Origin of the sequence: Paenibacillus sp. oral taxon 786 str. D14 (genome assembly GCF_000159955.1) — a bacterium.
GTDB classification, from domain to species: domain Bacteria; phylum Bacillota; class Bacilli; order Paenibacillales; family Paenibacillaceae; genus Fontibacillus; species Fontibacillus phoenicis.
In genome coordinates this window covers 44,641-101,188 of sequence record NZ_GG695985.1, presented here as the reverse complement: position 1 = coordinate 101,188, position 56,548 = coordinate 44,641, and the positions used below count along the sequence as shown (strand labels likewise).

The window sequence follows — 56,548 nt, the reverse complement described above, 5'->3', positions numbered from 1 at the left end:
GCAACACCGATACAATGTCGATAAGTGTAATGATCTTTCTTGCTTAAGTCCAATATGACGTTTGAAAGGTTATTATTGAAACAAATTTCTTGAATTTTCGGCATAACAATATGACGGATAACTTGATTTGAAAGTTGACTGGAATTTTGGTGTATCTTTTCATAAATCGACTGAACTTCAGATATCGCTTCATCATTCGCCAAAGTTATTAAGTCCTTGAGAGTTACCAAAAAGATGTCCCAAGAGGAACTTGCCTTCAGGAGTGACCTTGACCGGACATACATTTCAATGTTGGAAAGAAGTATTTATCAACCGACCCTTACAACGATATTTGCATTGTCGAAGGCTCTTAACACTACGCCTTCAGAGATGATCAAACTAGTTGAAAATGAATATGGCGAGGTTGATGATAAGGAATAACAATCCGCAGCGGAACGACATCTTTAACAGATGGTCGGAAGGATTTTGCTGTCGCCAACCCCTCTCTGGAATAACAGAGAGGACTGGCTATTGCTGTCGTAACCGATACTCAACTTGAATGTCAGAGTCCAACATCAATCGAAGAATCCAAAATAAAGATCGTATTGATAAGGAAAATCCAATATCAAAACGATCTTTTATCAAATTGCCTTATGGCAGACTATAGTAACTCTCTCAACAACTGAACCCCATCCTTTAGTCCAGCAAAGTATAACTGCTGTATTATGAGAGTATTGCGATAATTGATGATCTCTTCCATCTCAAGATATAACTCATACTGGGCTTGTGATAACTCACTTTTTAGTAAATTCTCAAGTTCTCGATGCCTGTTTTGTAATTGATCAATCTCCCGCTGCATACCCGCTTGCCTCACCAATTCATTAAACCTATGATCAAAAGCCGGTTTTAACCATTCTGGACCGAATTGTTGCATGAATACATCTCCTCCATCTAAATGTTTTGAATTAATCGAAGTTTGATGGTACATCGGGAAGGAGAGTATGACAAGCTTCCATCCTATGGTTTAAAGCCTCCATCATGTCACAGCCAAAAGCGGAATCTACGACCTGTCGAATCCAATATTCGATAAAGATCGTGATATGGTACAACAGGCATACGAGATACTCGGAATTTCCAGCAATGAATTGATTGAAGAGAAGAAAAAATTAAGCCGCCTTTGCTTTTTGGTCAAGCCCCCGTTGAGTGGACATTGGAAAAAGCCCCTAGGCTACGAGCTGGCGTCGAAACTCACTCGGCGTCAGCTTGTTTAGTTTTCTTTGTGGTCGTTTGTTGTTGTAAAACTCAATATATTCTTCAATTCGCCTTTGTGTCTCGTCTAGAGTTCGGATATGATAGGGATAGAGCCCTTCTGTTTTGAGATGCGAGAAGAAGCTCTCCATAGAGGCGTTGTCATGACAATTGCCTCGTCTAGACATGCTGATTCGGGCGCCAACCTTCAGCAGCATGTCGTGGTAGGCGTGAGGCGTGTACTGGAATCCTTGATCGCTGTGAACGATCAATCCCGTCACGTCTTTCGTTTGATTCAAGGCCTTCTCAAAGGTTTGAAGTACAAGCTGATTATCATTACGTAGACTCATGTGATACGCTACGATTTCATTATTAAATAAGTCTTACCCATTTCTGGTTAGGGGCATCCGCCTTAAATTGACGTTGCAGCGTATTCTCAGCGACGCGGCTGCCTACATTCGAAGCATAGTTAAAACGGTGCTTACGTCGAATGTGTGAACGTAGCCCTAATTGTTGCATTAAACGAAGAACCTTTTTATGATTCATCCACACCTCCTCGTCTTGCAGTAGGAAGAGTTGAATTTGTCGATAGCCGTAGATACCACGATAGCGATTATATACGGCTTGGATTAAGGCTTTTGCATCGTGATCCCGATCAATCATCTTCAATTGACGTTTCAAATAAGCGTAGTATCCACTTGTGGAGACACCAAACAACTTGCACAAACTGCTGATGTTGTACCCTTGTGAGGCTTTCCGAATGGATGCATACCTTTGTTCTTTACCTCCTGTTTCCAGATTTCCAAACACTTTTTTAGCATTTCATTCTCCCGTTGTAACTGCTTCGTATAGCGGTCCTGATCCACATATTCCTTTCGTCTCCCCCTTTGGTCGAGTAGACCAAACTCCCCCTGTTCGCGATATTTTCGCATCCAGCGTTTCATCCGATCCTTATCTTGAATCCCTAAGTGCTCATTAATCTGCCAATACGTCCATTTTGCCTCCGAATAAAGACGTATCGCCTCCAACTTCAGTTCCTCAGAGTATGATTTAAATCGTTGTCCTTTGATTGCCATAAAAAATGCACCCCCTAGAATTCATCGGAATAACCAGGGGGGGTTTCCAATGTCTATTCTAAGGGGTGCACTTCAGATCCAAACTTAACGGTTTGGGTCTTTTTCATTTTTTACGTATCATGACAGGTGACGAGCATTATAGTACAATGCAAATATTGAATTTTTGCAAAGGGGAATTATCTTGATCAAGAAGGAACTCGCTTATATCCGCAAGCAATTCAAACTGGATCATGAAAGACTAAGTATTTACGACATTCTGAACGTCTATATTATGAAGGAAACGAACGAAATCTATCATTTTGAGCGTACACCGTTTGAGCTGTTGGAGAGAGAAAAGCAGGAATTGCATATGGGCAATTTCAAAAGACTGCTGTCCGGAGAATTGGATCAGAAGCTGTTCGAGCTAAAGTTCCAGGATCACCCGGAAACGGACAAGCCTTCGCAGGAGCTGCTGCATCAAGCTCTCGTGACCGGTGATGCCGACGAATGGCATGATTTGATGCTTCTGCTGGTAGAGAAAATGCTGGAGGATACGACGTATGAACGGGATACGGTAATCACCTTCGTCCGCGGGCAATACTACAAGCCCACCAAGGAGCGCAATGAGGAAGCCGAGGAAAGCGAAACTGATGAGATGTTTGCGAATCCGTTTATTTTGTGCAGCATCAATTCAACCGAACCGCAGCGAAAAACGCTTATGTTCGACTATGTCGAACGCGAGTTCAAGTACAACGTGATCGTTGATCCAATCATCAAGCTGCGCTCGCCGGAGCAAGGCTTCTTCTATCCCAGCATTACGGACGGCTTCTCTGATGTGAATCGGGTACTCTATTGCGCGGGCAAAGCGAATGATCCAAATCAGCATTTTATCGATCAGGTCCTAAACGCCGAGAAGACGGTAACCGCGCTGGAAGAGAGAGCGATCTTTGAGGACATCGTCAAGGAAATTGCCGGAGATCAGCTTGACGCCTCCACGATTGCGAGCGTATACGAAGAAATTCAGCAGGTGATTGAAACCCACGAGGAGGAAGAACCGCCGAAGCTGGATTATAGGGATGTGGAGCGCGTGCTGACAGCCAGCGGCGTGGAGAACGTTACGACGGAAAAGGTGGAGCTGGCGTACCAAACGGTTGTTGACGACAAAAACTATGAGATCAAAGCAAGCAGCGTCGTGCCGAAGTTTACTTCGAAATCGATCAAGATCGAAACGAAGGTAGCCACGATCTCGGTCAGCCCTCAAGATCTAAAGTACCTGAAGCAAGTCAATTATCACGGCAAACGCTGCATTCTGATTGAGGTTGATGAGGACGCGGTGATTGAAGGTTTTACGCTAAGCACGGAAGAACTGTAGAGGTGAAAATCAACAAGTTTTGAGGAGGTTGCTCATGATGAACAAAGAACTCAAGGTTTTAGCACCGGAACAAAGTGAAGAATTGCTCCAGGTTTTAAGCAAGCGTTTTGAGGCAAACATGAATCGCCATCCCGAGTTGGCATGGGCTCAGGTCCAAGCGAAGCTGGAGGCGCAGCCCGATAAACTGTGGTCGCTCCATGAAATGGAACGGACCGGCGGCGAGCCGGACGTTATTGGATACGATGAGCAAACCGATCAAATCTTATTCGTAGATTGTTCGGCGGAATCGCCCAAGGGCCGCAGAAGCGTCTGTTACGACCATGAAGCCCTGGAATCGAGAAAGCAGCATAAGCCGGAAGACAGCGCGATGAACATGGCGGCTGCTATGGGAATTGAGCTGTTAACGGAAGAGCAATACCGGGAACTGCAGAAGCTGGGGAAATTTGATTTGAAGACCTCCAGTTGGGTGCAAACCCCTGCTTCCATCCGTAAGCTTGGCGGCGCCCTCTTCTGCGACCGCCGTTACGACACAGTCTTTGTGTACCATAACGGGGCGGAATCCTATTATGGCGCCAGAGGGTTCCGCGGCATGCTAAAGGTTTAGAAATCAATGTTATCAATAAGCCCAAAAAGAGAGGTGCAGCTGCACCTCTCTTTCCTCGTATAACTCGTATAAAGAACCCGTTTATGACTGATTCACGGCAACCTTCTCCTGGACAGCCTGCAAAACGTCATCGTATGTGGTCTTTAACACGATGGCCATTTCGTTAAATGAAGTGTTCTGTATGCCCAATAACAGCTGGTTGTCTTGATTGCCGAGTTTCTTATGATTTTGCTCAGACCATTGTTTCCTGCGCATCAACGTATTGGCAACCTTCGCGATTCCCTCCCGGTCGCCTGTCTTGACAATCGCACTGTAATTGTGATGCCGTTCATGATTGTTATCGATCCATGGAATGCCCGGTGCCATAAAAGAGTCGATTAACGCCATCGCTTCCTCCGGCCCCATCAATTTCTGCAATTGCAAGGGCGCCCTATCGACCGGAATGCTGATTTTTAAGGTCTCATTGCTCAGCGGATGCAGTTCATAATAAGTCTTGGAAACACCGGCCAGCGATTTTACGCAAACCTCGTCGATGCGGCAAACGCCATGCACCGAATAACTGATCAAATCCCCCTTATCAAACATGGCCGTGATCCCGCCCCTCTATTTTGTCAACTAAGTTGACTATTGTTAATATACTCCTTTTCCGTTAATTTGTCAACTAAATTGACAACTTCCGGCCGTCTTTGTATAGTGTAGGAGAACTAGCAACAGGAACGGAAATGGAGGGATTCCATGCATCCCAAATTTGAATCTTTGAACCTGATCGATCTGATTAGCGAACGTCATGTCCAGCTTCGCTCCCTCTGTGAGCAGGTGTGGAACGAACGGAACGAGATATATATCTCCAACTCAGAATGGTTTATCATGGCAAGGATTTATCAGCAAAATCCAACGATTTCGCAGGTAACAAGACAGGTGGATATTTCGCGGCAGGCGACCCACAAATTCATTAAGAGCTTGGAAGCCAAAGGGTTGGTTGAGGTCATACCAGCCCAGCATAACAAGAAGGAAAAAAGCTTGAAATTAACGCCGTTGGGCGAAAGCTGTTATGAGAAGAACGCCACCATCAAGGCAGCGCTGGAGCAGATTATTGCGGATGCTCTTGGAACCGAGCAGGTCGAATTGTTAAAGAAGCTGCTAAAAGCTGATTGGGGGAACTTAAACGAGCTATTCACAACATGAAGAAAGGAAGGGATTCCTTACTAGCAATTCCCTCCCTTCTTGTTATTATAGTTATTTTCGAAATAACCGGAATTCCTCCATAAACTTCTGGGCTGCAGTCGTAAGCGGCACGTTCCGCATATTCATAATGCCCACCTGGGACGGTGGCAGCTCTACGTCCAGTTTGATTTCAAACAGCGAGCCGTCCTCCAGTTCCTTCGACACGAACTCCCGGGCCACATAAGAAATTCCCAGTCCTTTGCGCGCCAATTCGATCAGCAGGTCGACGCTGCCAACCTCAATTTCAGGCTTCAGCTCGTAGCCATATTCATAGAACAGCTCGGTGATCGCCATGCGGGCGCGGCTGTTGCGCGAGAACAAGATCAGCGGGTGCTCCAGCAGCGTTTCCAGCGAAATCACTTTGTCCTTGAGATTGGCATAGGCACAGCCGGCCACAAAGCAGTCCTGCAGCTGAATGCCCTCCCGCACCTCGATATGCGGATCGACGATCGGCATCCGGGCTACGCCCAGGTCGATCTTCCCCTCCTTCAAGAAACCCATGATCTCCGGAGTTGTCCCGTGAAGCAGCTGAATCCCGACGTCCGGATACCGTCGATGAAAATCCTCCAAATACGGAAGCAAGTAATGCTTAAACAACGAGTCACTGCCGCCGATCCGCAGAACACCGGTCTCGAGGTTTTTGAGCTCGGCCATCTTTTTCTCCGCCAGGGAGATCAAGATCTGCGATTGCTCGATATACGAGTACAAGATCGCGCCCTCCTGCGTCAGCGACACTCCTTTGGAGTTACGGTAAAACAACGAAAGGCCAAAGCTTTCCTCCAGCTGCTTGATGGCATGGCTGACGCTGGGCTGCGTCAGGAACAACGCATTGGCTGCTTGGGTTAAGCTGCCGGTTTTCGCTGCCCAATAAAACACTTTATATAGTTCATAATTGTTTGTCATAAACCTGGTCTATAGCTCCTGTCAAATATATTAATTTCACCTATGGTGATATTCGTATTATATTGGAGTCATTCCAAATAATCCATAGCTTAGAGGTTGGGAATGGGCAACATCCCGGATCCCACAAACAGAGAACCTGTATTCCATTAATGGATAAGAGAAAAGCTATGCTGAGAGGAGAGAACCTAGATGGATGCCAATACGTTTGTATTGTTTGGGGCAACTGGGGATCTAGCGAAACGCAAAATTTACCCTGCCTTGTTTAATTTGTTTTTGGATGGAAAGCTGCCGGAAGTTTTTAGCGTAATCGGCTTGGGCCGCAGAGAATGGTCCGATGAAACCTTTAAGGCAAACATCGAACGATCTCTGCACAGCTTTTCACGACGGGAAGCCAGCGATGCAGAGGCTGTGAACAAATTTCTCAGCTTCTTTCGCTATCATGTCCTGAACGTCGACCGCAAGGAAGACTATCAAAGCCTGCTGAAGCTCGTTGAAGAACGCGAACAGGCCCTAGGGGCGGAGCCCAATCGGTTATTTTATCTGTCGGTTGGTCCAGAGCTGTTCGAGACAATTGCAAACCATATTCAAGACAGCGGACTAGGCGACACGAAAGGCTGGAAACGGCTTGTCATTGAAAAACCGTTTGGCCGCGATCTCCAATCCGCCCGCGATTTCAATGCACAGCTTAGCAAAGCTTTTACCGAAGAGGAAATTTTCCGCATCGACCACTACCTCGGCAAACCGATGGTACAGAAGCTTCATCTGCTGCAGCAAACGAATCCGGTGCTCCAGGCTTCCTGGAATAACCGTTACATCGCAAACGTGCAAATTACGGCCAGCGAAACCGTTGGCGTTGAGGAAAGAGCCGGGTATTACGACCATTCCGGTGCCTTGCGCGATATGTTCCAGAATCATATGCTGCAGCTACTGATGATGCTTGCCGCCCATCTGCCGAAAGGCGACGATTCGGAGCAAGTGCGCTCGAAGAAGAAGCATGTGATGCAATCACTGGAGCCGCTGCTGCGTCAAGACGTCGCAACCCAAGTGGTCCGCGGTCAATATACAAGCGGGACCATTCAAGGGAAACCGGTTGTCGGTTATAAAGACGAAGCCGGGATCCCGCAGGATTCCCAAAACGATACCTTCATCGCAGCCAAACTGCAAATCGATGACGATTTCTGGCGCGGAATTCCGATTTACATCCGTACCGGCAAACGCATGAAGGAGAAAGCCACACGGATCGTCATTGAGTTCCGCGAGCCGGTGAAGCAAGTCTCCACAGCCAACTACGGCGGTAAACCGAATTTGCTCGTGTTCGAAATCAGCCCGAACGAGAGCATTTACCTGCGTCTGAATACGGAAGGCGAAGCTCAGCAACAGGATCTCACGAAGGTGCTGATCGGCTCCCATAAGAGCGGCAGTGAAGTGCCTGAAGCCTATGAGAACCTGATTTATGACGCACTTCGCGGCGACTCCTCCTTCTTTGCGCATTGGGATGAGGTCGAGTTGTCCTGGAAATGGGTGCAACCAATCCTGGATGCTTACGCTGCGAATGAGGTGCCGTTATATCCATATCCGGCAGGCAGCTTCGGTCCGCAAGCGGCTTACGAGCTGCTGACCAAAGACGGGTTCGAGTGGTGGTTCGACCGCGATAGCGAAGCGGCAACCTCCGCAGAGAGCACCGGTAACCCATCGTCTCAAGAGTCCTTGTCCATCAAATAAGGGGGAATACGGAACTTTTTGCCCCTGATCGTTCAAATCTAAAATTTATAAATTTGGAGGGATTACGATGAAATTTTTTGTTGACACGGCCAATCTGGAAGACATTAAAAAAGCCCATAAAATCGGTGTCTTATCCGGGGTGACAACCAATCCTTCCCTCGTCGCCAAAGAAGGCGTCAAGTTCGAGGACCGCATTGAGGAAATCTTGAAGGCCGTCCCCGACGTGGAGTCCGTTTCGGCGGAAGTCACGCCGGATGCAGTCACAGCCGAAGAGATGATTGCCCAAGCGGAAGAGCTGATCAAAATCAACAACCATGATCCACGAATCACGATTAAACTGCCAATGACGCTGGCAGGTCTCGAAGCAACCAAATATTTGGCGCAAAAAGGTGTCAAGACCAACGTCACCTTGATCTTTACGGTCAACCAGGCTTTGCTGGCCGCTCGTGCAGGCGCTACTTATGTATCGCCGTTCCTCGGCCGCTTGGACGACATTTCCGAAGACGGCGTGCAGCTAGTATCGAAAGTTGCGGAGCTGTTCCGTGTGCATAACCTGGATACGCAAATCATCGCCGCTTCTGTCCGCCATCCGGATCACGTTACCCGCGTAGCTTTAGCTGGAGCGCATATCGCTACTATTCCGTTCGCGGTCATCGAACAACTGGCCAAACATCCGCTGACGGATCAAGGGCTGGAGAAGTTCGCGGCCGATTGGAAGAAATCCGTAAAATAAGAGCTTTACCTCATAGATTAGAGAGGATAGGTTTGGAGGTAGGTATATATGAAAAAACAACAAATCGGCGTGATTGGTCTCGCCGTCATGGGCAAGAACCTCGCGCTTAACATCGAAAGCAAAGGCTTCTCCGTTGCATTGTATAATCGTTCGCCTGAGAAAACCAAAGAACTGCTGGAGGAAGCGCCGGGCAAAAATTTCGTTGGCACCTACAGCATCGAGGAATTTGTGCAATCGCTGGAAACGCCGCGTAAAATTCTAATTATGGTGAAAGCCGGCAAGCCAACCGACGACACGATCAACCAACTGGTCCCTTACCTTGAGAAAGGGGACATCTTGATCGACGGCGGGAACGCCCACTTCCCGGACACCCAGCGCCGCAACAAGCTGCTGGAAGCCCAAGGCATCCGCTTTATCGGCGCCGGCGTATCCGGCGGCGAGGAAGGCGCGCTGAAAGGCCCGGCGATCATGCCCGGCGGCCAACGGGACGCCTACGAATTGGTTGAGCCAATCTTGACGGCGATTTCGGCCAAAGTGAACGGCGATCCTTGCTCCACCTACATCGGCCCGGACGGTGCCGGCCACTACGTGAAAATGGTTCACAACGGGATCGAGTACGGGGATATGCAGCTAATCGGCGAAGCGTACCATTTGTTGAAGGATGTGCTGGGGCTGAGCGTTGATGAACTGCACAAGATTTTTACGGAATGGAATAGCGGTGAGCTGGACAGCTACCTGATCGAAATCACGGCAGACATCTTTGGCAAGAAGGATCCAGCTACCGGCAAACCGATGGTGGACGTGATCCTGGACTCCGCCGGCCAGAAAGGTACTGGCAAATGGACGAGCCAAAGCGCCCTCGATCTTGGCGTACCGCTGTCGATCATCACCGAGTCGGTGTTTGCCCGCTTCATCTCCGCAATGAAGAGCGAACGCGTGGCCGCCAGCAAACGGTTGAACGGTCCGGCCACCCAGCCGTATGACGGCGATAAGGAAGCATTCATTGAAGCGGTCCGCAAGGCGCTGTACGCCAGCAAGATCGCATCGTACGCCCAAGGCTTCGCGCAAATGCGTCTCGCTTCCGAGGAATATGGCTGGGATCTGAATTATGGCGCCATCGCCATGATCTTCCGCGGCGGTTGCATCATTCGGGCTCGCTTCCTGCAAAATATTAAAGATGCGTACGATCGCGACCCGAATCTGAAAAACCTGCTGCTCGACGATTACTTCAAGAATGTCGTCGAGAACTACCAAGACGCTTGGAGACAAGTGGTTGCCACTGCTGTAACCCGCGGCATTCCGATACCGGCCTTCTCCTCCGCTCTGGCTTACTACGACAGCTACCGTTCCGAGCGGTTGCCTGCTAACCTGCTGCAAGCCCAACGCGACTACTTCGGCGCCCATACGTTCGAACGCGTTGACCAAGAAGGCACCTTCCATTTCCAATGGCTTGATAAATAAAGAATGAACTGAAGCCGCGAGGAGAACCTCGCGGCTTGTTTTATGCGCTCATCGCCCTCTTCTTATGGGTGAGGAACAGCCCGGGGATAAAAATCAGAATGAGGACGAGGGTGGAAACCAGGAATCCGGCGTGATAGCCCTTTAAGCTATTTGCCACCGTGGGTTGCAGGCCTTGGACGACTGTTGCAACAACAGTGGCGATCACCGCTGAGCCAAAGCTGGCACCCAGGTTCTCGATGATATTGATCCCAACGCCGGCTTCCGAAAGCTGATGATCGTTTAGTCCCGTATAGGCGTCACTCGTTAACGGGAGATTAATGCCCCCGATGCTGGTTCCCCGAATAAACAAGACAAGGGAAATCCATACCATGCTCGTTTGATCAGTGATAAAGATCAGCGGAACGGACCCGATCAGCGATAGAATCAGGCTCACTATCACCACGTATTTCGCGCCGATCCGATCGATCATTTTGCCGATCAACGGACGGGTAACGAGCATCCCTAGGCCTTGGGGAATTAACGCAAGCGCAGCTTCAATGGCCGTGAAATGCCGGAAATTTTGAAAGAACAACGGCAAGATGAGCATCGGTCCCATAATGGCCATATTCGCCAGAAACAGTCCAACACTGGAAGCCAGAAAACTCCGATGCACAAACAGGTTCAAAGGGAGTACGGTTTGATTGTTCGTGAAACGGTTGTACGCGAAATAGATAACGGCTAAAGCAAGGCCGATGCCCACCCATAACAAAGTCTCGGGATTGTTAAACGAGGCATGGTCCGCCGCCTTTGTAATGCCATAGATCAAAGCAGCGCTCATGAAGGACAAGCAGGCGATCCCAATGACATCTAGTTTGCTGTCTCGGTTGAACGGCTCGAAGTTGGGGATTTTTCTCATCATCAGCGGTGCGGAGATCAGAACAATCAACACATTAATGAAAAAAATCCATTGCCAGGACGCCCATTGAACGATGAAGCCTCCGATGACCGGTCCCAGGATGGGGCCAAAAATCATCGGTGTGCTGACGATCGCCATCACTCGCCCCAGATAATCCGGCCCTGCGGTTTTGACTAGAAGCGTGAACATCAGCGTGGTAATGATCCCGGCGCTAAATCCTTGCACCAAGCGAAAAAATATAAAGCTGAAGACATTCCAACTGAAGCCGACAAAGACGGAGATAATGCCAAAAGCAACAACGGCGCCGACAAAAATCTTCTTCCCGTTAAATTGGTTCATCAGCCAGCCGGAGACCGGTACCGCCATCGCAAGGGCAAGCACATAACCGGTGATGGACCATTGAATAATATCCAGCGTCGTCTGAAAATCTTTGGTGAGGATATCGATCGCGATATTCACCATCGTTGAATCAAGCATAGGAGCAATTTGTTTCCTTGTCAACAATTATCGAAACAAAAAAAAAGCAGTCGCTCCTAATCGAGTGGACTGCCTGGAATTTAACTATGTGTTGTGCCAAATCACTTCCTGCTGATGTCGTGCAGGGAGATCCCTTGTTTCTTCATTTCCTCATCTAAGTGTCGGCTATATCGTTCAATAAAGTGCAGCATCTGATCAAATTGCTCCTCCGTCACCTGCTCAAATACGGCTTGATCGCGCGCTTGCAGTTCCTCATGCAACTCTTCGTGGATATCAAAAATGTTCTGACCTTGCGCGGTCAGTTTAAAATAGATTTCTTTCTTGTTGTCCGGCTTCTGATAGCTTTCGATCAGACCTTTGTCCATCAGCTTCTTCGTTAATTTCGTAATGGCTCCTCGCGTCATATAGAGGGTCTCAGCAAGCCGAGTCACATTGGGCTCCGCCTGCTTCCCAATCGCCTCGATACAATGGACTTCGGAAGGCTTAACCCCTTTCAGTCGGTCTTCTATTTTCATTTTATTGAGCCAGACCAGTTTATTAAATAAATTCCTGAATTCCAGGAGTACCTGTTCCTGCTTATTCATCGCCTGTCCTCCCGCCCGTTAGTACATTACCTCTATTATATTGAATTCTAGCACGGTGTTCCAAGCAAGCGAGCGCCTTCGCACGCGTCAAGGAGGAACTAGGCTCGCTGATGTCGAAGCCTACATAAGCATTCTAGAACTTGCGAGGTGACTCGGCTTGACGATTCTTCACAATGATTGGGCCCCCTTCCTGGAGCCCGAATTCAAGAAACCGTACTATTTGCAGCTGCGCCAGTTTCTGGCGAATGAATACCGTACCCGAACGATTTATCCCGATATGTATGATATATTTAACGCGCTCCATTATACGTCCTTCGCCGACACCAAAGTGGTGATTCTCGGCCAGGATCCATACCACGGCCCAGGACAGGCACATGGGCTCAGCTTCTCCGTCAAACCGGGGGTCAAAGCTCCGCCTTCCCTGCAGAACATGTTCAAGGAACTGCGGGACGATTTGGGCTGCCGTATCCCTAACAACGGCTATTTGGTCCCATGGGCAAAGCAAGGCGTGCTGCTGCTCAACACCGTCCTGACCGTGCGGGCCGATACCCCGAACTCCCATAAGGACATCGGGTGGGAGACATTCACTGACAAGGTGATCGAAACGCTCAACCAGAAGCGGGAGCCGGTCGTGTTCCTGCTGTGGGGCAGCCATGCCCAGAAAAAAGCGGTCCTGATCACAAACCGCGAGCATCATTTGATCAAGTCACCGCACCCCAGCCCTTTGTCGGCTCATCGGGGATTTCTGGGCAGTCGGCCGTTTTCGCGGGCCAATCAATTTTTGCGCTCGAAAGGTTTAGCTGAAATCGATTGGCAGATTCCGGATTTGTAAGGAACTCAAACGATGCTGCGCACCAAGCCTCCGTCGATCCGCAATGCAGCCCCATTGATTGCCGAAGACAGCGGCCCGTCCGCAGCGAGATTCCAGTAACCGACGCCCAAGCATCGCATACGGTATAGGAAGAAGCCTAAACGAAAGGGGAAGTTCTATTGTTTAACTCCCATTATTATCGGCAATGCCCCGCAGAGCACTACCCCTACACGGTGCAGCCTGGGGATACGCTGAACATCATCGCGTTCCGGCTGGAATCAAGCGTCACGCGCATCTTAGCCGCGAACCCGGGCCTTGACCCGAACAACCTGCAAATCGGCCAGGTGATCAGCATCCCCTCCTGCCCGCCGAATCATGTGTCCCGCATCATCGAACGCGGCGATACGCTGTATCAGATCGCGCAGGAATACGGCGTTACCGTCGCCAGCATCCTGGAAGCGAACCCGGGAGTGGATCCGAACTCGCTGCGGGTGGGACAACGGCTCTGCATCCCGCAGATTGGCGGAGCTCCCGATGTGACCGGCCTGCGAGAAACGATCACCGCGATGCAAAGCGACATCAATATGCTAAAAGCGGATAGCAGCGTCCAGCAAAAGCATGAGAGCAACTATGGCAACTCCACGCAAACGACCCGTGTTCTGAGCGTAACCCCCCGCGAGATCCGGTTTGAGATTGTGCCGGTAACGTTTGCCGGCGCGTACCGCGGTCATTTTACCGCCAGCCGCCGTTACCCTTACTACGTCGATGCCTCCATGGGCGGGAGACGCACGATCAACGTCAAGGATAACTTTGGGGTTTGGCATTCCTTCAATTACAAGGAGCAAACGCCGCGATCCTGATCGATGCCCGCACGAATGGGGACAAAAAAAGGCGGAGCCCAGATCTACATCCAGGTTCCGCCGCTATCTCCATTTGACTCGTCTTACCCTTCCCGATTTAACGTACGCTTCAGGAACTCTCTCGTCCGCTCCTGCTTCGGTGCATTAAAGATCTGCTCTGGCGTTCCCTCTTCGGCGATGACCCCCTGGTCCATAAACACGACCCGATCGGACACCTCCCGAGCGAACTCCATCTCGTGGGTAACGACGATCATCGTTAGTCCAGAGTAGGCCAGCTCCTTCATAACCTTCAGCACCTCGCCCACCATCTCGGGATCCAGCGCCGAGGTCGGCTCGTCGAACAGCAGTACGTCCGGGTCCATCGACAAGGCGCGGGCGATGGCTACCCGCTGCTTTTGTCCGCCGGAGAGCTGTTTCGGTTTGGCATGAATGTATTGCTCCATCCCGACATCCCGCAAATATTTCATCGCGATTTCAGTCGCTTCTTCCTTGGAGCGCTTCAGCACCTTGACTTGTCCCACGACGCAGTTGCTCAGCGCGTCATGATTGTTGAACAGGTTAAACTGCTGAAACACCATCCCCAAATGCCGGCGGTACAACGAGGCCTTCTGCAGATCCTCCAAAATATTGTTGCCATTGTAGATAATCTCCCCGCCGCTCGGCTTCTCCAACAGATTGATGCAGCGGAGCAGCGTGGATTTGCCGGAACCGGAGGAGCCGATGATGCTGACGACTTCTCCTTTGCTGACCGACAGATTGATATCCTTAAGCACCTCGTGGGTACCAAAAAATTTGCTCAAATGCCGAATTTCGATTACCTTGTCCATCCTCACTCCTGCTTTCTGCTAGCGCTGCAGCGTATAGCTTTCGGGGCCGTCCAGCCTTTTTTCGATACGCTGTAAAATTTTCGTTACGGTTAACGTCATGATCAAATACAACACGCTGGCCACAAAGAACGATTCAAAGTACCGGAAGTTGTTCCCGGCAATCGACTTGGTCATAAAGTACAGTTCCGACACGGAAATGACGTTCAGCACCGAGGTATCCTTGATGTTAATAATAAATTGATTGCCCGTCGCCGGCAAAATATGGCGAATGACCTGCGGCAGCACCACGTTGCGCATCGTCTGCCAATGGGTCATCCCAATCGCATGGGCGGCTTCAAATTGCCCTTTGTCCACCGAATAGATGCCCCCGCGCACGATCTCGGCCATATAAGCTCCCGTATTAATGGAAACGATGAAGATCGCCGCAAACGTCCGGTCCATATCGTAATTGAACAGCAGGGACGATCCGTAAAAAATCGCCATCGCCTGAACGATCATCGGCGTTCCCCGGAAGCATTCAATGTAAATGGTCAGCAGGCCGTTAACGATCTTCAGCAGCCAGTGTTTGAGCCCGCGTTCCGGCACCGGAATGGTTCGGATCACGCCGGCCAGCAGACCAATCGCCGCACCGATCATCGTGCCGATGAGCGAGATATATAACGTTACCCCGGCTCCACGCAAAAACATGGGCCAGTTATCGGTAATAATTTGGATGATCCACTCGTAAGTCATTTGATTTCCTCCCGCACCGCATAAAACCGACTGCAATCCCATTGCAGCCGGCTTATGTCCCGTGCTTTATTTAGTTCGCTGCAGGTTGGTTCTTAATCGCATCGTTCATAATCGCGGACCGTTCATCTTCGGAAATGCCCGCGAGAATTTCGTTGATTTTCGCCGTCAAGTCGCTGCCCTTCTCGAGCCCAACCGCGATGGCGGTGTCATCATCCGAGGTGGTGAAGCCGTCCTGGAATTCCACGTAAGCGAAATTCTCATTCGCGGTTGCGGCGCTGACGCCTTCCGGAAGCTCGGATACATAACCGTCAATCGTTCCGGATTCCAAGGCCACGCGCATTGCCGGGAAGTTATCCATCGCCGGTTGCTTGTTCACCCCGTTGATTTGGTCGATCACGGAATAGTGGAACGTATTCAGTTGGGCCGTAATTTTCGCGCCGCTGAAATCTTGGATCGAAGTAGCTCCTTCATAAGGGCCTCCCTTTTTCACCACCATAATCAGGTTTGATTTATAGTAGTTATCCGAGAAATCAATCGTCTTCTTACGCTCTTCGGTCGGGGACATCCCGGCAATAATGGCATCGATCTTACCGGAGGTCAACGCCGGAACCAGACCGTCCCATTCCGTCTTGACGATCACCAGCTTCTTGCCGAGGCCGTCGGCAATCTTCTTGGCGATTTCCACATCGTAGCCGCCCGCGTATTCGGAGCTGCCGTCAATCGGAACCGCGCCGTTGGAATCATCGTTTTGCGTCCAGTTAAACGGAGCGTACCCCGCTTCGAGCCCTACTTTAAACGTATTATCGTCTTTGCCGCCGGAGGAAGAGCCGCACCCTGCAAGGATCAGCACCGCCGACAATAACATGAGGATGGATAACGACCAGGTTTTTCTCATTTTTCTTCACTCTCCATACAAAATAATGAATCGATAAAAACAGAAACAAAAAAACGACTTCGGATACACACCGAGGCCGTTTGATGGGTTCATTTCCGTCCTGACACCCACTTTCCCCTCGACGAGATAGCGCAACTTGATAGATCGGGTCATCTACCAAGACAGTCCTGCAGCTATTAACTGCAGGCCCAGCAGCATACAGTGAGCCTGTATACCGCTTCGGCGACATTTCCTTCTCCCCGGGCTCATCGCCTGCTCAAGCTCCACCGAAGACTGTTAAATATCGCGCCTCTACCCCACCATTGCTAGAAAGTGAGGTCTAATTCAATTTGATTGTAGGATACAATATGAATGCTATTTCTGTCAAACTAACATAAGGTGGGAATCATAGGGAAGGAAGACATCTCCAGCAGATTCGATTCAGGACCCGAAAGACTAGACATCGATTCACCAGATGGGGATACAGCAGCAGCGGAACGTTTTATTTCCAGAAGAAAAGGGAATAACCAATAGGGTATACCTATGCTAAGGGGGATCTCTCATGAAGTTGACGCCGGAGCAGCGCATTCAGCTGCATGAGTTCAACAACCTGACCAAAACGTTAAGCTTTAATATGTACGATGTCTGTTACACCCGGACCAAACAGGAACGCGAAGCCTATATCGCCTATATCGACGACCAGTACAATTCCGACCGCCTGACGAAAATTCTCAGCACCGTCTCCGAAATTATTGGCGCTCATATTTTGAATATCGCGAACCAGGATTACGTTCCGCAGGGGGCCAGTGTAACAATGCTGATTTCTGAAGGCCCCGTGGTGGAGGTGCCCACCGAGTCGTTTGACGAATCGCCCGGACCGCTGCCAGAATCTGTGGTGATACAGCTCGACAAAAGCCACATCACCGTCCACACGTATCCTGAATACGATCCGAAAGAGAGCATCAGCACGTTCCGCGCCGACATCGACGTTTCGACCTGCGGGGAGATCTCGCCGCTGAAGGCGCTAAACTACCTGATCCATTCCTTCGAGGCGGACATCATGACCATCGATTACCGCGTGCGCGGTTTTACCCGCGACATTAACGGCCACAAGCTGTTCATCGACCACGATATCAGCTCGATCCAGAACTATATTCCCGATGAAGTGATCGAGAAGTATCAGATGATTGATGTTAATGTGTACCCGGAGCATATTTTTCACACGAAATGCAAGTTGAAGCAATTTGATTTAAACAACTATCTGTTTGGGTACACGAAGGACGATCTGTCTCCCGCAGAGCAAAAGCAGATTACCGAGATGCTGGTCACCGAAATGGATGAAATCTTCTATGGTAAAAACATTCGATAAAAAAGCAGCCCTTGCCTAATGTGGCTTTGGGCTGCTTTGCTTATGGAGCACATATCGTATCCAGTGAAGTTACTCGTTTAACGCAGCTTTCAAAGCTTCAAGATTTTGACGCATCAGCGACAGATAGTCCCGGCCAGCTGCTTCGTCTTCGGCCGTCAGTCCTTCGATCGGGTTCAGGACCGCTGTCTTCGCTCCAATTTCCCGGGCAATCGTCTCGGCTACTTTGGAAGAAACCAACGTCTCGAAGAAAATCGTCTTCACCTGATGCTCCTTGGCGAACTTCACGATCTCCGTCATCTGCGCCGCTGACGGCTCCTGGTCAGGGGATAACCCGGCGATCGGCACTTGAGTCAGCCCGTACTCCTGAGCCAAATAACCAAATGCCGCATGTTGTGTGATAAAATCCTTGCGTTTCGCATTAGCGAACGCGTTGGCGAAATCTTGATCCAATTGCTCTAGCTGGGCAACGTATGCGTCGGCGTTTTGCTTATAGTTCGCGGCGTTCTCCGGGTCAGCCTTCGCCAAGGCGGCTTCAATGTTGCGAACCTCTTGGACTGCCAGCGCCGGTGACAACCAAACATGCGGGTCCAGCCCGCCGTGATCGTGGCCATGATCATGATTGGAGTCGTGAGCGGCTTCTCCAGCTTCGGCTTCATGATCTGCGTCGTGATCCGCAGCGTGATCTGCGTCATGCTCATCCCCGTCGGCATGCTCTTCTTCGGCTGCATGCTCCTCGTCATGCCCATGCTCCTCTTCTTCTCCGCCTTCCATCAGCGTAATCCCTTCACTGGCCTCAATGATCTCCGGCTTGCCGCCGGATGCAGAGGCCTCCACCTGCTCCAGCCAGCTTTCCATTCCGGCACCGTTTACGATAAGCAGATCGGATTCCGTCAGCTTCCGAATATCCTGAGGACTAGGCTCCCAATCGTGGGGTTCCACACCGCCGGGAACGAGCAGCTCCACCGTCGCCAGATCGCCAGCCACCTGCTTCGTAAATTCGTAGATCGGGTAAAAGCTCGTTTGAATCCGCAACGGCTGTTTCGCATTCACCGCTTCGTTATTTCCTGCTGTCTTCTCTGCGGCATTCGCCGAATTGGCAGCATTCCCTGCGGGCTGTCCACCCCCGCCGCAACCGGCGATCACCAGCATCAAGCTCAGGGCCGCCGCAGTGGCGAACCTTTTCACATATTGTAAATTCATTCTCATCTCTCCCTTGATTCCACACTAAATTCTTCCGCCTTCTTCCGACGTTAAGGTTATAGACTCCCCTTGGCTTCTCGCCGCCTGCCTCACGCTGCGCCCGTTCCTCCGAGCTAGGGATCCCCGTACCTTCTGCCCCGCGATGCCGGCTAATAAAAACAGCAGCAAAATCAACGCAATCGTCCCGCCGGGCGGCATATCCAAGTAATACGAAGCGGTCAGCCCGCTGAAAATCCCCGTTAGGCCGGAGGCAACTGCGATGACAATCGCTGCCGCAAACCCGCGGGCCAACCGCAGCGCCAGCGAGGCTGGCAACACGATCAGCGAGGACACCAACAGCACGCCAACAATTGGGATCGCCGCCGCCACCGCCATGCCGGTAAACACCGCGAAGGAGAACGACAGCCACTTCACCGGGATCCCGCTGATTCGAGCGGTTTCTTCGTCAAAAGTCAGGCTGTACAGCGGTCTTCGCAGCACGATGAAATACGCGGCGCCTAGCAAAGCGACGCCAGCCATCAACACCAGTTGTGTGTCGCTCACCGCGACGATCGAGCCAAACAGGTACGCGCTGAAGCTTTGGCTCAGGTTGCTTCGTAAGCTCATCAGCACGACGGCGAGTGCCAGCCCCGAAGTCATGACGATCGCAACCGGCATCTCGCTATACGCTCGGTAGCTCCGACGCAACTGCTCGATGAGCAGCCCGCCGAGGATGGCAGCGACAAAGCCGGCCAAGGCCGGGTTCCAGCCCAGCACAGCCCCGAGGGCTACACCAGCCAGCGAAACGTGGGACAACGTATCGGCCATCAGCGCCTGGCGCCGCAACATCAGGAAGACGCCGATGACCGGGGCGATGCTGCCGATCAAAGCGCCGGCCCAAAACGCACGCTGCATGAACGCGTAGTCAAGCATTGCCATTCCTCGCTTTCCTGTTGCTCCAGGGATATGATGCGGTCCAGATACGCCTCCGCTTCCTCCGGGCCGTGGGTCACCATGATCACCGTCAATCCGTGTTGGTCCGTCATGTGCCGCAGCAGCTGATAAAATCCTTGGCGGCTTTGCCGGTCCATGCCCGTCGTGGGTTCATCCAGAACCAGCACCCGAGGCTGCCCGGCCAAGGCTCGAGCAATGCAAATCCGCTGCTTCTGTCCGCCTGACAGCTCGCCGATTTTCCGGTATCGTTGCTCCCACATCCCCACTTGCTTCAAGCTGCGTTCGACGATCTGCTGCTCCTCTGCACCAAACCGGCGAAACAAACCGAGCCGGGGATAACACCCCGACTTCACCAGCTCCAGCACCCGGCTAGGGAACCCGCTGTTAAACGCGGCGACTTGCTGCGGGACGTAACCTACGTTCAGCCGGCCCTCCACCAACGCTTCCTCGTTGATTTTCACGCTCCCGCTCCACGGCTTCAGCAGACCGAGCAACAGCTTGAGCAGCGTCGTCTTGGCCGCACCGTTAGGTCCGGTAATGCCAACGAACTCGCCGGCATGGATTTCGAGGGACACCCCGTCAATGACCGGTTTGTCGCCATACCCAAACACGACGTTTTCCATCGAGGATAAAATCATGTTACCCCTTCTTCTCTAAAGCGTAATTTTTACGATTAACAAAGACGACAAATCGCCCTCCAACGGTACCAACTCTCCCAAGCTCAATTAGCGCGTCTCCCGATGAATCGTGTATTTACGCAGCCGAGGCGAGTATTTCCGCAGTTCCAGACGTTCGGGATGGGTCTTTTTATTTTTGGTTGTCGTATAGTTTCGATCCCCGCACTCCGTACAAGCTAATGTGATGACCACTCGCATGTCTATTCCTCCTCAAGAATTAGTCTTTAGTTGGCGCCCGCCAGCTCTTCCGCCGAAATCCACGGCAGCGGATTGGGGAAGTTCGCCCAATTCATCTGCATCTCTTCGTCGCTTAACAAGCAAGCATTAAGCTCCCGTTCAATCCCGGCGCGATCCATTCCAATGCCGATAAACACCAGTTCATTGATCCGGTCGCCCGTCACATCGTCCCATTTACGCCGCAGCTCCGGCTCTTCGTTAAACAGCTCCTCCCGCTCACGATCAGACAGTGAGGCTAGCCAATAACCAGCCGCACCAAATTGAATCGACGGCCCGGCCTGACTCAAATTCGCCGCCATATCGGACTCCGTTGCGATCCAAACGAGCCCTTTCGCCCGCACCACTTCCTCTGGCCACTGGCTCATAAACTGCGCCAATCGCTCTGGATGAAACGGCCGTCTCCGCCGGTACACAAACGAACCGATACCGTATTCCTCCGTTTCCGGCGTATGGTTTTCCAACTCCAGTTCCCGGATCCATCCGGCCGATTGGCTGGCTTTCTCGAAATCGAACAAGCCTGTGTTCAAAATTTCCTGCGGATCCACGCAGCCCATCGTGGAGCGGATAAACTTGGCGGTTGGCTGCAGTTTACGCAGGACACCCTCCAGTTCCTTCAACTCCTCCTCGTCTACCAGGTCGCATTTATTCAAAATTAAAATGTCGCAGGTCTCGATTTGATCGATCAACAAATCAACCACATCGCGATTGTCGCCTTCTCCTGCTTGCTGCCCGCGTTCCAGAAGTGTCTCTCCGGAGGAGAAATCATGCCAGAACCGGTAGGCGTCCACTACGGTAACCAGGCAGTCCAGCTTGGCGATCCCCGTCAAATCAATCCCTGTCTCGGCATCCGCATAAGTAAACGTTTGGGCGATCGGTACCGGTTCACTGATCCCTGTTGACTCGATTAATATGTAATCGAACCGCCCCTCCGCTGCCAGCTTCTGCACCTCTCTGAGCAAATCCTCGCGCAGCGTACAGCAAATGCAGCCGTTCGACAACTCCACCAGCTTCTCCTCCGTGCGTGACAAACTCCCGCCGGCGCTGATCAGCTCCGCATCGACGTTAATCTCGCTCATATCATTGACGATCACCGCCACCTTCAGCCCCTGGCGATTGCTCAAGACGTGGTTCAGCAGCGTTGTTTTGCCCGAACCCAAATATCCACACAGCACCGTAACGGGAATCGGGCGCGCAATATGTTCATTCATTTCGTTTCATCCCCTTTCGTATGCAAGACCAGATGCCCGCTCTGGTTTATTCGTAATTATTACGATTAACAATCAATACTATATCTTCCTTCCCTGGGCTTTGTCAACTATCGATACGAATCTGCGAACGAATCTATCAACTTCGTTCTGAAACGCCTTGGAAAATAATAGTATAATACTGCACTAGATCCTGATTTTGTCTAAAAGGAGTACGCCATGAATAAACAAGCCATCACCCGAATGCTGCCGATTCTTGTGCCGGCCGCTTTCGCGCTCGCCTGCCTGACGGTCCTATACCCGTCGCTGATTCGACAGGTCCCGCTTGACGAGCTGCAAACGTTCAAAACCAGCTTTCTCAGCATCTTGCTGGAAGCGCTGCCTTTCGTGCTGATCGGAGCGCGTTTGGGCTCGTGGTCACCTCCGACCAGCCGCTTGTTGAGCTGACTAAAGACAGCTGGCTTGAGGTGGAAGGAACCATTGAGCCGCAAACGCGGGAGGGCAAGGCGATCCTTACCGTTAACGCGGAGCGCATCCGAGAAATTCCAAGATCACAAACGACCCTACGTCTATCCTAGCGAGGATTCGGTGAAAGCATGGGAGGATCTGTCGGGGATGGAAAACTAGCGGATATAGGCGTCTACGCCGTTATCATCCGGGCCTGGAGCGCCGCTGCGGACGATCTCCACATACACACGGTTGGGCACACAGATGATCGTCTCGCCGGGCCGGGAGATGAAGCCCATCTGCATGGAGATTTTTTTCGGGCAGTCGGCGTACATCATTTGGATCCCCCCGTCAAAGACCTTTAGCGTATTGTTCCCGTATTTCGAGTGGATTTCGATGGTCTCCTCCCCGACGTCCAAGGGGACGCTGCGGTAGGATTCGCCGTCCACCTGGATTTCGGCGCGAAGCGTTGCCGGGTCTACCGTCTCCCGGCTTTCCAGCACCTGGCGCAGGAAGAGCCACGTCGAACCCAACAAGACCAGAACAACGATCAGCAGGACGTCGCCCCGTTTCATTTTTAGCATATCGATCCATCCTATTCTTGGGTATTAAACGTAATCATTACGAATAAACATATCTTAGAAACTAGCGTCTTCTTTGTCAATGATCCACTTATCTCATGTTGATTGGCGATCTCCTTCCCGAGCGCATGATCGCGGAGGAATGGGCGTTGGCCATCCACCGGCAGATCTTGTAAGCTGGCTTGCCGGCTGGCGCTAGACATGAAAAAGCCGTTCTGGCGCATCGGCAAACGACGCGAGGAACGGCCCTCTTGGGTTGGTTGTTTTATTTTTGATTTTGGCTGACGACGAGGTCCACGAGAATATCCAGCTGCTTCTCCAGATTCAGTCCGTCCACCATCCAGAACTCTTTGTAGTTCAGCAAGTACACGTGGTTATTTTTCACGGCAGGGATGTTTTTCCACACCGGTCCATTCATGACTTCCTCTGCGCGTTCCTTCCCGCCGTCCGGTTCATACACCGTCACGAACATATGGTCCGCAGCATATTCCGGAACGACCTCCAAAGAAATATCCGCGCCTGTGGTCGGGAATACCTCTTTCTCGATCTTCTCCTGCGGCTTCAAGCCAAACATTTCGTACAGGTTATAGCCGGCATCCCGAGTTTTTGGCCATACCCAGAAGTTCTTCGCCCAGATCGAATACGTGCCCACGGTTTCGTCGGGTCCGATCACCTCGCTGAGCTTGGCTTTGGCCTCCTCGGCTTTTTGCTTATACCGGGTAATAAATTCCTCCGCCTGTTGCTCACGGCCCAGCATTTCACCCACCGTCTTCACTTCCTCCAGCGGGTCAATTCCCTCCCAGCCTGTGGTGGCCAGGGTGACAACCGGACCAATTTTCTTTAATTGCTCAACGATATCGGCCGGTGTATAGGTCGGGACAATAATCAGGTCCGGCTGAAGCTCCAGCACTTTCTCTACTGAGATATCACCGACGCTTTCCACGCCTTCCAGTTCCTTATTCAGCAGAACCGAGTTTTCCAGAGCAAGCGAGCCCGCCCCAACCGGCTTCACGCCGAGAGCCAGCAGATCACCCAGATGCGTAATGGATACAATCCGCTGCGGATTGGTTGGAATCTCAACCTCTTGCCCGGTATAGTCCTTGTAAACCTTCGTTGCCGCTTGTCCTTCGGCGGAATCGTTGGTTCCGTTGCCGGATTGCGCGCTTCCCGCTGCATTATGGTTCGACGCCGCCGCATCGTTTGCCGTATTGCCGCCGTTTTGGCCGCAAGCCGCAAGCACAACTGTCAGCAACAGAACCGTTGCCACCGCAAGAAATCGATGTTTGAACACCTTCATTTGTATTGCTCCCCCATTTTCTACTGATAATGATTATCATTATACACAGGCTAGGACAATTAATCAATCGTCAGCCCAAAATAAAGGACCTTCCCTTTGCCATCATCAGGATAGTTTGGGAAGGTCCCTCCATTATCGTTTTGATTGCACCGCTTATTCTCTAACGATAGTGATCCAACCGTCAGCGTCGAAGTCTACGGATGCGCTAAGCGCCTCTGCCAGGAATCGGAGCGGCACGTAAGTCAACCCGTCCTTATGGACAAAGGCTGGCTGGCTCAGCGTTACCACCTTGCCATCCACCGCCGCTTTCTTCGAGCCGACCTTGAGAACGATCTCCTTGCCGGTCAGGTCATCGATCACGACAATCTGGCCAGACCCCGGCGTCCACTTCACTTCGGCGTCTAACTGCTCAGCCAAGTAACGCAACTGTACAAAGGAGATGCCGTTCTTCGTGATCAATCCATAGTAGTCGCTTTGGGTATCGAGCACAAGCTGTCTATGGGTCAAATTAAGGTCTTCTTTGAGCAATTTGTACAGCGGAGCGGAACCCTGGAAATTGCGCAAAATTTGCCCTGGGGTCAACTCCGTTTCCGTCACGTCGATAACACCGACACTCGTATCCACTTGATCCGCGGTTACTGTCCCGCCGATGTTCCACATTTCGCTGTCGCTGCGCGTAATAATCCCCAATCAGGTCTCTGAGCCCTTGCTCATCCTTCACCGCGCTGGCGAAGAACGGCTTAATCAGCCCAAACAGCTCGTCGCCGCGCACTTCCGCATGCAGGTTCGTCAAGCTCAACGTCTCCCCGTTTACCTGCGAGGAAGTTTGCTTCACGGTCAATACCGAAGGGTTCGGGAAATGCTTCAGCACGAATTCCGCCAGTTTGACGGTCAGCTCCTGCGCCCCGGCTTCCAATTCGCTCGTGTCAGGCAGCGTCACGCCCTCAATGGACTGAGGTATGTACAACGGCTGCTTCGCGCCTTCAACCTGCAGCGCAATCCCCTTGTCGTCCATGAAGAAGAGGAACGGAATCTTCTCTCCCTTCAAGCCGACGGAGCCTTTCATCGAAATATGTTTGGTATCCTGCACCTTTGCACTATCGATATTCAGAGAGAAAGAATTCATAAGATCAATTGCTTTTTGGTCCTCCGCAGTCAGCTTGGCCGATTCAGCCGGAACAACTTCGACGGTAACCGTCTGTTTCGACTCACTGCTCGTCGTCTTTGCGCTGTTGGCCAGCGCTTTGGCCACGTCAAACCCGCCGACCGCCTGGCATCCCGTGAGCGCTACCAGCAGGTAAGGAAAGATATTTGCTGGAAGGAAATCAGTTATGGCATGAAGATGAGAACGGAAGGTATGTCGACCGAGCACAGGAAATGGGCATTCAGCAATCGGGATGGGCCTGGGGAGCTCGCTTCTTCGATGCGGATAACAGCGGAAATATGAGCTTGATGGTGACGAACGGTTTTATATCGGCAGATGAGGAGGAGGAGTACTGGTTCGACATGGGGACGCTTGCGACTACGCCAGGTTATATCGTCGAGGATGTTCAACCGCGGTGTCAACGATCTTGTGTTCGCGAATCAGGGTGCTAAAACGAAGGTATACAAGAGTGAGGTCAGCAATGGGCATCATTGGATCAAGCTGGATCTGATCGGTACCTTTCCGAGCAATCGTGACGCAGTTCAGGAGTCCGTTGATTGAATAAAAGAAGCGGAAGGTTCGATAGGCTTAGCGGGGCGCATTTATGGCGCTCCTATTTTTTCGAAATAAAAGGATTTTATATTTTTTCACATAATTATATTAAGATATCAGAATCTGGGAGGTATTTCGATGGAAAGAAGACATGAGGTATTGTTTGAGCAGCTGCATACATACCGCAGAGAGCTGTTGAAGGTGGTTGAAGACGTGTCGGAAGACGAGGCTGACATTGTACCGGATGGTTTCAACAACAATATCAGATGGAATCTGGGGCATGTGGTTCTGGATCAGTATTTATGGATACGCGTGCTTACGAAAGAGGATATGCCGGTCCCGATGAGCTTTAATCAATGGTTCGGTTACGGAACGAACCCATCGCATTTTACGGACGAAACCCCGTCATTGTCAGAATTGATATCACTGCTTCAGGAGCAGCCTCGCTTCATAGAGCAGCAGTACCGGGATCGGCTGGAGGAGGAGTATCCGCCAACGGATATGGGGATGCATACCCTTGAGCAGGTACTTGTGAGAACGATCTTCCATGAAGGACTTCATATGGGCGCCATTCAGGCCATCAAAAGACAGGCTGCAAACCGCTATCGGTGAGTTTCGCTCGTTTGTGAACCAAATTAGCTCAATTTCATTAAAAATAGTACACCCGACCCTCCCTTCCGTGTCAACTCATTTAAAAATGTTACCGAAGGATAGTGGTTCACTCACGTAATTTTGTTACCCAGTGGAGGCAGACGTTACGGGTTGGCAACCCAGCACCTTCACGGCATTATCAAGGATTACAGATTTTTCATTTCGCGATTTCGCTCTCTTGTATTGATCAGCCAAGGTACGGATCACTTCACGTCGTGTTTTCATGCTCAATTTCAACACACATCCTTCGGTAACATTTCGATGTGAGTGAACCGATGCCTCCTTAGTAACATTTTAACTGAGTGATCGCGCCTTCACTTCCCCTCTGCGCAAAATATGTTATAATGGGGTTTGTGCCTAGGGGCCTGAACCCCAGCGCATCACGAAATTGAAGAAGAAATCCGTGCTTATTCCTACGGGAATGCACGGGAGAGGTTCGAGAACTCCCTCTATAAAAAACTATAAATGCCCTGCCTTGATTCGGCGGGTTCTTCGCGCTCGCATGCCCGTTTGCTGAACGGCAACGGAGTCGCAGCGCCAAGGACACCCTGCCGGTCGAAATGGGCTTGTTTTTTTGTGACCAGTTCAAGAACTCTCTTTCTTCTATCACAATGGGCCGGGAACGAAGGATTCCTGCTTCACTATTAAAGAAGACGGAGGGTTTTTTTATGCTTAAAAAGGAAAAAGCGGTTGTTGTGTTCAGCGGCGGTCAAGACAGCACAACCTGTCTGTTCTGGGCGATCCAGCAATTCGGCGAGGTTGAGGCCGTGACGTTTGATTATGGCCAACGCCATAAGCTGGAGATCGAATGCGCGAAATCGATTACCGCCGAGCTTGGCATCAAGCATACCGTGTTAGACATGAGCCTGCTTGGCCAATTAACGGCCAACGCTTTGACGCGCAGCGACATTGCGATCGAGCATCAGGAGGGGGAGCTGCCAAGCACGTTTGTGGACGGCCGCAACCATCTCTTCCTCAGCTTTGCTGCCGTACTCGCCAAAGGCGTAGGTGCCAAGCATATCGTCACCGGCGTCTGCGAGACCGACTTCAGCGGTTATCCCGACTGCCGCGACGTGTTTGTGAAATCGCTGAACGTGACTTTGAATTTGGCGATGGATTACGAGTTTGTGATCCATACGCCGCTCATGTGGATCGACAAAGCAGAGACCTGGAAGCTAGCCGATGAGCTTGGAGCCTTTGATTTCGTGCGCGAACGGACGCTTACCTGCTACAACGGTATCATCGGCGATGGCTGCGGCGAATGCCCGGCCTGCAAGCTGAGAAAAGCTGGACTGGACAAATACTTGCTGGAACGCCAGGAGGCGAATTCACGATGAACCGGACACCGGGGGAATTTCGCATCGTTGAAGCGCTGCAGAAGCTGGACCAGGACATCCGCCGGGACCAGCTACGTTACCACCGCCGCCGGGTGCTGGTGAGCAAGGAATTCACTTTTGATGCCGCGCACCACCTGCATGCGTATGACGGCAAATGCAAAAACCTGCACGGCCACACGTACAAAGTGGTGTTTGGCATCAGCGGCCGGCCGGATGAGATCGGCATGACCGTTGATTTTGGCACGATCAAGGAGATTTGGAAGAACGAAATTGAAGCTTATCTGGACCATCGTTACATTAATGAAACGCTGCCGCCGATGAATACCACCGCCGAAAATATGGTGGTGTGGCTGTTCGAGAAGATGGAGGAGGCGCTGCAATCGGAAGCTTATCGCAATCCGGTGCTGGAGGCCCGGACGGAGTTCGTCCGCCTCTATGAGACGCCAACCAGCTATGCGGAAGCGAGACGGGAGTGGATGCAGGATGAGTAAGGAAGCGACCACACAAGAGCACCGCGAGCTGCCGATCCCCGTCATGGAGATCTTTGGCCCCACCGTACAAGGCGAGGGTATGGTGATCGGACAGAAGACGATGTTCGTCCGCACCGCCGGCTGCGATTATCGCTGCTCTTGGTGCGACTCCGCCTTCACCTGGGACGGCAGCGCGAAGGAGATGATCCGCCGCCTGACCCCGGCGGAAATCCTTGGCGAGCTGCGCGACATCGGCGGCGACCGTTTCTCCCACGTCACCTTGTCCGGCGGCAACCCCGCCCTCCTGCCGCAGCTGGCCAGCTTGGTGGAGCTGCTTCACGCCGAAGGCATCACCGTCGCAGTCGAGACGCAAGGCTCGCGTTGGCAGGATTGGCTGGCCGAGGTCGACCAGGTGACTCTGTCGCCGAAGCCGCCAAGCTCGGGCATGGACACCAACTGGGACGTGCTGGACGATATCGTCGCTAGGCTGGCTGCCCGGCCTCACCCGCTCGCCGTCAGCTTGAAGGTCGTCGTGTTTGACGATGACGATCTGGCTTACGCCAAGCGGGTGCACACTCGCTACCCCAACGTGCCGATGTACGTGCAGGTGGGCAACCCGGACGTGAAGCGGATGGACATCCAGGAGCATGCGTCCGACCTGCTGCGCCGCTACGAAGCGCTCATCGACAAGGTAATGGCCACGCCGGACCTGAACAATGTCCGGGTGCTGCCGCAGCTCCACGCCCTCGTCTGGGGCAACAAACGCGGCGTGTAGCGGAAGTTCAAAAATCGGCTTTCGATCACGAGGCGAATTCGAGGGTGCAGGTTCGACGTCGAATCTTGAATTCAGCCGAGCCTTCCGTTGCTCACATAGCTCCTAGCTATGCTCCGCTACTCAGTCTCTAGCTTCATCCAACCTTCTCGGTGCTCCAAACCCGATTTTTGAACCTTCATTGAAACGGCAGTTCATCAATCGGCTTTCGATCACGAGGCGGATTCGAGGAGGCTGGTTCGGCATCGAATCTTGAATGCAGCCGAGACCTCCACCCCGCGGCTAACGGACACCAGAGACGTTATTTGAGGCTCCGAGGGAGCTTTCCAAATCTACCGGACTCAGTAGACCTTATTTTGATGTAAAACAGCACATCGGCTGCGATAAAAGCCAAATAAGGTCACTGGAGTCCGTTACAACAGGAAATGTCCGGGAAAAAGGCAAATAAGGGCTGTACGGTCCGCTAGATTGCTTTAATGAATATATCTATAAGGAGGGCTTCACATGGCCGGAAGAAAACCCGAAGAAATGCAAGACGTGACCCTGCTGGGCAACCAGGGCGTCAAATACCCTTTTGACTACGCGCCTGAGGTATTAGAGACCTTTGACAATAAACATCCGTACCGTGATTATTTTGTAAAATTCAACTGCCCGGAGTTTACCAGCCTTTGCCCGATCACAGGACAGCCTGACTTCGCCACCATCTACATCAGCTATATTCCCGATATCAAAATGGTGGAAAGCAAGTCGTTAAAGCTCTATCTGTTCAGCTTCCGCAACCATGGCGATTTCCATGAGGACTGTGTGAACATCATTATGAACGATTTGATCAAGCTCATGGATCCGAAGTACATCGAAGTCTGGGGCAAATTTACGCCGCGCGGCGGCATCTCCATCGATCCTTACTGCAACTATGGCCGTCCCGGCACCAAGTACGAAGCGATGGCGGAACATCGCCTGCTTAATCATGATATGTATCCGGAAAAAGTCGATAATCGCTAAATCCTTGTCTACGTGGTGTGCGTAACAATGGATCTATCCCCCTGAGAGAGGAGAACCTCATGAAACCAAAAGTGTTTATCTCCCGGCCGATCCCCCCGGAAGTCGAACATTATCTGGCCGAGCATTGTGAAATCCGCAAATGGGAAGGCGACGAACCGATCACCCGCGCCCAACTTCTAGCCAGCTTAAGCGACGTCGAGGGATTGTTGACCGCGGACCGCAGCATCAATCAGGAGCTGTTGGATCATGCCCCCAAATTAAAAGTTGTCAGCAATATCAGCGTTGGCTACAACAACTTTGATCTCGAGGCGATGAAAGCCCGCGGCGTGCTGGGAACCAACACCTCGGCCGTCCTGAACGACACCGTCGCCGACTTGATTTTCGCCCTGATGCTGGACGTCGCCCGCCGGGTATCGGAACTGGACCGATACGTGAAGGCAGGGAAATGGAAACGCGGTGACGGCCAAAACCTGTTTGGTCTCGACGTCCACCACAAGAAGCTTGGCATCATCGGGATGGGGGAAATCGGCGAAGCGGTGGCCCATCGGGGGCAATTCGGCTTTGGGATGCAGGTGCTGTATCACAACCGCAGCCGGAAACCGGAGGCCGAAGCTAGGCTGGGTGCCGTTTATTGCACCCTGGATGAGCTGTTGAAGGAAGCGGATTTTATCGTGCTGATCACGCCGCTCACACCGGAAACGCGCAAGCTGATCGGCGCTCGGGAATTTGCCTTGATGAAGCCGACGGCTGTGTTCGTCAACGCCTCCAGAGGGGCTACCGTTGACGAGCAGGCGCTGACCGCCGCTTTGCAGAACCGTCAAATCTACGGCGCGGGATTGGATGTGTTCGAGAAGGAACCGATCGATCCGGACCATCCGCTGCTGAAGCTGCCAAACGTAGTGACCTTGCCGCATATCGGATCAGCGACAGACCAAACTCGCCGGCAAATGGCGATGCGGGCCGCTGAAAACCTGGTGGCCGCCCTCGAAGGCCGAACGCCGCCAAGCTTGGTCAAAGAACTGCGGCCGGATGCACCAGACCAAAACTCAAATAGATAAACCTAAAAAAACTCCCCGGATACCGTCAGCGAAAATCGCACACGGTGCCCGGGGAGTTTCTTTTATTCCTCTTCGTTTAGTAAATCAACCGGATCGCGGTCCCCCAACCGTCCGGCCTCGGCGTCTTTGAGCAGCCGCCGCAGCCAATTGAGCTCCGTCCGGGCATGCTCGTAACGTCCGACCATCAGGTGCAGCACGCTCCTTGGTACGATCCCCCGATGTTCTTCGTAAACCTGATAGCTCAAATTGACCTCATGCTCCGCTTTCCGAATCCGGTCCTGCAACATGGCGATCAGCTTCTCCCGGTCCCCATACCTGGCAAAGACCAAAGCAACATGCAGCGGATGATATCCGGACACTTCCTCCTGGAACCGATCGATCAGCAACTTCTGAAAATACTCCCGGCCCTTGTCCGTGATCCGATAGACCGTCTTGTCCGGACGGCCCTCGCCATAAATCGTCTCCACCGCCTCGATATGCCCCGATTTGGCCAACTGGTCGACGGCGTAATACAGCGAACCGATTTTGAAATTGCCGTGCTGGTCGAGGAACCGATCCCGGATACGGATGAGCATCTCATAAGGATGCTGATCCTCCTCGAGCAGCAGACCCAAAATACAAAGACGGATCGCTAAAGCTTTCATTGCTGCTTACCCCCGCTGATTCGACGGCTTTAACGCCTTGCGCTCGATTCGGTCCTTCGGCATGGCGAGCACGACCAGCACTGCGCAAACGGTCGGAATGAGGGCCCACATAAACGTATGGGCGATCGAAATGGACAACGCCTCTGTAATTTTGTCCAAAATCGCCGGCGGAATCAGCGCTCTTTTCTCCGGACTCAGCGCTTCCCGGGTATCGCCGAAATTCCCGCCGCCTTGTCCCATTCCAGCAAACGCATCGGCCATGGCCCCCGACATCAGGTTGCGTTGCACGATACCAAAGATCGTAATCCCCAGCGTCATGCCCAGCGAACGGAGGAACGAGTTGGTTGATGTCGCCGCTCCGCGCTGTCGCATGTCAAAGTGATGCACGGACGCCATACTGAGCACCGAGAAGGAGAAGCCAACGCCAAAGCCGGTCAGGATGCTGTAAAGCGTAAGCAGCATGCGAGACGAATCATTCGTTAACGTGCTAAGCGCAAAGATACCGCCGACGAAGCAAACCACCGACAAGGCCATCACCGTGCGGTATGGTATGCGGGAAGCGAGCATCCCGCCCAGCATGCTGCCGACCACCGAACCGATCATCATCGGCATCAGAATAATGCCGGAGTTGGTCGCCGATCCGCCGTAGACGCCCTGCACGAAGATCGGGATATATACCGTAGCAACGATAAATACACTCCCGTAAAATAAAGCCAACAAACAGCTTGTCGCGTAAAGCCGATTTTTGAACATATCAAACGATATGATTGGCTCTTGCGCTTTCGTTTCGAGCAGCAGGAACGCGGCAAACAACACGGCAAATCCCGCAAACAAGCCCAAAATCACGCTGGAATTCCATGCGTATTTCTCGCCGCCCAGCTCCAAGGCAAACATTAGGCACACCACAGCGCCAACCAAAGTAAATGCCCCGCCCCAGTCGATCTGCTGCTTCGCGTGCGTCAGCGACTCCTTATAGTAGAAGATAATCAACACCAACGACACGATACCGATCGGCACATTAATGTAGAAAACCCAATGCCAACTTAGCGAGTCGGTGATAAACGCGCCCAACAATGGGCCAAAAATACTCGACGTGCCAAACACGGCACCCATGAGTCCGGTCATTTTCCCCCGCTGCTCCACTGGGAAGATATCGTAAATGATCGTAAACGCAATCGGCATCAGCGCTCCCCCGCCGATCCCCTGGATCGCGCGGAAAATACTCAGCTGCACGATGCTTCCGGCGAGCCCGCACAACACGGAGCCAAGCAGGAACATCGCGATGCCAAATAGGAAGAAGCGTTTCCGGCCATACATATCCGACAGCTTGCCGAAAATCGGCGTCCCCGCCATCACCGTCACCATATAGGCCGAAGTCACCCAAACGAACTGCTCCATTCCGCCGAGATCGGCAACAATCGTCCCCATGGCCGTCGTCACGATCGTGTTGTCCATCGCTGACATCAGAATCCCCAGCATTAATCCGAACAAGATGAGCCGGGTAGAATTTTTCGTTGCAGTAGCCAACATCTTCTCTCCTTTGTTTCATATTCAAATTTGAATAATCTAACTTCTTCCTATTTTATTGAAAATATTTAAAAAGTAAACCTTTTACCTAAAAAAGCAATCCGTCCCGCCCTGGCCCGCCCGGCGCAACGATCCTAACTATCGTTCCTCCCCGCATTGGCCTATAATAGAACAAGAGACTGAACGAAAGGAAGTTTTTTGCAAAATGAATGATAAATGGACTGCATTAGAACGCAAAATGCGTGAATCCGGCGTCAACACGCTGCTGATCACTGATCCGAAGCATGTGTATTACCTTACCGGCTTTCTGAGCAATCCGCATGAACGCTTCCTCGGCGCCGTCCTTCAGGCGGGAAGCGAGCCTTTTCTGGTCGTCCCTGCGCTGGATGAAGAGGCAGCCCGCAAAGCCGCGGACTTAACGGAGATCATCACCCATAGCGATACGGACGACCCTTACGCCCTCTTGAAGCAACGCCTCGCGGGCTCGCTGGGTACGCTGGGCTTTGAGAAGGAGCAGGTCTCCGTGGCCAACTTCGAGCGAATGCAGGAGAAGCTCTCGTTCTCCGAATCTGTAGATGTTGGATCTTGGCTTCGGGACATGCGGGTGCGGAAAAGCCCAGAAGAAGTCAGCAAGATCAAGCACGCCGTACATCTGATCGAACAGGTGCTTAGCGAATCGCTGAAAAAAGCAACGGAAGGCGTAAGCGAAAACGAGCTTGTTGCGGAAGTCGAGTACCAAATCCGCAAGCTCGGCGCAGACGGGCCTTCCTTCGATTCCATGGTGCTGTCCGGCGAGAAAACTGCCCTGCCGCATGGCGTCCCCGGCGACCGGCAAATCCGGCGCGGCGATCTGCTGATGTTTGACATCGGCGTTTATGCGAATGGCTACGCATCCGACATCACGCGTACCTTCGCGGTTGGCGAGCTGACCGAGGAACTCGTCCGGATTTATGAAACGGTGCTGGCAGCCAATGAAGCTGCGATTGCCGCCATCCGGCCGGGCGTCACCTTCGCCTCCATTGACCGCGCCGCCCGCGAAGTAATCGAAGCTGCCGGCTATGGACCTTATTTTATCCATCGCCTTGGCCATGGGCTGGGGATCGACGTGCACGAGTTCCCTTCGGTTCATGGGGAGAACGAATTTCTCCTCGCAGAAGGCCACGTCTTTACGGTTGAACCTGGCATTTATGTGCCAGGCATCGGAGGAGTTCGTATCGAAGATGATGTGCTAGTCACAGCAACCGGCGTTGAAGTGCTCACATCTTATCCGAAACAATTAACTTATATCTAACATGTAATGTAATATTCATACTCGAAGAGCCCTGGCGATCTCCAAAAAATGATTCGCAGGGCTCTCTTTTTAGCTTTTTCCGATAGATTTAGACGTTTTTTTTGAAACTTTTTACGAAAACCAAAAAATGTAGGAATTTTTCGTTTTCAAAGGACCTTTTTTCCTATAAAATGATATTTATGAACCGCTGGCTAAAAAGAAAAGAGAGACAGCCAGGCGTATACTTCACATTTTTTAAGGGGAACGGAGAGGATTTTCGTGTTCAAGGTCATTAATCGCTCCATCAGCCGCAGATTGATGAGTACCTATGCGGTGATTATTGTCGTATCTTCACTTTTATTTAGCGTCAGCTTTTATAACATCTCTATGGGGATCATTGAGCAAAATGTGCTGCCACAGTTCGATAAAGTGCTGCAAACTAGTACTCAAGACATCTTCAAACGGTTAGATACGACCCAATCCCTGCAATTGCTCAGCGGTAAAGATAACTCCCGTTTTGCGGTGGAATCGTATTTGACGAAGAGCACTAAGGACTACAACTTGAGCACTGCTTATTTACTACATATTCAAGATGACGGCGCTACAGTTCTGGCGACGAATGAGAACTCGGAGATGACCCCCGGCGACAAGCTGGAGCTTCAGCCGGCCATGACCGCTGCGGCCAATGGCGGGGTACAAATCAGTGAGTTGTATACCGACAAATTCGGCTCGCACAAAACAGCTTTCATCGCGATTCCCGGCAGCAAAGCGATGCTCGCCGTGGGCCTTGACGCTACCTTCATCGATAAGAAGAAAGACCAAATTTTATACATCTGTATCGGCATCACCTTGCTTGTCATTGTGGCGGGCATGGCGGCAGCTTACTTTGTTAGTACGCGAATCACGAAGCCGATCCGAAAGCTCGTGACGGTCACGGAACAAATGGCTGGCGGGGACTTCCGCCATACCATCGAAGTGAAAGGAAATGACGAAATCGCCCAATTAGCCGGGAGCTTCCAAACGATGACTCATCAGCTCAAAGACATGTTCGCTGCCGTGATGCAAACGTCCCGGGCGGTCGTCGACGGCTCAGAGAACTTGTCCCGTTCGGTTACGACGTTTGAGGATCTGATCGCCCGTTCCAATGTAGCGACGAAGGAAATCGAAGCCGGCAGCATGACGATTGCGTCCGCAGCGGCCGAAAACGCCCGTGCGATGGAAGAAATTTCGCAAGGTGTACAGCACATTGCCGCTTCGTCTGCCGAAGTCACCGAACAGATTGGACAAGCTGCGGATGAAGCCGGTGCCGGGAATACTTTGGCACAAACGGCGGTTACGCAGATGCAGCATGTAGAAGATGCTGCTAATCGGACGCTGGGGCATATCCGCACGCTGAATGATCGCTCGGAGTCAATTTCAAACGTTGTCGTAACCATTACGGAAATTACGAAGCAAATTAATATTCTGGCACTGAATGCGGCGATCGAAGCGGCACGGGCCGGCGAGCACGGCAAAGGGTTTGCTGTCGTCGCCGAAGAAGTCCGTAAGCTGGCTGAGCAGTCCCGCCAGGCGATGGAGGAAATCGGTGAGAACCTGCTCAGTATTCGAGAAGAATCGGAAAACTCCGTCAACGCTATGCAACGGGCCAGCGAGGAAATCGTTTCCGGAACAGAACGGGTGAAGCAAGCTGGTCAGGCGTTTGAACAATTAACTAAGCTGATTCAGAACGTGAACTTGACGATTCAATCGGTCTCAGCATCCACCCAAGAGGTATCCGCCGGTACCGAGGAAGTGACCGCATCGGTGGAGGAATCCGCCAATATTACCGCCAAGTCGCTCGCTAACGTGGAGCAAATCAGCAGCTATTCGCAGCAACAACTGAGCGAAATGGAAAATCACGCGCGTACGGTTCGTTCGCTGCATGAGCAGGCGTTGGCGCTGCAGGAGTCGATCGCAAAATTCCGGATCTGACTCTAAAAACAAAACGTACCCTTCACGCTCCCCTGATCGGGGAAGCGGAAGGGTACGTTTTGTTTTATCCCGTAATGGACACTGCGCTTGCAGCGTCTTCCATTGGCTGATCCGACTGCGTATCCAGCTTCGATTCCGGCTTCTTCCAGTACGCTTCACTGCCTGGCAGATCGTCGAACCAGGTAGCATCATCCGGGCAAGGCAAAATCATAAATTTGCCGTATTCACCGTCCCGGGACTGATGATATTTGAGATAAGCCTGCCCGTTTTCAATGGCCAGGATTTCGATTTTTCCCGAAGAATGGCTCATTGAAAGCCGCACGCGTTTGCCAAGCCCCGATGTACGGGCTTTCGCTTCCTCCACCAGTTGATATGCTCGTTTCAGCGGGATCACGAAATCAGCATTTCCGGCAACGGGACGATTGATAAAGAAATAGTACGGAGTGACGCCGGCCCACGATAAGCGGTCCAGCAATTCGCCAAGCACGGCCGCATCATCATTGATGCCTTTGAGAATCGGCGTTTGATTAACCACGATAGCCCCAGCGTCGTGTAACGCCTGGAACCCTCTTTTGGCTTCAGGGGTAATTTCGCGCGGATGATTGATATGCGCCATGACATAAATCCGTTGGTCTACAGTGGAGAACTCCCTAATCAGATCCAGCAATTCCGGATCTTCATAAATACGCATAGGATTAAAAACAGGAATTTTGGAGCCGAGTCGGATGATTTTTACATGCTCAATGGCTCTTAGCCGTTCGAGAATCGAACGCAGTTTCTTTGTAGCCAAAATCAAGCTGTCACCGCCGGTTAACAGGATGTTGTTGATCTCCGGATGCTGGGCGATATACTCGATGCCAGGCGTGACATCCGCCATCGCTTCCTTCACATCGTTGCGAAACAACCGTTTACGGAAGCAATACCGGCAATAGGAGCCGCAAACCTCGGACACGATCAGCAGCGCGGTCGTGCGGTATTTATGCTGGCAGCCAGGCACCACATAGTTCGCCGCTTCGTCGGAAGCGTCCCAACGCCCGTATTCCTTCAGCTCTCCCGTATTGGGGATCACCAACTTGCGGATCGGGTCCTCTGGATCATTCCAGTCGATCAAATTCAAATAGTAGTCATTCACCCGAAAAACGAATTTGTCCGTAATCGGTTTCAACTCCTGCCGCTCCTGCTCGGACAACTGGCTCACCTTGGCAATATCGGTGATGTACTTCGGACTAGCCATAAATCCTCTCCTCCTTTAATAGTGCGATGCGTAAAGAAGAAGCTCGAAACTTGCAGTGAATGCGAGTACTCCACCGAATGCTCGGGTCAAAGGTCTTGCAGAACGCAAAAAGACCCCGCTTCAAAGAACAGGGTCATTAATTGATGACTGAAATAATATTAAAATGACCCATCCACTGCAAACGAGGTTAGCTGACGGGCTCGGGAAAGATGGTTCCCTACGTTAATCCTACAACGATTCGCCCCAAAAGATTGGTTCCCCCGCTTTTCGACTTTACCCATCGAAAATTAAGCGTACTTTTATCCTACCCTAACATCACCCGATTTGTCAAAGCTTACCTTGGATCCCGGCGATGTCGTAAATGAGATCCATGCGCAAATGCCTGCGAACCTGCTCCGCTAACCGATCGAAGGCTTCCTCCTTCCGCGAGGAAGAAACAAAGGTGACGCTCAAAGGTTCGAGCCCTTTGCTCGTACGCAGTCCGTCCAGCCAAGCACGTCGCCAGGCATCATTATGGAACACTCCGTGCAGATACGTCCCAAACACCCTGCCATCGGCGCGGGCTGCGCCTTCCGGATGTGTTTGCGTCTCAGCCTGTTCTAACTCCGGGGCTGTCCCTGACCCTTGTACTGGCTCCTCATTGACCCGAAGCATAAATAAGGGACGAGTGTCCCGCAGCTGCTGGGTCGAGCCGGCATGAATCTCATAGCCTGAGATCGGCAGCCGGCGGTTCTTAGAGTGCAGCGATATCGGCTGGTCCTCGCACGTATAGCCGTGCACCCGTACCGTTTTTTTGCCTGGGAGGAAGGTTGTTGCCAAGGGGAGCAGGCCCAATCCTAACGCAGACCTCGGTTCATTGGACTCCACGCCTTCGGGGTCATGCAGTTGTTCTCCCAGCATTTGATATCCGCCGCAGATTCCGACCAGCTGGGTGCGCGTCTCCTCTTCAATCAGGCTGCAAATAGCCTCCGCCAGCCCTTGCCTACGCAAAAATTCCAGATCGCTGATCGTATCCTTGGTCCCCGGTAAAATCACCGCATCGGGATGCCCAAGCTCCGACAGCTTGCTTACATAACGTAGCGACACGTCCGGTTCGGCGGCCAACGGATCAAAATCGGTGAAGTTGGAAATATGCGGGTAACGGATGACTGCGATGTCCAGTTCCTTACTTGGCGCTTGCTCTGGATGGGCAGGATAGGTATCCAGGACAACGGAATCCTCTGCTTCGATATCCAGATCAGGCAGAAAGGGGAGCACTCCTAGTACGGGAATTCCGGTCCGCTGCTCCAGCCAATCCAGCCCGGGCTGCAATAGAGACAAATCGCCGCGGAACTTGTTGATAATGAACCCTTTTACGCGGGCGCGTTCGTGTGGCTCAAGCAGCTCCAGGGTACCAACGAGAAAAGCAAAAACGCCGCCGCGGTCAATATCCCCCACCAAGATCACGGGAGCATCCGCCCATTCAGCCAAGTTCATGTTGACGATATCCCGTTGCTTCAGGTTGATTTCGGCCGGGCTCCCAGCCCCCTCGATCACCACAATGCCATGCTTGTCGCGGAGCCGGCTGAGCGCTTCCATCACCAGCGGCTTGGCTTTAGGCAAAAATTCCTCACGATAATCAGATGCGCTTAAGTGGCGGTAAGGACGCCCATGAACAACGATCTGCGAATGCATGTCCCCAGTTGGCTTGATCAGTACCGGATTCATGTCGGTGGTGGCGGCAATGCCGCAAGCCTCCGCCTGAATGCCTTGGGCCCGTCCAATCTCTTGGCCGTCCGCTGTAACATACGAGTTCAAAGCCATATTTTGCGACTTAAACGGAGCTGGTCTAAGCCCATCCTGCGCAAAAATACGGCACAGCGCCGTCACGATCACGCTCTTGCCCACGTCAGACGCCGTCCCTTGAACCATGAGTACAGCACCTGATGCTGATGCGCTTTTTTCCTGATCCTGATCCAGAAGCTTCTTATGATTTTCGCCCATCGCGTTCCCCTCCTTTCCAAACCGTGCAGCAGTGTAGTATCTTGCCAGGGCCTTTTACACCATTATCCCCTTCGATCAGGTGGTGGTGATGACGCTCGACCTTTCCACCATTATCCCTCTCGATCAGGTGGTGGTGATGACGCTCGACCTTTCCACCATTATCCCTTTCATTCAGCATACGGTGATAATGCACGATTTTGATTCTCCGCTACTTAACAGTCGACCTATTTCTCTTAGGATTCTCGATTAATCTGTCCAGCTCTAACCTTCTTCTTTTCTCCTTGGTTCTGATTCAAGGGGATAATGATGCAAAAGCGCTCGCCGTAGAAGGTCCCCTCCCCCAAGAGCACCTCCGCTCCGCGAGTTATCAATGGGCAAAAATCAGCACTGCAAGCAGCAACAGGACAGCTTCCAACCCTTCGCCCAGCGCCCCGTAGGTATCGCCGGTCAAACCGCCGAGCTTGGCATTGATTCGTCGAGCGGCCCAAGTTCCCGCCGCCCAGGCGATAAAGGGAGACAGGCCGATAAACAGCAGCGATCGCAGCAAAGCCGATTCCTCCATTCCTCCCAGCAACACGAGCAAAGTGAGCAGCAACACTACAACGGATATCGTCACCGCCATGATGGTGCTCCCCCAGGCATCCCGTTCGCTGAAGCCGTGGAATTGCGCAGCCAATCCCTCACCTTGCCGGGCCATGGGCCAGCGGTGCATCGCCCGGGTCATAAACCACCGGCTCCACAGAGGTGCCAGCCATATCGCCAGCCCTGACGTCAGCAGGCCCCCTTGGAAGAGCGAGGTCAGCAGCGAGGCTTTGAGCATCAGCAATAGGACGCAGGCCAGCACGCCCATGGCGCCTACCCGGCTGTCTTTCATGATCTCAAGCATCTTGTCGCGTGACCGGTAGCTCAGCAGTCCGTCGGCCGTATCCATCCAACCGTCCAAATGCAAACCTCCAGTTAATCCAACCCAAATCAATAAGGAAAGGATGGCTGCCGGGTACGAAGGAAGCAGCCAGTCGGCAAGCAAGCCGCCTGCCCAGACGACAGCGCCGATTGCTGCTCCGACAAGCGGATAATAGGGGATACTGCGCCGCAGCAAGTCCGTTGTAAAATCCAGTTCAGCCCGTACCGGAAAGCGTGACAGAAACTGGAAGGCCGCCAAGATCGGCTGCAGAGCTCCATGCTTATCCGCCCCGGAGGGCGCTTTGTGCTCTGGTCCGTTCGTCATAAGCGATACTCCCTGCTTTTCAACTCGATGGGGATGCCGGCGGTAACCAGAAACACCTGATTCGCGATCGACGCCATCGTTCGGTTCAGCAGCCCGGCCCAATCCCGATATTGCCGGCCAAGCGGATACTCCGGCACGATCCCGCTGCCGACCTCATTTGTAACCATCACCAAAGTGCCGGGAAAAGCCTCGGCCGCAGCGGTCAACCGCTCAATTTCCCGCGTCAAAACGGCGTCCACACCATCGGCCTGTTCCGATGCGCTCAGCAGCACGTTCGACAACCATAACGTCAGGCAGTCGACCAGCACAACCGGACCCGCGGCTTCGGCGGCCGCGCCCTCCTTTGCAACGGGCCGCTTACCTAACTCCTGCAGCATCTCTGCTAGTTCAAGCGGCGCTTCATGCGTCGTCCAGGTGAACCCGCTTTGCTCCCGCTGGAGCTGGTGCAACCTGATACGGGCCTTCATCTCATCGTCAAACGCTTGCGCCGTTGCAACGTAATCAGCGGATGTTGCCTGTTTCATGACCCAACGTTCAGCGAATGTGCTTTTGCCGCTGCGGGCTCCGCCGGTCACCAGGATCTTCATCACTCGGTCCCCCCACCATTTCCTTCACCGGACGCGACGCCCGCGCTTTCGAACGTCGCCATTTCAGCAACGATCCGGCAAGCCGCATCTACAAGATGGAGCGCCAGCACGCCGCCTGTGCCTTCCCCAAGCCGCATATCCAGCTCCAGCATCGGGTTAAGGCCAAGCTCCTGCAGGAGCGCACGGTGTCCCTGCTCGTGGGAGACGTGCGAAGCAATAATATAGTCGGCCACATTCGGCTGTATACGTACCGCCAGCAGCGCGGACACAGTTGAAATAAAGCCGTCGATCACGACCGGGCAGCGATGAGCTGCGGCTCCCAGAATGACGCCAGTCATTCCGGCAATCTCCAGCCCGCCGACTTTAGCTAGCACGTCCAGCGGATCGTTGGCATTCGGGCGATTGACCTCCAGCGCCCGCTCCACGACGGAAATTTTGTGCCGAAGCCGTTCATCGTTGACCCCGGTTCCACGCCCAACGCTCTGCTGCGGTGCGATCCCCGTCAGACTGCTCATGATCGCAGCGCTGGCTGTGGTGTTTCCGATACCCATCTCCCCGGTGACGAACAGTCGAACGCCTTGGGACACCGCATCAGCCACCACCTCGGCCCCAACTCGAATGGCGGCTTCGGCTTCCTCCCGGCTCATCGCCGGTCCCTTGGCCATATTTCCTGTCCCGTAACGCAACTTACGTTGCAGCAGCCCCGGATGTGACATCTCTGCATTCACCCCGATATCCACGCAAACGACGTCAGCCGAAGCCTGGCGTGCCAGCACATTCACCGCTGCGCCGCCGGCCAAAAAGTTATGCACCATCTGCGGCGTCACTTCTGCCGGAAACGCGCTGACCCCTTCCTCACAAACGCCATGGTCCGCCGCCATTACGATTACCGACCGTTTTGGAAACTCCGGACGAATGATTCCCGTGATGCCTGCCAGCTTCACTGCCAATCCTTCCAACTTCCCGAGACTTCCCGGCGGCTTCGTCAACTGGTCCAAATGGACCTGCGCCGCTTTCATCGCTGCTTCGTCCAAAGGAGTAATTGCTTGCGCAAGCTGTTCGACTGAATTGTATGCCATAACCATATTCCCCTTTTCTGTATTACTGACTCGTACCCTTAACCTAAACTTGCCCGGCGCAGCAATAGCTGCGGAACGTCCGAATCCGGATGAACCACTTGGTGGGCCTGAACTCCAAATACGGTTTCAACCAGCTCCGGTGACAAAATGCCGTCCGGCGCGCCTTGCGCCACAATTTGCCCGCCGCTCATCACTAAGAGATGGCTGCAAAACAAGGCAGCCAAATTCAAATCATGCATCACTGAAACGACGGTAAGTCCGGCATCGCGCTGCCATTCGGCCACCAGCTCCATAAATTGCATCTGGTAACGCAAATCCAAATAGGTTGTTGGTTCATCGAGCAGCACCAGCTCGGGCTGCTGAGCCATCACCTTCCCAAGTGCTACCCGCTGGCGTTGCCCCCCGCTAAGCGCACTCAGCGGACGATGCTCCAGCTCCTTCAGGTCGAGACGTTCCATAATTCCATCAATGAGGCGTTCGCCTGCCTTCGCCCCGCCGATCTCCTTGCCGCGCCAATCCTGATGGGCGAACCGCCCCATTTCCACCACTTCACGCACCGTAAAAGCCACAGCCGGAAGCCCGTCCTGCTGAAGGACGGCGACCTTGCGCGACAGCTCCTTGCGCGAATACGACGAAAGCGGTCGTCCGCTCAACGCAATCTCGCCGGCATCCGGCTTCTCCACGCCGGAGATCAAGTTGAGCAAAGTTGTTTTGCCGCTGCCGTTGGGTCCAATCAAGCCCCAAAACTCACCGGAGCCAACCTGCCAGTCCACACCGTGAAGCACCTCCAGCCGGCCAAACGCCTTGGCAACCCCAGACACCTTGATCAACGCAGCTCCTCCTCCCTCTGTTTCTTCTTCCGATACAACAGATACCCAAAGAAAGGCGCCCCCACAAAGGCGGTGACGATGCCCAGCGGGACCTCCGTTGGAGCCAGCAGCGAGCGAGCCGCCAAGTCGCTCCACATCATAAATATCCCGCCGCCCAGCGCCGACAAAGGAATGATCAGCCGATAATCCGGGCCGGTGATCAGACGGATCATATGCGGAACGACCAGGCCTACGAATCCGATTACCCCTGACACGGATACCGCAGCCGCCGTCATCAGTGTAGCAACGAGCAACACAGCTAGTTTGGTTCGTTCTACGGCCATCCCGGAATGGGAGGCTTGACGTTCACCTAAAGTCAGCAGGTTCAAATGTTTAGCCCGGCTCCAAAGGAATAAGGCTCCCAGCAGCAAATACGGCAAAAGGATGGCCGTATACGACCATCCGCGCAAGCTTAAACTGCCCATCGTCCAATAGTAAATTTCATTAATGGTTTTCTTCGACATTGCCGTTAAAAAGGAGACAACAGCCCCTAGGAACGATTGCATCACGACGCCGGACAAAACCAGACTTTCAATCGGCAGCCGTCCGTTCTCTCTAGCCAGCCAGATCACGATCCATAACGTAACAGCCCCCGTCAGGAACGCAACCATCGGAAGCGTAAAGATCCCAAACAGGGAAAACTGCCATCCGAAAAAGATCAGCACCGCCGCACCGATTGCCGAACCTGACGATACGCCCAGTGTAAACGGATCCGCCAGCGGGTTGCGCAGCACCCCTTGGAAGCCGGCGCCCGCTACGGCGAGCGAAGCGCCGACCAGCATCCCGAGCAGCACGCGAGGCAACCGGACCTGGACGACGATTTGCTCTGCTGCCGTCGTCCAATCCGGCGTGATCAGGCGGTCTAACCCCGGGAGCCTGTGCAGCAAGATCGCCGCGATTTCTCCAGCAGGCACATAAACGGAGCCGATGCCGATGCAGAGCAGCAGCGTCACAACCAGGAGCAAGAGCCCGATGACTCCGTATCCGGCGAATTTGCCGCGCTTCATGGCTGGATCAAATCCGGGTGAACCGCCTTGGCCACTTCAATCAGCCCTTGCGTGACGCGAGGGCCCGTACGGCTCAGCAGGTTATCGTCCAGAGCGATAATGCGGTTCTCCTTCACGGCCGTAATTTGGTCCCAGCCTGAACGGCCTTTGATGATGTCCGCTAACGTCTTGTTATTTTCGTCAACAACGCTTTTCGCGTATAAAATGACGTCCGGGTTCGCTTGGATAATTTGTTCCTCATTGATCTCGGACCATCCCTTGACATCGGAAGCAACGTTGATGCCGCCAGCTAACGTGATCATCTCATCCATGAATTCGCCTTTGCCAACCGTCCATCCCGGAGAAAACTCGATGTAGACCTTCTTCTTCTGGTCTTCACTTAGCGAAGCTACCGCATCGGTTACCGTTTGGACCTCTTCCTTCATCTTGCCGACCACTTCAGCAGCTTCAGCCTGATGGTTGGTAATTTCGCCGATCGTCCGAATATGCTCCATTACTTCGTTGATCGTCTTCGGATTGGACTGGAACACTTTATATCCCATATCCGTCAAGTTTTTGACCGTTGCTTCATCGATCAGGCTCGCCGCAAGAATTAGGTCCGGCTGCGCCGCCACGATTGCCTCGACATTCACCTGGAACCCGCCCATCCGCGGTTTGTCCTTCACCGCTTCAGGATAATCATCCAGGTCGGATACGCCAGCGACCTGCTCGTCCAGTCCCAGTGCAAACAGCGTTTCCGTCTCCGAAGGCGCCAGCGAGACGATACGTTCCGGCGCGGCTTCAAACGTAAACTCTTTACCGGTAGAATCAGTGACGGTATAAGGGTAAGTCGTCTCTTGTGCCGCCGAATTGTCCGCCGCCGCGTTCGTTCCAGCGTTTTGCGTCGGTTGTGCAGCGTCCGCTGTGTTCCCTGTCCCCGGGGTGACGGCGTTATTGTTACCGCAGGCCGCAAGCACCAGCAGCAACGCCAGCAGCCACAGGCTTCCTAGTCTTCTCCAGTTTTTCATCTCCAGATCTCCCCTTGCTTTATTTTTCAGTAAATAAAGAAACGCCTTGTGTTCCAGCGGTACGTTGTGCAGCCGGCGGCGAAGAAGTCCGGCTAACCCTCTACCGGCACAAAGAAAAAACCCCAATCCTAGCGGATGGGGTTACGTCTACAAAGTCATGCTGTGCGCGCGCAAAGCGGAGAGACTCCACGATGGCAGCGCCAAGCCATGATGCTCTTGGCAGAACGTTATCCTTTCCTCGAAGGACCGTCTTGAATTCCCGTGGCAGGTCTCCTGACTTCCAGGTCTCGACGAAAACTCGCCTTCCCATCTCCCTTCGCGGGCGACAGTGGCATCATGAGCTCGTCCCTGTTTACAGTGGCGGGACCGTGCCGGATTTGCACCGGCTTCCCTTTTAACCCGAAGCGGTACGGCATGCTTCACCGTTGCTCCAGGACCTACGGGCACAAATTGTACGCTTGTCTTAAGGCTTTCTTCTCTATTGGATTATAGGGGAAAAGCGGAGGACTGACAATAACTAATCCGTTATTCCTTTGTTTAGCCCCGTTCTAAAGACAAATCGGCTCCCAGGACACCAATGACTTCACCTTCCCGGACAATCGGCACGGCCAGCGTCATGCAACGCCGCTTGGTGATCGCGGAGATATACACTTCGGAGACGACCGTCTCTCCGGCAATCGCCTGGCGGAACCAGTCCCGTCCTTTGGCGTTAAGCAAGCCGGCTTCCGGAATGGATACGATAAAAGAGCCGTCCTTGCGGTTCGACCAGGCCGCTTCTAGACCAGGCTCTGCGGCTAACAGCTGCTCCAGTGCAGCCCGGTGACTAGCCGGCTCCAGCATGCGGAAACCTGGCTGTTCGGCTGCCTCCAGCAGCTTCCGGGCATAGGCTTGACCAAGGGCCACCGCGTCTTCGCCACCGGCAGCCGGATCCGCCCCGGAATGGACGGAGTTCAATGATACCATCAGTTCGCCCTGGGCCCGATCCAAGCCCACGACCACCGTCTGCAGCTTGGAAATATGCTCTCGCTCCGATTCCATCCGAGCCAGCGCTCCCTCCACATGGGTGATGCTCCGATTGAGAGCCTCATGCACCTCGCTTAGCATCGCCTCCATATTCCGCGTCAGCTCGGCTTGTTCCCGGCTTCGCTGTCCCGCCTCGGCAACCAGCCCGTTCACCTCTGCCACTTCATCCGCAATGAACCGGATGTCCTCCCCCATTCGCTTCATCAGCGAAATTCCTTCCAGGGCCGAGTCACGTCCCTCTATCAGCGTGGACTTCACACGCTCGACATCCGCCGAGATTTGCTGGAACAACGGGGCGGAGGAGTTGATCGCCCTGGTGCTTTGATCCGCCAACTGGCGCATGCGCACGGCGACGACATCGAAACCTTTCCCCTGCTCGCCCAAACGAGCCGCCTCGATCGACGCATTCAGCGCAAGCAACGCGACCTCTGCCGCGATCTCCTCCAAGCTCCGATACAATGCGCCCAGCTTCCGGGTGTTCCCCTCCAGATCCTCCATCGGCCCCACGATCGACTCTTGGGATTGCGCCAAAGAACGAATGGTGCCGTCTACGGTTTCGAGCGCTCCCGCCATACGCATGGCCTCGGCTCGAGTGTTTTCGCTGCGGGTAAGCAAATGCCCCGCTGCGTCATGGATTTGGGAGGCCGAGGCCGCCACCTCTTCCATTGCCGCCAGGCTCTCCTGCACCTGTTCCAGCGAACGTTCGCTGCTTTGCTTGAGCTTCAGATCCTCGGCCGCTGCAGTATCGGCTAATCGTTGCAGCTGCTCGAGGCTCTCGCTCACTTCGCCAACCGCCGCCTGCAGTCGATCCGCCGCCACTAGCGACTCATTGAATACTGCCGTCCAATCAGTTTCCTTCCGCTGGGATTCACCTGTCCCCGAAGGAGAACGCTTGCCCGCCAGCGCCCCGCCTCCCAGTGCTGCCCGCAGGCCGGTTCCAAAGAACAACGAAGACCCCAAGCTGAGCAAAGTAAATAGCACAAGGCAGGGGATATACCATGGCGTCTTTGCCCATAACGCACAAACAGCCAGGACCGCCGTGAAGCCGACACTAAGCCAAGCAGCGATTCTTCCCAACCTTTCGTTCCGATTCATACTCCCACCCCTGATATGTAAATTTTGCTAACATTATAGAATAGGACTAAAGGTATAGAAAGGAAAAATTTAGGCATTCCGAAGTTGGGTGCAAATAATCGACGGAATTTTGTAAATAAAAAAGAGGAATGTAACACAACACGTCACATTCCTCTTTGAACAATCCATACCATCCTATATCTTGGGTGCAATCTTGCGGCATCCTCTCTCGTCTATTCGTTCATTCTCCCATTGTACACCAGAACAGAACGCTCTTCCCTACTTACTCCGCTTGCCGCTGCTGGCCAGCAAGATGTTAATATTCTGCTGCTGCCGGTATTCATTCGGCGTGACTTGATACTTCTTGCGGAACATCTGCGCGAAATGGCGGATGTCCTGATACCCGAGGTATTCCGCAATCTCCGCGATCTTCAGCTTCGGGTTCAGCAGCAGCTGCTTCGCTTGCTCCAGACGGAGCGAGGTTACGTATTCCTTGTAGCCGAGTCCCACCTTCTGCTTAAACAGCTGGCTGAAATACGCCGGGTTCAGGAAGACGACGGAAGCGACCTTTTCCAAAGAAAGCTCCTCATTGTAGTGCTCCTTGATATATTGGAGGGCAACTTCGATCGCTTTCTCCCCGCTGCCCTTCGGCGGATCCAGCAAGGCAACCGGCGAATCGGAAGCCTGTTTCATGCGCATGACCACCTGCGGCACCGACTTGAAATCGTTGTTTAAGCCTGAATGCACGATTTGAAAAGGCACCTTCAAATAGTGCTTCAAATGCGCCTTCACTTCCTCCTGAAACCGTTCGATTCGCTCCGGCTCCCGCGGCGTGATCAGTCCCAGCAGGCTTTGGCGGTCATAGCTGACAACAAACCCCCGGCCATGGCGCTCGATCAGCTCGGACAACACGTTTTCAACGATAAAATGCTCCAGCCGCACGCTTTTGTCCCCGGCATCCATCTGAACCATCATCAAATAAAAGCTTTGATAGTCCTCCATAAACGGCGTCAAATCCAGGTTCCCGATATCCAGCCCCGACGCCAATCGCTGAAATACGCCCTCGCGCAAATATTTCAGATTAGCTTTTAACAGCTCCTCTTCCTTCGTCAGCTCGCTTTCTTCACGGACCTCCGTGGCCAGGGTACTGATAATTTCCTGCAGGCGCGTCTTCCCGATCGGCTTCAGCAGATAATCGCGAGCTCCCAGCCGCACCGCCTCCTGGGCATAGGCGAATTCGCTGTGCGCGGAGATGACCACCCACTTCACCCGGGGAAATCTGCGTTTGAAAATACGCATGAATTCCAGGCCGTTCATTCCCGGCATCAAAATATCGGTCAGCACGATGTCGAATCGCTTCTCACCCATCAGCTTCGCCGCTTCCTCAGCCCCTTCGGCCAGTTCCACCCCGTACTCCGGATAAATCCGCTTAATCGTTCGCTTAATGCCCTCGCGAATCGCCCGTTCGTCATCGGCAATTAAAATATTCATGTGGCAACCTCCCCCTCCATCGGAAGCGGCAGCACGACGGCCACCTTGGTTCCTTGATCAGGAATGCTTTCGATCTCCAGACCATAACGTTCGCCGAACATATGTTGAAGGCGGCGGTGCAGATTTTGCAGCCCAATGCCGCTGCTGCCCGTGCCGGATACCTTCGGGATCGGGCAGTTGATCGACTGCTTCAACCAAGCTAGCCGCTCGGCCGTCATCCCGTTGCCGTTATCCTCCACCACGATTTTCAGCACATCTCCAACCTCTTGGGTATATAACTTAAGCACACCTTGGCGTTTGAGCGATTCCAGCCCATATTTCACCGCGTTTTCGATAATCGGCTGAACGGTCATTTTCGGCAGACGAATGTCCAGCCACCGTTCATCGATCGATTTCTCCACCCGAAGCCGGCCCTCCAGCCGAATCAAGATAATCGTCAAATAATGGTTGATCTGCTCCAGCTCTTCGCGCAGCGTAACCTTCGCTCCGTCCTTCCACTCGCTGCTGTAGCGGAACATCGATGACAGCGATAAGACGAGCTCGCCTAACCGGTCGTTCTCCTTCTCATCCAGCATCCAATAAATCATATCCAGCGTGTTATACAAAAAATGCGGATTCACCTGCGACTGCAGCGCATGCAGCTCGGCGTTCTTCTCACTGACCGAGGAGATCTTCACCCGCTCAATCAGCTCCTCAATCCGGCTGACCATCCGGTTAAACGAGGCGACCAGAATATTAATCTCCTGGTAGGAGGAGACGTTCACCATCCCGCGGAAGTTCCCTATTTCCACCTGTCGCATCTCGCGGATCAGCTTCTTCAGCGGATTGGCAATTGTCCGCGACACAATGCTGGCGACGACGGCGGAGACGATGATCAGGATCGAAATGACGATCAGCAAATACCGCTTCGTTTCCAATAACTCTACATTCAAATCCTGCCGGGGAGTCACGCTGACCACCGACCAGTCGGAAAAAGGCAGACGGGACGCCACCGTGATCCCCGAACCCTCCTGCTCTACAACCAAGTTGCGGGCTGCATCCAGCTTCGGGAGGTCGTCCAGCATCGGTGCCGGTTCGGTCAACGAGGAGACAACTTGGCCTTGCTGATTGACGAGATAGACCTCGCTATGCTCGCCCAGCTTGAGATTATCCAAAGCATCCAGCACCGGCCCCGGGTTCACCTCGTAAAGCACGACGCCAATCGGTTTGTGCTCGTTCAAATCAAAAATTTGCCGGCCAAAGGCAAACACCGGGCTGTCCTCGGCTAAATCGATCAGCGAGTGGGAATAGACGCCTAACCATACCAATTTCCCGGACGAATCGCGGAGCTGGCGGTACCAGTCTTCCTGGGGATAGGACGGATCCAGCACATTCATCGAGTTGCCGTAATTGTAGATCTTCCCCCGGTTGGTGATAACGTGAATGCCCACCAAATCATCACGCGAGTAAAAGATCGCCCCGATAATGTTCGTAATCGATTGTTCGTTAATATAGGCAACCGCCGGCTCGTCGGTTTTTTCGTTCAGCAGGCGGATCATTTCAAAATTGTTGGTGATCGACTTCGACAAGCTGTCGTACCCTTCATAAAGCAGGCTAAACAGCCCGACGGTTTGAGCTACGTTTTTCTGCGATAGGTCACTAATTTTCTCGTGATATTGCTCAGTCGTCCGGCTGTAGTAGAGCACGCTGACGATCAGCAAAATGCCCGACATACAAAAAAGAAACAGCAAAAACAACCGATGGTTTATGGAATGAAAGCTGTTTCGCAACTGTTTTCTCCCTCCCAACCCCGTGTCCTGCTGCTCCTTCATTATAAGATGGCGTCCTTATTTTGCAAGCGCAATCTTTACCCTTTTACTGCTCCGGCTACCATTCCTTTCGTAATTTGGTTCGACAGGAAGAAATAGATCAAAATGACCGGTAGCGCCCCCATCACAAGGAAAGCGCCGATGGCTCCGTAGTTTACAGAATATTGGCTGACGAATGTATATACCCCAAACGGCAGCGTCTTCAGTCTCTCCGACGAAATGAACGTGGCGGCCAAGATGTATTCGTTCCAAATCGTGATAAAGGTTAAAATACAAACCGTCATCATTGGCGGGACGGACACCGGCAAAATAATGCTGCGGAAAATCCGATAAATGCTCGCTCCGTCGATAAACGCCGATTCCTCGATTTCCGCCGGGATGCTCTTCATAAACCCGCTGAGGATAAAGACGGAGATCGGGGTGGAAAAAGCGATATACGGCAAAATCAGCGACAGATGCGTATTTAGAATATCGACATTTTTAAAAATCACCATCAACGGCAGCAGCGTAGCCTGCATCGGAATCATCATCCCCATCAAAAAGATGGTCATGACCATGTTCCCATACCGCCAGCGGAACCGCGAAATGGCATACGCCACCATCGAGCTGAGCAGGATGACGCAGATCATCGTGATGCCGGTAACGATCACGCTGTTCGATAAATATTTCAAATAGCTCCCGGACTCGTAAGCGTCTTTGTAGTTGTGCCACTGCAGTTCTTTCGGCAAGGCGAAGAAGCTTCCGCCCATGATCTCCTCATTCGTCTTCAAAGAATACAGCAGCAGCCACAACAGCGGGTACAGCTGGGTAACCACCGGAATCGCAAACAGCAGGTATACGATTCCTTTTTTGATTTTTCGCATGAACCTCGCCTCCTTTGCTAGCTGTATTTGCGCTCAAGCTTGTTGAAGATGGAGTTGATGATCGCCGTGCATGTGAGGCACAACAGAACCAGGAACGTGGCAATCGCGCTGCCGTACCCGTATTTCAAGGACAGGAACGAGCTGTTGTACATATGCGTGGAGATGACGTCGGTGGCATGCGCCGGTCCGCCTGCGGTCATCACCATGACGAGGTCGAACGCTTGCAACGAGCCGATAAACGCCAGGACGATCGATATTTTAAAGATCGGGACGATCAGCGGCATTGTGATGTAGCGGTCTGCTTTGAACCCTTCTGCCCCGTCGATTTTTGCAGCTTCATAAATCTCGTCCGGAATGTTCTGCACCCCGGTATATTGAATCAACAAATGATAGCCGAAATACTGCCACAGCGACACGAAATACAGACTGTACATCGCGATTTTCGGCTCGGTCAGCCAGTTATGCGTCCAGCTGTCCAGACCCAGGGCGATAAGCACGCCGTTCAGCATGCCGCCCATCGAGGTCGGGTTATAGATCGTTTTCCAGAGTTGTCCGATGATCACAACCGATAAAATGACCGGCGTAAAATAGATCGACGCCAGCGTGTTCCCCTTTTTCAAATAACGGCTAAGCAAAATCGCAAAAAACAAGCAAAGCGGAATCTCCAGCATGGAGGCTACCGCATAAAGCAGCGTTCTCCGGACCGACGGCCAGAAGACCGGATCGTTCCAGAACATATCTCGGAAATTGGACAGTCCCGTGAACTTCGGGGTGGTGATCCCGTCCCAGTTGAGCAGGCTGGTCCCAAACGATACGAGTATCGGAACAAACACCAAGCACACATACAACAACAGACAAGGTAATACGAAGACGGCTATTGTGCGTGCGGGCACCTTCAGTACTTTCATCTCTCCGCCCCCCAATAGAAATGCGATGCGAAGAAGCGCTCTAGCACGAATGCTTACAAGGGCTACTTCGCATCGATGGAAAGGTAACTTTTTTTAGAAGATTAGGTATGGTTATTGGCTAATGGAATTACTGCTTGTTGGCTTCATAGGCGGTTTGATGCTCTTTGGCCACTTGAGCGGAATCCACTTTCTGCACGAACAGGTTCTGGATGCTGCTGAGGTGGACTTGCGCCGTTGCCGGGTTCATCGTATTGTCGAACGCCAGGTCGCCGCCCTTCACCTTGTTGAACAATTCGGCGACTTCGATGGCCAAGTCGGAGTAACCGGCCGCTTTCAGGTCGCCGTCAACTTTTTGGCCAAGGCCGACAGCGTTTTTGTTCTCAAATTGCTTCTTCGGGAAGTTCAGCGTAAAGAAGTTCAGGAAGTCCTTCGTTTCTTGCAAGTGCTCGCTATTCGCCGATACCGCAAACGCGCTGCCCGGCGCCAGCATGAACTCGTTGGGATCCCCTTTGCCGCCCACCGTCGGGAACGGGAACGCACCAACTTTGCCTGCAACGGACGAAGCGTCGATGGCCCCGGTTTCCCAGGAACCGATCACCCACATGGCGGCTTGGCCGGATTTGAAGATGTTGCCGCCTGCCGTAGCGTCAATGGAGGTTGCGCCGTCCGGGAATGCACCGGCTTGCACCAGCTCTTGGAACTTGTCAACGGCTTCGATGAAGGCCGGATCTTCGAACGTTTTCTTGCCGTCCATGACGTCTTGCAGGAAGCCTGGGCCGCCGTTGGTGCGAAGCAGGATGTTCATGAACAGGAACGAACCGGTCCAAGAATCTTTCTCCCCGATCGCCAGCGGCGTGATGCCTTTTTCTTTGAAAATTTTCACGTCATCCAGGAATTCGTCGAACGTTTCCGGTACTTTCGTGATGCCGGCTTGCTCGAACAGTTCCTTGTTATAGTAAACGACCTCGATGTTGTTCCCGTCTGGCAGCGCATAAACGTTGCCGTCGAAGCTGTAATAATCAAGCAGACCCTCTTGGTACGTGTCTTTCAGCCCGTTTTGGTCCAGCATGTCGTTCAGCGGTGCCAGCAGGCCGGCGTCCACGAACGGTTTCATTTGCGCGGCCGGGTTCACGATCGTGATGTCCGGAACCTCTTTGGATGCCGCTTGCGTTTTGAGCTTGATTTTTTGCTGGTCGGTATTCAGCGTGTCGAGCTCGATGTGGATATTGGGATGTGCTGCTTCATACTCTTCCACCAGTGCATGGATCGTTTTATAGGACGGAGTAGCCGGGTCCGGATAGATGTTCTGGAACGTGATGGTGATCTTCTCTCCACTCCCGCTCTTCCCCCCGTTTCCGGCAGGCTCATTCGCCGCCGCATTATTCTTCGCACCGCCGCCTCCACATGCCGACAGGCTCAGCGCCAATACGGCGGTTAAAGCGATTGCGGAAGTTCTCTTCCATAGCTTCTGATTGACCATTGGATCATACCCCCTGTATTTAGGATAAACCCATTATTATGCCTTTAAGCGCTTTCAACAAGGCGTGGACTTTGGATATCCGGTAGGTTTTTTTTAGGTGTGTAGATGCTCCCCTGTTTCCTTCCCTAGGAAAAGAAAAGCCCCCTAGCCTATATCTTGGTTGCCAAGGGGAACTTGTATATCGTTATGTTGGATCGGCTTGGAGTGGGTTGAGCGACCGCTTCTCGGGATTATATACCTAACTCAGCCAGTAGCCGATAGGAATGAAGCCGCTCCTCGTAATCGGGGATGGGGGATACGATCAGGAACTCGTCGTTCCTGCACTGGTTTTGCAGGTCCTGCAAATACTCGCGGGCTTGCAAGGCTGTCCCGGCAAACCATTGAAAAGGCGCCCCGCCGCGATCGCGGAACCCTTCCGTCGTCTTCGCCGCCAGTGTCTTTGCATGCGCTTCGGTCTCCGCGCAGATGAGACCCACCGCCAGGATCGTCGACGGCTTGGCCAGGTGAACGGAGGGGCGGAAGGCTTCACGGTACGACCGCAGGATCTCTGCTCCGTTACTGTCGCTCATAAACTGGCCAAAAACGTACCCCGTTCCGAGCTCGGCTGCGTACCCTGCGCTCTTGACATTGGTGCCCAGCATCCACAACTCCAGCGGAAGCCGCGGAATCGGCCGGGCGATCACCGGATGATCGTCGTAGCGGTAATTATCCGCTAGCAAGTCAGCCAGATCCTTGGCCAGCTGCGGATAGCGGCCGACCCGTTCCAGAAAATTGCCGCTTAAAGCCATCGTCACGTGCGCCTCACCGCCGGGAGCTCTCCCGATGCCGAGGTCGACACGCCCCGGATACAGGGCCGACAGCAGCCGGAAGCTTTCCGCAACCTTCAGCGGACTGTAATGCGGTAGCAATACAGCGCCAGACCCAAGACGAATCCGGCGGGTCGCCGCTCCAATGGCGGACAGCAGTACCTCAGGGGCCGCGCTGGCCAGTCCTTCCATCCCGTGATGCTCCGACGTCCAGTAGCGGTGATAGCCCAGCGCTTCCGCCTCCCGGGCCAAACGGATCGCCTGTTCGAGCGCCTCCTCCGCCGAATAGCCCGGAAGCCTTGGAACGAAATCCAGCAGACTTAGCTTCAACTTCCTTTCCCCCCTTCTGATTCTTCTTGCCCTTGAAAATACAAACGTTGAATCCCGCCCGGCCCAACATGGGTATCCCAGAACCCCAGGCCGGGCTGCAGCAGCGAACAAAGCAACGACATAACGCCGCCGTGGGTGACGATCAGCAGGCGCAAAGGTTCTTGCGCTGATGCTGAGGGTTGCGGCGCCAGCCCTAGCGAAAGAGGCTCCGCGGGTTGGTCGCTGGCCCGGCTTAGGGGGCCCGATACCGTCCCCTTCACAGCTCCAGAACGCTCCAGCAGATCCCGGCATACCTCCGATACGCGCGATTGAAAAGCCTGCCACGATTCGCCGCCGGGCGGCGTTATCGCCTGCGGGTCATCGATCCAGGCTCGGTACCTCTCGTCATCCTTGAGCATCTCATAGGTTTGGCCTTCCCACTGGCCAAAGTTCATTTCCCGCAGCCGGGGGTCGATGTGCACCTTGTCCAGTAGATCGGGACGGGCCCAAGCCAACGTTTCCAAACAGCGCCGCAAATCGCTGGCATACACCGCTGCAAAGTTTACCCCTTCCAGTTCCCGGCGCAGTTCGGTTAAACCCGACGCTTCTCCCGGCAGCAACGGGGGATCGCTGTGGCCTTGATATCGGCGTTCCGTGTTCCATGCTGTAAGGCCGTGGCGAACCAGCCACCATTCCACATTCATCCTCTTTCCACCTCCCCTGCGTGCCAACGATTCCGACTATATCCAACCCCAATTCCCGGTGACCGCAATCCAGATCCCCGTTCCCAGGATCACCGTGGCATTGGCGGCCCAGAACATCAAGCGGGCCGTGCTGGCTACGTCCTCGGGCACCAGCTCGCGGGTTTTCTCCCCCATATAAGCGCGGAACGATACGACGCCGTGGTAGGAATTTTCTCCGCCGAGCCGCACGCCCAGCGCCCCGGCCACCGCGGCCTCCGGGTAGCCGCTGTTCGGGCTCGGATGCTTGGGGGCATCGCGGCGTACCGCTCGCCGCGCGCCGCGGGCATCCAGCCGCAAAGCCCAGGCTGCGGCGAACAGCAATAGCGCCGTCAGCCGGGCGGGGA

General features: G+C 53.1%; 61 protein-coding genes and 4 riboswitches (1 of these 65 cut by a window edge). Of the genes, 20 read left to right on the top strand and 41 right to left on the bottom strand.

What is annotated here, in order from left to right:
• Positions 1–203: the beginning of an HD-GYP domain-containing protein gene (locus tag POTG_RS17120; RefSeq protein WP_232282332.1), read on the bottom strand. It extends 631 nt beyond the left edge of the window; 203 of the gene's 834 nt are visible here — the first part of the coding sequence; its start codon is at positions 201–203; its stop codon lies off the left edge, out of view.
• Between the two features lie 31 nt (positions 204–234).
• Here POTG_RS17120 and POTG_RS17115 point away from each other — a divergent pair, with 31 nt between their 5' ends.
• Positions 235–420: a helix-turn-helix domain-containing protein gene (locus POTG_RS17115; RefSeq protein WP_050769797.1), complete on the top strand. Its 186-nt coding sequence runs from the start codon at positions 235–237 to the stop codon at positions 418–420.
• Positions 421–640: 220 nt separating this feature from the next.
• On the opposite strand, the gene POTG_RS17110 is transcribed toward POTG_RS17115, so the two are convergent.
• The 4 genes from POTG_RS17110 to POTG_RS24940 all read right to left on the bottom strand — a co-directional run bounded on the left by POTG_RS17110 (position 641) and on the right by POTG_RS24940 (position 2,303).
• Positions 641–913, bottom strand: coding sequence for a hypothetical protein (locus POTG_RS17110; RefSeq protein WP_009226103.1), 273 nt, complete (start codon positions 911–913; stop codon positions 641–643).
• Positions 914–1,202: 289 nt separating this feature from the next.
• A complete protein-coding gene (locus POTG_RS25430) occupies positions 1,203–1,577 on the bottom strand; it encodes an IS3 family transposase (RefSeq protein WP_157273488.1) in 375 nt (124 codons plus the stop codon).
• A 22-nt stretch (positions 1,578–1,599) separates the two neighbouring features.
• Positions 1,600–1,908, bottom strand: coding sequence for an IS3 family transposase (locus tag POTG_RS24015; RefSeq protein ID WP_157273487.1), 309 nt, complete (start codon positions 1,906–1,908; stop codon positions 1,600–1,602).
• Positions 1,905–2,303: a helix-turn-helix domain-containing protein gene (locus POTG_RS24940; RefSeq protein ID WP_009226102.1), complete on the bottom strand. Its 399-nt coding sequence runs from the start codon at positions 2,301–2,303 to the stop codon at positions 1,905–1,907. The genes POTG_RS24015 and POTG_RS24940 overlap by 4 nt, the downstream gene beginning before the upstream one ends.
• A gap of 181 nt (positions 2,304–2,484) precedes the next feature.
• On the opposite strand from POTG_RS24940, the gene POTG_RS17095 reads away from it, so the two are divergent.
• Together POTG_RS17095 and POTG_RS17090 are read left to right on the top strand one after the other, a co-directional pair.
• Complete coding sequence (locus POTG_RS17095) at positions 2,485–3,654, top strand: DUF4317 domain-containing protein (RefSeq protein ID WP_036645972.1); 1,170 nt, start codon at positions 2,485–2,487, stop codon at positions 3,652–3,654.
• A 34-nt stretch (positions 3,655–3,688) separates the two neighbouring features.
• Positions 3,689–4,258, top strand: a complete 570-nt coding sequence (locus POTG_RS17090) for a DUF4256 domain-containing protein (protein ID WP_009226100.1) — start codon at positions 3,689–3,691, stop codon at positions 4,256–4,258.
• A gap of 81 nt (positions 4,259–4,339) precedes the next feature.
• Here the strand turns inward: POTG_RS17090 and POTG_RS17085 are convergent, their stop codons facing one another.
• Positions 4,340–4,843 carry a CarD family transcriptional regulator gene (locus POTG_RS17085; protein ID WP_009226099.1) on the bottom strand — a complete coding sequence of 168 codons (504 nt, stop codon included), beginning with the start codon at positions 4,841–4,843 and terminating at the stop codon, positions 4,340–4,342.
• Between the two features lie 150 nt (positions 4,844–4,993).
• On the opposite strand from POTG_RS17085, the gene POTG_RS17080 reads away from it, so the two are divergent.
• Complete coding sequence (locus tag POTG_RS17080; protein ID WP_009226098.1) at positions 4,994–5,443, top strand: MarR family winged helix-turn-helix transcriptional regulator; 450 nt, start codon at positions 4,994–4,996, stop codon at positions 5,441–5,443.
• A gap of 51 nt (positions 5,444–5,494) precedes the next feature.
• Here POTG_RS17080 and POTG_RS17075 read toward each other — a convergent pair whose 3' ends face one another.
• The gene (locus POTG_RS17075; RefSeq protein ID WP_009226097.1) at positions 5,495–6,385 is read right to left on the bottom strand and encodes a LysR family transcriptional regulator; all 891 of its coding nucleotides are present in this window, start codon (positions 6,383–6,385) and stop codon (positions 5,495–5,497) included.
• Between the two features lie 189 nt (positions 6,386–6,574).
• On the opposite strand from POTG_RS17075, the gene zwf reads away from it, so the two are divergent.
• From zwf to gndA, 3 genes are all read left to right on the top strand, one after another.
• Entirely contained in the window at positions 6,575–8,107 is a 1,533-nt protein-coding gene (zwf, locus tag POTG_RS17070; protein ID WP_009226096.1) for a glucose-6-phosphate dehydrogenase, read from the top strand.
• A 67-nt stretch (positions 8,108–8,174) separates the two neighbouring features.
• The gene (gene fsa, locus POTG_RS17065) at positions 8,175–8,840 is read left to right on the top strand and encodes a fructose-6-phosphate aldolase (protein WP_009226095.1); all 666 of its coding nucleotides are present in this window, start codon (positions 8,175–8,177) and stop codon (positions 8,838–8,840) included.
• 48 nt (positions 8,841–8,888) lie between these two features.
• Positions 8,889–10,301, top strand: a complete 1,413-nt coding sequence (gene gndA / locus POTG_RS17060) for an NADP-dependent phosphogluconate dehydrogenase (RefSeq protein ID WP_009226094.1) — start codon at positions 8,889–8,891, stop codon at positions 10,299–10,301.
• Between the two features lie 40 nt (positions 10,302–10,341).
• Here gndA and POTG_RS17055 read toward each other — a convergent pair whose 3' ends face one another.
• Both POTG_RS17055 and POTG_RS17050 read right to left on the bottom strand, forming a co-directional pair.
• Complete coding sequence (locus POTG_RS17055) at positions 10,342–11,673, bottom strand: DHA2 family efflux MFS transporter permease subunit (protein WP_083791521.1); 1,332 nt, start codon at positions 11,671–11,673, stop codon at positions 10,342–10,344.
• Between the two features lie 101 nt (positions 11,674–11,774).
• Complete coding sequence (locus tag POTG_RS17050; RefSeq protein ID WP_009226092.1) at positions 11,775–12,257, bottom strand: MarR family winged helix-turn-helix transcriptional regulator; 483 nt, start codon at positions 12,255–12,257, stop codon at positions 11,775–11,777.
• Positions 12,258–12,414: 157 nt separating this feature from the next.
• Between POTG_RS17050 and POTG_RS17045 the strand changes: the two genes are divergently transcribed.
• Together POTG_RS17045 and POTG_RS17040 are read left to right on the top strand one after the other, a co-directional pair.
• Positions 12,415–13,089: a uracil-DNA glycosylase gene (locus POTG_RS17045; RefSeq protein WP_009226091.1), complete on the top strand. Its 675-nt coding sequence runs from the start codon at positions 12,415–12,417 to the stop codon at positions 13,087–13,089.
• Between the two features lie 158 nt (positions 13,090–13,247).
• Positions 13,248–13,928 (top strand): LysM peptidoglycan-binding domain-containing protein, encoded by a 681-nt coding sequence (locus tag POTG_RS17040; RefSeq protein WP_009226090.1) that lies wholly within the window; start codon positions 13,248–13,250, stop codon positions 13,926–13,928.
• Between the two features lie 83 nt (positions 13,929–14,011).
• Here POTG_RS17040 and POTG_RS17035 read toward each other — a convergent pair whose 3' ends face one another.
• The 3 genes from POTG_RS17035 to POTG_RS17025 all read right to left on the bottom strand — a co-directional run bounded on the left by POTG_RS17035 (position 14,012) and on the right by POTG_RS17025 (position 16,382).
• Entirely contained in the window at positions 14,012–14,755 is a 744-nt protein-coding gene (locus POTG_RS17035) for an amino acid ABC transporter ATP-binding protein (RefSeq protein ID WP_009226089.1), read from the bottom strand.
• An 18-nt stretch (positions 14,756–14,773) separates the two neighbouring features.
• Positions 14,774–15,487 carry an amino acid ABC transporter permease gene (locus POTG_RS17030; protein ID WP_036645970.1) on the bottom strand — a complete coding sequence of 238 codons (714 nt, stop codon included), beginning with the start codon at positions 15,485–15,487 and terminating at the stop codon, positions 14,774–14,776.
• Between the two features lie 70 nt (positions 15,488–15,557).
• Positions 15,558–16,382 carry a transporter substrate-binding domain-containing protein gene (locus POTG_RS17025; RefSeq protein WP_009226087.1) on the bottom strand — a complete coding sequence of 275 codons (825 nt, stop codon included), beginning with the start codon at positions 16,380–16,382 and terminating at the stop codon, positions 15,558–15,560.
• Between the two features lie 119 nt (positions 16,383–16,501).
• A riboswitch (Lysine riboswitch) is annotated at positions 16,502–16,684 on the bottom strand.
• A gap of 239 nt (positions 16,685–16,923) precedes the next feature.
• Here POTG_RS17025 and speD point away from each other — a divergent pair.
• Positions 16,924–17,730 carry an adenosylmethionine decarboxylase gene (gene speD, locus POTG_RS17020; RefSeq protein WP_009226086.1) on the top strand — a complete coding sequence of 269 codons (807 nt, stop codon included), beginning with the start codon at positions 16,924–16,926 and terminating at the stop codon, positions 17,728–17,730.
• 69 nt (positions 17,731–17,799) lie between these two features.
• Here the strand turns inward: speD and POTG_RS17015 are convergent, their stop codons facing one another.
• The 5 genes from POTG_RS17015 to POTG_RS16995 all read right to left on the bottom strand — a co-directional run bounded on the left by POTG_RS17015 (position 17,800) and on the right by POTG_RS16995 (position 21,985).
• Positions 17,800–18,930: a metal ABC transporter substrate-binding protein gene (locus tag POTG_RS17015; RefSeq protein ID WP_009226085.1), complete on the bottom strand. Its 1,131-nt coding sequence runs from the start codon at positions 18,928–18,930 to the stop codon at positions 17,800–17,802.
• 24 nt (positions 18,931–18,954) lie between these two features.
• Positions 18,955–19,848 carry a metal ABC transporter permease gene (locus POTG_RS17010; protein ID WP_009226084.1) on the bottom strand — a complete coding sequence of 298 codons (894 nt, stop codon included), beginning with the start codon at positions 19,846–19,848 and terminating at the stop codon, positions 18,955–18,957.
• Positions 19,794–20,501 (bottom strand): metal ABC transporter ATP-binding protein, encoded by a 708-nt coding sequence (locus POTG_RS17005; RefSeq protein ID WP_009226083.1) that lies wholly within the window; start codon positions 20,499–20,501, stop codon positions 19,794–19,796. Before POTG_RS17005 ends, POTG_RS17010 begins: the two co-directional genes overlap by 55 nt.
• A gap of 87 nt (positions 20,502–20,588) precedes the next feature.
• Positions 20,589–20,738: a 50S ribosomal protein L33 gene (gene rpmG / locus POTG_RS17000; protein WP_009226082.1), complete on the bottom strand. Its 150-nt coding sequence runs from the start codon at positions 20,736–20,738 to the stop codon at positions 20,589–20,591.
• Positions 20,739–20,764: 26 nt separating this feature from the next.
• Entirely contained in the window at positions 20,765–21,985 is a 1,221-nt protein-coding gene (locus POTG_RS16995) for a GTP-binding protein (RefSeq protein WP_009226081.1), read from the bottom strand.
• A gap of 216 nt (positions 21,986–22,201) precedes the next feature.
• Between POTG_RS16995 and POTG_RS16990 the strand changes: the two genes are divergently transcribed.
• The gene (locus POTG_RS16990) at positions 22,202–22,429 is read left to right on the top strand and encodes a hypothetical protein (RefSeq protein WP_009226080.1); all 228 of its coding nucleotides are present in this window, start codon (positions 22,202–22,204) and stop codon (positions 22,427–22,429) included.
• 176 nt (positions 22,430–22,605) lie between these two features.
• On the opposite strand, the gene POTG_RS16985 is transcribed toward POTG_RS16990, so the two are convergent.
• The 4 genes from POTG_RS16985 to POTG_RS24930 form a co-directional block, all read right to left on the bottom strand.
• On the bottom strand, positions 22,606–23,013 hold the full coding sequence (locus tag POTG_RS16985; RefSeq protein WP_009226078.1) for a NusG domain II-containing protein: 408 nt from the start codon (positions 23,011–23,013) through the stop codon (positions 22,606–22,608).
• A 262-nt stretch (positions 23,014–23,275) separates the two neighbouring features.
• Positions 23,276–24,307 (bottom strand): ABC transporter substrate-binding protein, encoded by a 1,032-nt coding sequence (locus POTG_RS16975; protein WP_009226077.1) that lies wholly within the window; start codon positions 24,305–24,307, stop codon positions 23,276–23,278.
• Positions 24,308–24,460: 153 nt separating this feature from the next.
• Entirely contained in the window at positions 24,461–24,814 is a 354-nt protein-coding gene (locus tag POTG_RS24935) for a copper amine oxidase N-terminal domain-containing protein (protein ID WP_050769795.1), read from the bottom strand.
• Position 24,815: 1 nt separating this feature from the next.
• A complete protein-coding gene (locus tag POTG_RS24930; protein WP_050769794.1) occupies positions 24,816–25,559 on the bottom strand; it encodes a hypothetical protein in 744 nt (247 codons plus the stop codon).
• A 59-nt stretch (positions 25,560–25,618) separates the two neighbouring features.
• On the opposite strand from POTG_RS24930, the gene POTG_RS23300 reads away from it, so the two are divergent.
• The 7 genes from POTG_RS23300 to POTG_RS16940 all read left to right on the top strand — a co-directional run bounded on the left by POTG_RS23300 (position 25,619) and on the right by POTG_RS16940 (position 31,293).
• Positions 25,619–25,903, top strand: a complete 285-nt coding sequence (locus tag POTG_RS23300; protein ID WP_198136228.1) for a hypothetical protein — start codon at positions 25,619–25,621, stop codon at positions 25,901–25,903.
• Positions 25,904–26,141: 238 nt separating this feature from the next.
• Positions 26,142–26,615: a DinB family protein gene (locus POTG_RS16965; RefSeq protein WP_009226073.1), complete on the top strand. Its 474-nt coding sequence runs from the start codon at positions 26,142–26,144 to the stop codon at positions 26,613–26,615.
• 464 nt (positions 26,616–27,079) lie between these two features.
• Positions 27,080–27,123: riboswitch (PreQ1 riboswitch) on the top strand.
• Between the two features lie 199 nt (positions 27,124–27,322).
• The gene (queC, locus tag POTG_RS16960) at positions 27,323–27,991 is read left to right on the top strand and encodes a 7-cyano-7-deazaguanine synthase QueC (protein ID WP_009226072.1); all 669 of its coding nucleotides are present in this window, start codon (positions 27,323–27,325) and stop codon (positions 27,989–27,991) included.
• Positions 27,988–28,482: a 6-carboxytetrahydropterin synthase QueD gene (queD, locus tag POTG_RS16955; protein ID WP_009226071.1), complete on the top strand. Its 495-nt coding sequence runs from the start codon at positions 27,988–27,990 to the stop codon at positions 28,480–28,482. Before queC ends, queD begins: the two co-directional genes overlap by 4 nt.
• Positions 28,475–29,236, top strand: a complete 762-nt coding sequence (queE, locus tag POTG_RS16950; RefSeq protein WP_009226070.1) for a 7-carboxy-7-deazaguanine synthase QueE — start codon at positions 28,475–28,477, stop codon at positions 29,234–29,236. The genes queD and queE overlap by 8 nt, the downstream gene beginning before the upstream one ends.
• A gap of 501 nt (positions 29,237–29,737) precedes the next feature.
• Entirely contained in the window at positions 29,738–30,235 is a 498-nt protein-coding gene (gene queF / locus POTG_RS16945) for a preQ(1) synthase (RefSeq protein WP_009226069.1), read from the top strand.
• 59 nt (positions 30,236–30,294) lie between these two features.
• Entirely contained in the window at positions 30,295–31,293 is a 999-nt protein-coding gene (locus tag POTG_RS16940) for a 2-hydroxyacid dehydrogenase (protein WP_009226068.1), read from the top strand.
• Positions 31,294–31,355: 62 nt separating this feature from the next.
• Here the strand turns inward: POTG_RS16940 and POTG_RS16935 are convergent, their stop codons facing one another.
• The gene (locus POTG_RS16935) at positions 31,356–31,937 is read right to left on the bottom strand and encodes a PadR family transcriptional regulator (RefSeq protein ID WP_009226067.1); all 582 of its coding nucleotides are present in this window, start codon (positions 31,935–31,937) and stop codon (positions 31,356–31,358) included.
• Positions 31,938–31,943: 6 nt separating this feature from the next.
• Positions 31,944–33,467 carry an MDR family MFS transporter gene (locus POTG_RS16930; RefSeq protein WP_009226066.1) on the bottom strand — a complete coding sequence of 508 codons (1,524 nt, stop codon included), beginning with the start codon at positions 33,465–33,467 and terminating at the stop codon, positions 31,944–31,946.
• A 202-nt stretch (positions 33,468–33,669) separates the two neighbouring features.
• Between POTG_RS16930 and POTG_RS16925 the strand changes: the two genes are divergently transcribed.
• A complete protein-coding gene (locus POTG_RS16925; protein ID WP_009226065.1) occupies positions 33,670–34,755 on the top strand; it encodes a M24 family metallopeptidase in 1,086 nt (361 codons plus the stop codon).
• Between the two features lie 258 nt (positions 34,756–35,013).
• Positions 35,014–36,705: a methyl-accepting chemotaxis protein gene (locus POTG_RS16920; RefSeq protein ID WP_009226064.1), complete on the top strand. Its 1,692-nt coding sequence runs from the start codon at positions 35,014–35,016 to the stop codon at positions 36,703–36,705.
• A 64-nt stretch (positions 36,706–36,769) separates the two neighbouring features.
• Here POTG_RS16920 and POTG_RS16915 read toward each other — a convergent pair whose 3' ends face one another.
• The 18 genes from POTG_RS16915 to POTG_RS16830 all read right to left on the bottom strand — a co-directional run.
• Entirely contained in the window at positions 36,770–37,939 is a 1,170-nt protein-coding gene (locus POTG_RS16915; protein ID WP_009226063.1) for a KamA family radical SAM protein, read from the bottom strand.
• A gap of 161 nt (positions 37,940–38,100) precedes the next feature.
• Positions 38,101–38,243: riboswitch (cyclic di-AMP (ydaO/yuaA leader) on the bottom strand.
• A 23-nt stretch (positions 38,244–38,266) separates the two neighbouring features.
• Complete coding sequence (locus POTG_RS16910) at positions 38,267–39,922, bottom strand: cobyric acid synthase (protein WP_009226062.1); 1,656 nt, start codon at positions 39,920–39,922, stop codon at positions 38,267–38,269.
• Complete coding sequence (locus POTG_RS24010; RefSeq protein WP_157273486.1) at positions 39,906–40,115, bottom strand: hypothetical protein; 210 nt, start codon at positions 40,113–40,115, stop codon at positions 39,906–39,908. Before POTG_RS24010 ends, POTG_RS16910 begins: the two co-directional genes overlap by 17 nt.
• Before the next feature lie 174 nt (positions 40,116–40,289).
• On the bottom strand, positions 40,290–41,150 hold the full coding sequence (gene cobS, locus POTG_RS16905; protein ID WP_009226061.1) for an adenosylcobinamide-GDP ribazoletransferase: 861 nt from the start codon (positions 41,148–41,150) through the stop codon (positions 40,290–40,292).
• Positions 41,147–41,737 carry a bifunctional adenosylcobinamide kinase/adenosylcobinamide-phosphate guanylyltransferase gene (gene cobU, locus POTG_RS16900; RefSeq protein WP_016313048.1) on the bottom strand — a complete coding sequence of 197 codons (591 nt, stop codon included), beginning with the start codon at positions 41,735–41,737 and terminating at the stop codon, positions 41,147–41,149. The genes cobS and cobU overlap by 4 nt, the downstream gene beginning before the upstream one ends.
• Complete coding sequence (gene cobT / locus POTG_RS16895) at positions 41,737–42,816, bottom strand: nicotinate-nucleotide--dimethylbenzimidazole phosphoribosyltransferase (RefSeq protein WP_009226059.1); 1,080 nt, start codon at positions 42,814–42,816, stop codon at positions 41,737–41,739. The genes cobU and cobT overlap by 1 nt, the downstream gene beginning before the upstream one ends.
• Before the next feature lie 38 nt (positions 42,817–42,854).
• A complete protein-coding gene (locus POTG_RS16890; protein WP_036645964.1) occupies positions 42,855–43,646 on the bottom strand; it encodes an ABC transporter ATP-binding protein in 792 nt (263 codons plus the stop codon).
• Positions 43,643–44,692: a FecCD family ABC transporter permease gene (locus POTG_RS16885; protein WP_009226057.1), complete on the bottom strand. Its 1,050-nt coding sequence runs from the start codon at positions 44,690–44,692 to the stop codon at positions 43,643–43,645. The genes POTG_RS16890 and POTG_RS16885 overlap by 4 nt, the downstream gene beginning before the upstream one ends.
• On the bottom strand, positions 44,689–45,699 hold the full coding sequence (locus tag POTG_RS16880; RefSeq protein WP_028538550.1) for an ABC transporter substrate-binding protein: 1,011 nt from the start codon (positions 45,697–45,699) through the stop codon (positions 44,689–44,691). The genes POTG_RS16885 and POTG_RS16880 overlap by 4 nt, the downstream gene beginning before the upstream one ends.
• 246 nt (positions 45,700–45,945) lie before the next feature.
• A riboswitch (cobalamin riboswitch) is annotated at positions 45,946–46,156 on the bottom strand.
• 80 nt (positions 46,157–46,236) lie between these two features.
• Complete coding sequence (locus POTG_RS16870) at positions 46,237–47,817, bottom strand: methyl-accepting chemotaxis protein (protein WP_009226055.1); 1,581 nt, start codon at positions 47,815–47,817, stop codon at positions 46,237–46,239.
• Between the two features lie 258 nt (positions 47,818–48,075).
• The gene (locus tag POTG_RS16865) at positions 48,076–49,287 is read right to left on the bottom strand and encodes a response regulator (protein ID WP_009226054.1); all 1,212 of its coding nucleotides are present in this window, start codon (positions 49,285–49,287) and stop codon (positions 48,076–48,078) included.
• The gene (locus POTG_RS16860; RefSeq protein WP_009226053.1) at positions 49,284–51,056 is read right to left on the bottom strand and encodes a sensor histidine kinase; all 1,773 of its coding nucleotides are present in this window, start codon (positions 51,054–51,056) and stop codon (positions 49,284–49,286) included. Before POTG_RS16860 ends, POTG_RS16865 begins: the two co-directional genes overlap by 4 nt.
• Positions 51,057–51,133: 77 nt before the next feature.
• Complete coding sequence (locus tag POTG_RS16855) at positions 51,134–51,958, bottom strand: carbohydrate ABC transporter permease (RefSeq protein ID WP_009226052.1); 825 nt, start codon at positions 51,956–51,958, stop codon at positions 51,134–51,136.
• Positions 51,959–51,975: 17 nt separating this feature from the next.
• Positions 51,976–52,866, bottom strand: coding sequence for a carbohydrate ABC transporter permease (locus tag POTG_RS16850; RefSeq protein WP_016313056.1), 891 nt, complete (start codon positions 52,864–52,866; stop codon positions 51,976–51,978).
• A 127-nt stretch (positions 52,867–52,993) separates the two neighbouring features.
• Positions 52,994–54,346 (bottom strand): extracellular solute-binding protein, encoded by a 1,353-nt coding sequence (locus POTG_RS16845; RefSeq protein ID WP_009226050.1) that lies wholly within the window; start codon positions 54,344–54,346, stop codon positions 52,994–52,996.
• 230 nt (positions 54,347–54,576) lie between these two features.
• On the bottom strand, positions 54,577–55,482 hold the full coding sequence (locus tag POTG_RS16840) for an MsnO8 family LLM class oxidoreductase (protein ID WP_157273485.1): 906 nt from the start codon (positions 55,480–55,482) through the stop codon (positions 54,577–54,579).
• The gene (locus POTG_RS16835) at positions 55,479–56,165 is read right to left on the bottom strand and encodes a histidine phosphatase family protein (RefSeq protein ID WP_009226048.1); all 687 of its coding nucleotides are present in this window, start codon (positions 56,163–56,165) and stop codon (positions 55,479–55,481) included. The genes POTG_RS16840 and POTG_RS16835 overlap by 4 nt, the downstream gene beginning before the upstream one ends.
• Before the next feature lie 36 nt (positions 56,166–56,201).
• Positions 56,202–56,548, bottom strand: a 347-nt coding sequence (locus POTG_RS16830; RefSeq protein WP_036645959.1) for a cobalamin biosynthesis protein, incomplete at its 5' end; no start/stop codon positions are given.

Bases quoted from the DNA above. Each gene is read 5' to 3' on its own strand.
- POTG_RS17115 (WP_050769797.1), top strand. From the start codon at position 235: ATGTCCCAAGAGGAACTTGCCTTCAGGAGTGACCTTGACCGGACATAC.
- POTG_RS16965 (WP_009226073.1), top strand. From the start codon at position 26,142: ATGGAAAGAAGACATGAGGTATTGTTTGAGCAGCTGCATACATACCGC.
- POTG_RS17030 (WP_036645970.1), bottom strand. From the start codon at position 15,487: ATGACTTACGAGTGGATCATCCAAATTATTACCGATAACTGGCCCATG.
- POTG_RS17075 (WP_009226097.1), bottom strand. From the start codon at position 6,385: ATGACAAACAATTATGAACTATATAAAGTGTTTTATTGGGCAGCGAAA.
- cobT (WP_009226059.1), bottom strand. From the start codon at position 42,816: ATGGCATACAATTCAGTCGAACAGCTTGCGCAAGCAATTACTCCTTTG.
- POTG_RS17035 (WP_009226089.1), bottom strand. From the start codon at position 14,755: ATGGACAAGGTAATCGAAATTCGGCATTTGAGCAAATTTTTTGGTACC.
- POTG_RS17050 (WP_009226092.1), bottom strand. From the start codon at position 12,257: ATGAATAAGCAGGAACAGGTACTCCTGGAATTCAGGAATTTATTTAAT.
- POTG_RS16935 (WP_009226067.1), bottom strand. From the start codon at position 31,937: ATGAAAGCTTTAGCGATCCGTCTTTGTATTTTGGGTCTGCTGCTCGAG.
- POTG_RS17005 (WP_009226083.1), bottom strand. From the start codon at position 20,501: ATGATTTTATCCTCGATGGAAAACGTCGTGTTTGGGTATGGCGACAAA.
- POTG_RS16940 (WP_009226068.1), top strand. From the start codon at position 30,295: ATGAAACCAAAAGTGTTTATCTCCCGGCCGATCCCCCCGGAAGTCGAA.
- POTG_RS17010 (WP_009226084.1), bottom strand. From the start codon at position 19,848: ATGGCAATGCTTGACTACGCGTTCATGCAGCGTGCGTTTTGGGCCGGC.
- POTG_RS16925 (WP_009226065.1), top strand. From the start codon at position 33,670: ATGAATGATAAATGGACTGCATTAGAACGCAAAATGCGTGAATCCGGC.
- POTG_RS16975 (WP_009226077.1), bottom strand. From the start codon at position 24,307: ATGAAGGTGTTCAAACATCGATTTCTTGCGGTGGCAACGGTTCTGTTG.
- POTG_RS16915 (WP_009226063.1), bottom strand. From the start codon at position 37,939: ATGGCTAGTCCGAAGTACATCACCGATATTGCCAAGGTGAGCCAGTTG.
- POTG_RS16850 (WP_016313056.1), bottom strand. From the start codon at position 52,866: ATGAAAGTACTGAAGGTGCCCGCACGCACAATAGCCGTCTTCGTATTA.
- POTG_RS17080 (WP_009226098.1), top strand. From the start codon at position 4,994: ATGCATCCCAAATTTGAATCTTTGAACCTGATCGATCTGATTAGCGAA.
- POTG_RS17055 (WP_083791521.1), bottom strand. From the start codon at position 11,673: ATGCTTGATTCAACGATGGTGAATATCGCGATCGATATCCTCACCAAA.
- POTG_RS24940 (WP_009226102.1), bottom strand. From the start codon at position 2,303: ATGGCAATCAAAGGACAACGATTTAAATCATACTCTGAGGAACTGAAG.
- queF (WP_009226069.1), top strand. From the start codon at position 29,738: ATGGCCGGAAGAAAACCCGAAGAAATGCAAGACGTGACCCTGCTGGGC.
- cobU (WP_016313048.1), bottom strand. From the start codon at position 41,737: ATGAAGATCCTGGTGACCGGCGGAGCCCGCAGCGGCAAAAGCACATTC.
- zwf (WP_009226096.1), top strand. From the start codon at position 6,575: ATGGATGCCAATACGTTTGTATTGTTTGGGGCAACTGGGGATCTAGCG.
- POTG_RS17090 (WP_009226100.1), top strand. From the start codon at position 3,689: ATGATGAACAAAGAACTCAAGGTTTTAGCACCGGAACAAAGTGAAGAA.
- POTG_RS16910 (WP_009226062.1), bottom strand. From the start codon at position 39,922: ATGGGCGAAAATCATAAGAAGCTTCTGGATCAGGATCAGGAAAAAAGC.
- POTG_RS16885 (WP_009226057.1), bottom strand. From the start codon at position 44,692: ATGAAGCGCGGCAAATTCGCCGGATACGGAGTCATCGGGCTCTTGCTC.
- speD (WP_009226086.1), top strand. From the start codon at position 16,924: ATGAAGTTGACGCCGGAGCAGCGCATTCAGCTGCATGAGTTCAACAAC.
- POTG_RS17110 (WP_009226103.1), bottom strand. From the start codon at position 913: ATGCAACAATTCGGTCCAGAATGGTTAAAACCGGCTTTTGATCATAGG.
- POTG_RS17085 (WP_009226099.1), bottom strand. From the start codon at position 4,843: ATGTTTGATAAGGGGGATTTGATCAGTTATTCGGTGCATGGCGTTTGC.
- fsa (WP_009226095.1), top strand. From the start codon at position 8,175: ATGAAATTTTTTGTTGACACGGCCAATCTGGAAGACATTAAAAAAGCC.
- POTG_RS16845 (WP_009226050.1), bottom strand. From the start codon at position 54,346: ATGGTCAATCAGAAGCTATGGAAGAGAACTTCCGCAATCGCTTTAACC.
- queD (WP_009226071.1), top strand. From the start codon at position 27,988: ATGAACCGGACACCGGGGGAATTTCGCATCGTTGAAGCGCTGCAGAAG.
- POTG_RS17015 (WP_009226085.1), bottom strand. From the start codon at position 18,930: ATGAATTTACAATATGTGAAAAGGTTCGCCACTGCGGCGGCCCTGAGC.
- cobS (WP_009226061.1), bottom strand. From the start codon at position 41,150: ATGACGAACGGACCAGAGCACAAAGCGCCCTCCGGGGCGGATAAGCAT.
- POTG_RS25430 (WP_157273488.1), bottom strand. From the start codon at position 1,577: ATGAGTCTACGTAATGATAATCAGCTTGTACTTCAAACCTTTGAGAAG.
- POTG_RS16870 (WP_009226055.1), bottom strand. From the start codon at position 47,817: ATGAATCGGAACGAAAGGTTGGGAAGAATCGCTGCTTGGCTTAGTGTC.
- POTG_RS16985 (WP_009226078.1), bottom strand. From the start codon at position 23,013: ATGCTAAAAATGAAACGGGGCGACGTCCTGCTGATCGTTGTTCTGGTC.
- gndA (WP_009226094.1), top strand. From the start codon at position 8,889: ATGAAAAAACAACAAATCGGCGTGATTGGTCTCGCCGTCATGGGCAAG.
- POTG_RS16990 (WP_009226080.1), top strand. From the start codon at position 22,202: ATGAATAAACAAGCCATCACCCGAATGCTGCCGATTCTTGTGCCGGCC.
- POTG_RS16855 (WP_009226052.1), bottom strand. From the start codon at position 51,958: ATGCGAAAAATCAAAAAAGGAATCGTATACCTGCTGTTTGCGATTCCG.
- POTG_RS16995 (WP_009226081.1), bottom strand. From the start codon at position 21,985: ATGAATGAACATATTGCGCGCCCGATTCCCGTTACGGTGCTGTGTGGA.
- rpmG (WP_009226082.1), bottom strand. From the start codon at position 20,738: ATGCGAGTGGTCATCACATTAGCTTGTACGGAGTGCGGGGATCGAAAC.
- queC (WP_009226072.1), top strand. From the start codon at position 27,323: ATGCTTAAAAAGGAAAAAGCGGTTGTTGTGTTCAGCGGCGGTCAAGAC.
- POTG_RS16930 (WP_009226066.1), bottom strand. From the start codon at position 33,467: ATGTTGGCTACTGCAACGAAAAATTCTACCCGGCTCATCTTGTTCGGA.
- POTG_RS16835 (WP_009226048.1), bottom strand. From the start codon at position 56,165: ATGAATGTGGAATGGTGGCTGGTTCGCCACGGCCTTACAGCATGGAAC.
- queE (WP_009226070.1), top strand. From the start codon at position 28,475: ATGAGTAAGGAAGCGACCACACAAGAGCACCGCGAGCTGCCGATCCCC.
- POTG_RS16865 (WP_009226054.1), bottom strand. From the start codon at position 49,287: ATGAATATTTTAATTGCCGATGACGAACGGGCGATTCGCGAGGGCATT.
- POTG_RS17025 (WP_009226087.1), bottom strand. From the start codon at position 16,382: ATGAGAAAAACCTGGTCGTTATCCATCCTCATGTTATTGTCGGCGGTG.
- POTG_RS16880 (WP_028538550.1), bottom strand. From the start codon at position 45,699: ATGAAAAACTGGAGAAGACTAGGAAGCCTGTGGCTGCTGGCGTTGCTG.